Annotated in this window: 44 protein-coding genes (1 of these 44 running past the window's edge); 17 read left to right on the top strand and 27 right to left on the bottom strand. The window is 38.4% G+C overall.

Features of this window, described 5'->3' with window-relative positions; genetic code table 11:
• On the top strand, positions 1–1008 hold the 3' portion of the coding sequence (gene fabF, locus AAGF08_RS14940; protein ID WP_343512075.1) for a beta-ketoacyl-ACP synthase II. Its footprint begins 246 nt before the window's first position; only the last 1008 of its 1254 coding nucleotides appear in the window; its start codon lies beyond the left edge, outside the window; it ends in the stop codon at positions 1006–1008.
• 62 nt (positions 1009–1070) lie between these two features.
• Here fabF and trpS read toward each other — a convergent pair whose 3' ends face one another.
• A complete protein-coding gene (gene trpS / locus AAGF08_RS14935) occupies positions 1071–2045 on the bottom strand; it encodes a tryptophan--tRNA ligase (RefSeq protein WP_343512074.1) in 975 nt (324 codons plus the stop codon).
• A 69-nt stretch (positions 2046–2114) separates the two neighbouring features.
• Here trpS and AAGF08_RS14930 point away from each other — a divergent pair, with 69 nt between their 5' ends.
• From AAGF08_RS14930 to AAGF08_RS14920, 3 genes are all read left to right on the top strand, one after another.
• Positions 2115–3206, top strand: coding sequence for a DUF1573 domain-containing protein (locus tag AAGF08_RS14930; RefSeq protein ID WP_343512073.1), 1092 nt, complete (start codon positions 2115–2117; stop codon positions 3204–3206).
• A 95-nt stretch (positions 3207–3301) separates the two neighbouring features.
• Positions 3302–7552, top strand: coding sequence for a T9SS type A sorting domain-containing protein (locus AAGF08_RS14925; RefSeq protein ID WP_343512072.1), 4251 nt, complete (start codon positions 3302–3304; stop codon positions 7550–7552).
• A gap of 82 nt (positions 7553–7634) precedes the next feature.
• Positions 7635–8069: a hypothetical protein gene (locus AAGF08_RS14920; RefSeq protein ID WP_343512070.1), complete on the top strand. Its 435-nt coding sequence runs from the start codon at positions 7635–7637 to the stop codon at positions 8067–8069.
• A 40-nt stretch (positions 8070–8109) separates the two neighbouring features.
• Here the strand turns inward: AAGF08_RS14920 and AAGF08_RS14915 are convergent, their stop codons facing one another.
• Positions 8110–9315, bottom strand: coding sequence for an acyl-CoA dehydrogenase family protein (locus AAGF08_RS14915; RefSeq protein ID WP_343512068.1), 1206 nt, complete (start codon positions 9313–9315; stop codon positions 8110–8112).
• Positions 9316–9430: 115 nt separating this feature from the next.
• Here AAGF08_RS14915 and AAGF08_RS14910 point away from each other — a divergent pair, with 115 nt between their 5' ends.
• Positions 9431–10405 carry a tryptophan 2,3-dioxygenase family protein gene (locus AAGF08_RS14910; protein WP_343512066.1) on the top strand — a complete coding sequence of 325 codons (975 nt, stop codon included), beginning with the start codon at positions 9431–9433 and terminating at the stop codon, positions 10403–10405.
• A 73-nt stretch (positions 10406–10478) separates the two neighbouring features.
• On the opposite strand, the gene AAGF08_RS14905 is transcribed toward AAGF08_RS14910, so the two are convergent.
• On the bottom strand, positions 10479–12134 hold the full coding sequence (locus AAGF08_RS14905) for a hypothetical protein (RefSeq protein ID WP_343512065.1): 1656 nt from the start codon (positions 12132–12134) through the stop codon (positions 10479–10481).
• A gap of 2 nt (positions 12135–12136) precedes the next feature.
• Entirely contained in the window at positions 12137–13177 is a 1041-nt protein-coding gene (locus AAGF08_RS14900; protein WP_343512064.1) for an alpha/beta hydrolase, read from the bottom strand.
• 256 nt (positions 13178–13433) lie between these two features.
• Here AAGF08_RS14900 and AAGF08_RS14895 point away from each other — a divergent pair, with 256 nt between their 5' ends.
• A complete protein-coding gene (locus AAGF08_RS14895) occupies positions 13434–14150 on the top strand; it encodes a 6-phosphogluconolactonase (RefSeq protein ID WP_343512063.1) in 717 nt (238 codons plus the stop codon).
• A gap of 89 nt (positions 14151–14239) precedes the next feature.
• Here AAGF08_RS14895 and AAGF08_RS14890 read toward each other — a convergent pair whose 3' ends face one another.
• The 5 genes from AAGF08_RS14890 to AAGF08_RS14870 form a co-directional block, all read right to left on the bottom strand.
• The gene (locus AAGF08_RS14890) at positions 14240–16510 is read right to left on the bottom strand and encodes a molybdopterin cofactor-binding domain-containing protein (protein ID WP_343512062.1); all 2271 of its coding nucleotides are present in this window, start codon (positions 16508–16510) and stop codon (positions 14240–14242) included.
• 11 nt (positions 16511–16521) lie between these two features.
• On the bottom strand, positions 16522–16980 hold the full coding sequence (locus AAGF08_RS14885) for a (2Fe-2S)-binding protein (RefSeq protein ID WP_343512061.1): 459 nt from the start codon (positions 16978–16980) through the stop codon (positions 16522–16524).
• Positions 16981–17099: 119 nt separating this feature from the next.
• The gene (locus AAGF08_RS14880; RefSeq protein ID WP_343512060.1) at positions 17100–19340 is read right to left on the bottom strand and encodes a molybdopterin cofactor-binding domain-containing protein; all 2241 of its coding nucleotides are present in this window, start codon (positions 19338–19340) and stop codon (positions 17100–17102) included.
• Positions 19341–19407: 67 nt separating this feature from the next.
• Entirely contained in the window at positions 19408–19854 is a 447-nt protein-coding gene (locus tag AAGF08_RS14875; protein ID WP_343512059.1) for a nuclear transport factor 2 family protein, read from the bottom strand.
• Positions 19855–19872: 18 nt separating this feature from the next.
• Positions 19873–20322 carry a nuclear transport factor 2 family protein gene (locus AAGF08_RS14870; protein WP_343512058.1) on the bottom strand — a complete coding sequence of 150 codons (450 nt, stop codon included), beginning with the start codon at positions 20320–20322 and terminating at the stop codon, positions 19873–19875.
• A gap of 159 nt (positions 20323–20481) precedes the next feature.
• Here AAGF08_RS14870 and AAGF08_RS14865 point away from each other — a divergent pair, with 159 nt between their 5' ends.
• Positions 20482–21390: a helix-turn-helix transcriptional regulator gene (locus tag AAGF08_RS14865; RefSeq protein ID WP_343512057.1), complete on the top strand. Its 909-nt coding sequence runs from the start codon at positions 20482–20484 to the stop codon at positions 21388–21390.
• A gap of 206 nt (positions 21391–21596) precedes the next feature.
• Positions 21597–22370 carry a hypothetical protein gene (locus tag AAGF08_RS14860; RefSeq protein WP_343512056.1) on the top strand — a complete coding sequence of 258 codons (774 nt, stop codon included), beginning with the start codon at positions 21597–21599 and terminating at the stop codon, positions 22368–22370.
• Positions 22371–22418: 48 nt separating this feature from the next.
• Here AAGF08_RS14860 and AAGF08_RS14855 read toward each other — a convergent pair whose 3' ends face one another.
• From AAGF08_RS14855 to AAGF08_RS14825, 7 genes are all read right to left on the bottom strand, one after another.
• Positions 22419–23177, bottom strand: a complete 759-nt coding sequence (locus AAGF08_RS14855) for a sulfite exporter TauE/SafE family protein (protein WP_343512055.1) — start codon at positions 23175–23177, stop codon at positions 22419–22421.
• 203 nt (positions 23178–23380) lie between these two features.
• Entirely contained in the window at positions 23381–23833 is a 453-nt protein-coding gene (locus tag AAGF08_RS14850) for a hypothetical protein (RefSeq protein ID WP_343512054.1), read from the bottom strand.
• A 140-nt stretch (positions 23834–23973) separates the two neighbouring features.
• Positions 23974–24786, bottom strand: coding sequence for a DUF6544 family protein (locus AAGF08_RS14845; protein WP_343512053.1), 813 nt, complete (start codon positions 24784–24786; stop codon positions 23974–23976).
• A 100-nt stretch (positions 24787–24886) separates the two neighbouring features.
• Positions 24887–25393, bottom strand: coding sequence for a hypothetical protein (locus AAGF08_RS14840; protein ID WP_343512051.1), 507 nt, complete (start codon positions 25391–25393; stop codon positions 24887–24889).
• Positions 25394–25838: 445 nt separating this feature from the next.
• Positions 25839–26621, bottom strand: coding sequence for a transglutaminase family protein (locus tag AAGF08_RS14835; RefSeq protein ID WP_343512050.1), 783 nt, complete (start codon positions 26619–26621; stop codon positions 25839–25841).
• 153 nt (positions 26622–26774) lie between these two features.
• Entirely contained in the window at positions 26775–27947 is a 1173-nt protein-coding gene (locus AAGF08_RS14830) for a PQQ-dependent sugar dehydrogenase (RefSeq protein WP_343512049.1), read from the bottom strand.
• 179 nt (positions 27948–28126) lie between these two features.
• Positions 28127–29137 carry a glycoside hydrolase family 43 protein gene (locus tag AAGF08_RS14825; RefSeq protein WP_343512048.1) on the bottom strand — a complete coding sequence of 337 codons (1011 nt, stop codon included), beginning with the start codon at positions 29135–29137 and terminating at the stop codon, positions 28127–28129.
• A 174-nt stretch (positions 29138–29311) separates the two neighbouring features.
• Between AAGF08_RS14825 and AAGF08_RS14820 the strand changes: the two genes are divergently transcribed.
• The 4 genes from AAGF08_RS14820 (at position 29312) to AAGF08_RS14805 (ending at position 35312) form a co-directional block, all read left to right on the top strand.
• Positions 29312–32608 (top strand): amidohydrolase family protein, encoded by a 3297-nt coding sequence (locus tag AAGF08_RS14820; RefSeq protein ID WP_343512047.1) that lies wholly within the window; start codon positions 29312–29314, stop codon positions 32606–32608.
• A gap of 171 nt (positions 32609–32779) precedes the next feature.
• Complete coding sequence (locus tag AAGF08_RS14815; RefSeq protein WP_343512046.1) at positions 32780–33307, top strand: ATP-binding protein; 528 nt, start codon at positions 32780–32782, stop codon at positions 33305–33307.
• A 142-nt stretch (positions 33308–33449) separates the two neighbouring features.
• Entirely contained in the window at positions 33450–34322 is an 873-nt protein-coding gene (locus AAGF08_RS14810; protein ID WP_343512045.1) for a hypothetical protein, read from the top strand.
• Positions 34323–34547: 225 nt separating this feature from the next.
• Positions 34548–35312 carry an SDR family oxidoreductase gene (locus AAGF08_RS14805; protein ID WP_343512044.1) on the top strand — a complete coding sequence of 255 codons (765 nt, stop codon included), beginning with the start codon at positions 34548–34550 and terminating at the stop codon, positions 35310–35312.
• 126 nt (positions 35313–35438) lie between these two features.
• On the opposite strand, the gene AAGF08_RS14800 is transcribed toward AAGF08_RS14805, so the two are convergent.
• The 7 genes from AAGF08_RS14800 to AAGF08_RS14770 form a co-directional block, all read right to left on the bottom strand.
• The gene (locus AAGF08_RS14800; RefSeq protein ID WP_343512042.1) at positions 35439–36503 is read right to left on the bottom strand and encodes a maleylacetate reductase; all 1065 of its coding nucleotides are present in this window, start codon (positions 36501–36503) and stop codon (positions 35439–35441) included.
• Positions 36500–37267: an IclR family transcriptional regulator C-terminal domain-containing protein gene (locus AAGF08_RS14795; protein WP_343512041.1), complete on the bottom strand. Its 768-nt coding sequence runs from the start codon at positions 37265–37267 to the stop codon at positions 36500–36502. Before AAGF08_RS14795 ends, AAGF08_RS14800 begins: the two co-directional genes overlap by 4 nt.
• A 12-nt stretch (positions 37268–37279) precedes the next feature.
• Positions 37280–38485, bottom strand: coding sequence for a 3-oxoadipyl-CoA thiolase (gene pcaF, locus AAGF08_RS14790; RefSeq protein ID WP_343512040.1), 1206 nt, complete (start codon positions 38483–38485; stop codon positions 37280–37282).
• On the bottom strand, positions 38485–39840 hold the full coding sequence (locus AAGF08_RS14785) for a 3-oxoacid CoA-transferase (protein WP_343512039.1): 1356 nt from the start codon (positions 39838–39840) through the stop codon (positions 38485–38487). The genes pcaF and AAGF08_RS14785 overlap by 1 nt, the downstream gene beginning before the upstream one ends.
• Before the next feature lie 144 nt (positions 39841–39984).
• Complete coding sequence (locus AAGF08_RS14780; protein WP_343512038.1) at positions 39985–40962, bottom strand: ring-cleaving dioxygenase; 978 nt, start codon at positions 40960–40962, stop codon at positions 39985–39987.
• Between the two features lie 309 nt (positions 40963–41271).
• Entirely contained in the window at positions 41272–41793 is a 522-nt protein-coding gene (locus AAGF08_RS14775) for a hypothetical protein (protein WP_343512037.1), read from the bottom strand.
• A gap of 4 nt (positions 41794–41797) precedes the next feature.
• Positions 41798–43063 (bottom strand): sulfite oxidase, encoded by a 1266-nt coding sequence (locus AAGF08_RS14770; protein ID WP_343512036.1) that lies wholly within the window; start codon positions 43061–43063, stop codon positions 41798–41800.
• Positions 43064–43558: 495 nt separating this feature from the next.
• Here AAGF08_RS14770 and AAGF08_RS14765 point away from each other — a divergent pair, with 495 nt between their 5' ends.
• Both AAGF08_RS14765 and AAGF08_RS14760 read left to right on the top strand, forming a co-directional pair.
• Positions 43559–44245 (top strand): DUF1080 domain-containing protein, encoded by a 687-nt coding sequence (locus AAGF08_RS14765; protein ID WP_343512035.1) that lies wholly within the window; start codon positions 43559–43561, stop codon positions 44243–44245.
• 24 nt (positions 44246–44269) lie between these two features.
• Complete coding sequence (locus AAGF08_RS14760; RefSeq protein WP_343512034.1) at positions 44270–47452, top strand: hypothetical protein; 3183 nt, start codon at positions 44270–44272, stop codon at positions 47450–47452.
• A gap of 335 nt (positions 47453–47787) precedes the next feature.
• Here the strand turns inward: AAGF08_RS14760 and AAGF08_RS14755 are convergent, their stop codons facing one another.
• From AAGF08_RS14755 to AAGF08_RS14740, 4 genes are all read right to left on the bottom strand, one after another.
• The gene (locus AAGF08_RS14755; RefSeq protein WP_343512033.1) at positions 47788–48132 is read right to left on the bottom strand and encodes a hypothetical protein; all 345 of its coding nucleotides are present in this window, start codon (positions 48130–48132) and stop codon (positions 47788–47790) included.
• 1 nt (position 48133) lies between these two features.
• Complete coding sequence (locus AAGF08_RS14750) at positions 48134–48586, bottom strand: hypothetical protein (protein WP_343512032.1); 453 nt, start codon at positions 48584–48586, stop codon at positions 48134–48136.
• A 231-nt stretch (positions 48587–48817) separates the two neighbouring features.
• Positions 48818–49807: a nucleoside hydrolase gene (locus AAGF08_RS14745; protein ID WP_343512031.1), complete on the bottom strand. Its 990-nt coding sequence runs from the start codon at positions 49805–49807 to the stop codon at positions 48818–48820.
• A 393-nt stretch (positions 49808–50200) separates the two neighbouring features.
• Entirely contained in the window at positions 50201–52036 is a 1836-nt protein-coding gene (locus AAGF08_RS14740) for an alpha/beta hydrolase-fold protein (RefSeq protein WP_343512029.1), read from the bottom strand.
• Positions 52037–52470: 434 nt separating this feature from the next.
• Between AAGF08_RS14740 and AAGF08_RS14735 the strand changes: the two genes are divergently transcribed.
• The 3 genes from AAGF08_RS14735 (at position 52471) to AAGF08_RS14725 (ending at position 57638) form a co-directional block, all read left to right on the top strand.
• Positions 52471–54237 carry a sulfatase gene (locus AAGF08_RS14735; RefSeq protein WP_343512027.1) on the top strand — a complete coding sequence of 589 codons (1767 nt, stop codon included), beginning with the start codon at positions 52471–52473 and terminating at the stop codon, positions 54235–54237.
• A gap of 41 nt (positions 54238–54278) precedes the next feature.
• Positions 54279–56189, top strand: a complete 1911-nt coding sequence (locus tag AAGF08_RS14730) for a hypothetical protein (protein WP_343512026.1) — start codon at positions 54279–54281, stop codon at positions 56187–56189.
• Between the two features lie 153 nt (positions 56190–56342).
• A complete protein-coding gene (locus AAGF08_RS14725; protein ID WP_343512025.1) occupies positions 56343–57638 on the top strand; it encodes a serine hydrolase in 1296 nt (431 codons plus the stop codon).
• Positions 57639–57671 lie beyond the last annotated feature (33 nt).

Here is a 57671-nt window from a genome sequence, read left to right as displayed (position 1 = left end):
GCAGAAGCAATGGAAGATTCTGGATTAGAAATTTCCAGATTAGATTCACCATTTGATGCTGGCGTTATTTGGGGAACTAGCCAAGGAGGACTCAGTACCTTTGAAAAGGAAATGAGAGAGTTTGTGGAAAATGATTCAAACCCTAGATTCAATCCATTTTTTATTCCAAAATTCCTTGCAAATATGGCTTCTGGAATGATTTCCATGAAATACGGATTGATGGGTATTAATTATACTCCAGTTTCTGCCTGTGCCTCCTCAAATAGTGCCATAATGGATGCATATAACTATATAAAATGGGGAAAAGCTAAAGTGATTTTGACCGGAGGCTCAGATGCGCCTATTAGTGAAGCTTCTATCGGAGGATTCAGTGCTTTGAAAGCCCTATCAACCAGAAATGGAGAGTATCAAAAAGCTTCAAGACCGTTTGATATCGAAAGAGATGGTTTTGTGATGGGAGAGGGGGCTGCAGCTTTGATCCTAGAGGAGTATGAACATGCGAAGAGTCGAGGAGCCAAAATATATGGGGAGATAGTTGGAGCAGCTATGACAGCAGATGCTTATCATATGACAGCTACACATCCTGATGGTTTAGGAGCCTATCAATGTATGAAATTTGCATTGGAAGAAGCTGGGTTGACCATAAAAGAAGTTGATTATGTAAATGCACATGCGACTTCTACCCCATTGGGTGATGTAAGTGAAACTAAGGCCATTTCGAAGTTATGTAATGGAGAAAAAACAAAGCTGCATGTTTCTGCAACTAAATCCATGACCGGACATCTTTTAGGAGCTGCAGGTGCTTTGGAAGCTGTATTTAGTATTAAAGCGATCAATGAAGGGATAATACCTCCAACAATCAATACCGAGAATCTAGATCCAAATATTCCTACTGATATTACAATAGTTTGCTTAAAGGCATTAGAGAAAAAAGTGAAAGTGGCACTAAGTAATACCTTTGGGTTTGGTGGCCATAATGCGACGGTGGTATTCAAAGAATTAGAGTAATTGAAATTTTTATTTTCAATAGGTATAAAAAAAGCTGCTTCATTTAAAGCAGCTTCTCTTTTTTATCTAAAACCCAGTTTAGTCCTGACTTTCTCTAATATAAGTTCTCCAACCGCTTTAGCTTTTTCTTCACCAGCGCTAAGCTTCTTTTCAACTTCATCAGGATTTTCCATGTAGTAATTGAAAAGTTCTCTCTCTTTTCCATACTTATCCAGAATAAGTTCAAGGAATTCTTTTTTAGCATGCCCATAACCATAATTTCCGCCTTGATATTTTCCACGCATTGCCAAGGTTTGTTCCTCGGTGGCTATCAAACTATAAAGTTTAAAAACATTGCAGGTATCCGGATCCTTCGGCTCTTCAAGAGGAGTGCTATCTGTTATAATGCTATTAATATTCTTCTTTAAGGCTTTTTCGGGGAGAAAGATATCGATGTAATTGTTATAGGACTTACTCATTTTTTGTCCGTCAGTACCGGGTATGGTTTTTACCCCTTCATCAATTCTTGCTTCAGGAATGGTTAGAATTTCTTCTTCAACAATTCTGTTAAAAGTAGCTGCAATATCCCGAGTCATTTCCAAATGCTGCATTTGATCTTTTCCAACTGGAATTAAATCTGCAGAATAAAGCAAAATATCAGATGCCATTAGTACAGGGTAGGTAAACAGACCTGCATTTACGTCCGAAAGTCTTTCAGATTTATCTTTGAAACTATGTGCATTTGCAAGCATTGGAAAAGGCGTGAAGCAACTTAGATACCAGGTTAATTCTGCTACCTCAGGTCTTCTTGATTGTCTGTAAAAGACAGTCTTTTCTATATCAAGTCCAAATGCAAGCCAAGCTGCAGCTACAGCTAATGTGTTTTGCTTTCTAACCTCTCCATCTTTTGAACTAGTCAAGGAATGAAAATCAGCGATAAAGATGAAAGACTCTTCTTTGTTTTGCTTAATCAGTTCTATAGCTGGAACAATCGCACCAAGGATATTTCCCAAATGAGGTCTTCCGCTACTCTGAATGCCTGTAAGTACTCTTGCCATTTGTTTAATTTTGGCGCAAATTAAGTAAAACAGGATATAATCCATTTGAAATTATGCGTTAATTGCAACATGAGCAAAATTCCCATTTCATTTCTTTCTTTCGTTGTTTTCACCTTCCTTTTACAACCTGTTCAGGCTCAGGAAACTGTGATTCCGAAGTTGATCTGGAAGGTCAATAAGCTTGATCTAGGGACAGTTTTTGAAGAGCAGGGTAAACAAATCGCTGAATTTGAATTTACACACACACAAGATTCACTTTTTTATATCGAAGATGTCTGGACAGACTGTGGCTGTACTACAGTTGATTTTACAAAGGATACCCTCGAAGTAGGAGAAACAGGAACACTTCAAGTTTCTTTTGATCCCTCTTCAGGCGCTGGTTATTTTAACCGAATGGTTATTGTCAAGGGAAACCTACAGAATTTACAAGATACCTTGTACTTAGAAGGAACTGCGATCCCATATCCAGATAATCCTGAAAAAATTTATTCGACAAAAATAGCTAATGTTGGTTTTCGACTTCCCAAATTGAATATGGGGGAGGTTTTTACCAACGTTCCAAAAATTAAGATGTTAGAGTTTTACAATTTTGGAGAAGAAACTCTTTATGCAGATAGCTTGAAATATAATGTGCCTGAGTTTATTCAAATCTCTCAAGTTACAGATTTTGTTAGACCACAAGAAAGAGGTTTAATCCAAGTTTTATATGATGGATTGACAAAAAATGAGTTAGGTTTTGTGGAAGATCAATTTGCAATTTCCTGGGATTCTTTATCAGTGATCCCAATCCCAGTTTTGGCAGAGGTGTTTGAATATTTTCCTCCATTCTCAAAAGATGAACTGAATGTAGTTCCTCAAATGGTCTTAAGTGCAAATGAAATTGATTTGAAAAAGATTTCAGCCAACACAATCAAAAATGAAAGAGTTGAAATTACCAATAAAGGTCAGAGAGTTTTAGAGATCAGAAAAATCCAAGGGAACTGTAAATGTCTGAAACTGGAAATCTCGAAAACTGAAATAAACCCTGGTGAATCGATAGAGCTCCGAATTACATTTGACCCTAGTGGACGCAAGGGAATTGATCAGAGAAATATCTATTTATTCAGTAATGATCCCGTAAATCCAGTACAATTACTAATTCTGAAGAGTAGGGTTGATTAATACTATTTGTCATGAAATAAAATTCTTAAATTGACCTATACCAAGTAAAAACAAGCAGATAGTTTATTTTGAACAATTAAAATTTTTGATTCTTTATGCTAAAAAGAATTCCCATCCTGTTCTTATTTTTTTTGGCATGCATATCCGCCCAGGGTTCTGTAAAATATGCTTCTCCATCCGGGGATTCTTCAAATTCAGGAATAGATGAGAATAATCCTTGGAGTTTAGACTTTGCTTTGGGAGTAGGTTCACCCCTCGTCCCTGGTGACTCTTTGATTCTATTGGACGGAACTTATGAGGGAAATTTTCAAAGTTACTTAAACGGTACTAGTGCTAATCCCATTTTTATTGTTTCCCAAAACGATGGTATGGCTATCATTGATGCTGGTAAAAATAAAAGCAACGGTACAGGCCTTTTAATTTATGGTTCTCATACTTGGTTTGTTGGATTGAAAGTCACCTCATCTTCCACGGTAAGGAGTTCGGATGCGAGCAATGGCTTTGCTGAAATAAAAGATGAATTGGGTATCACTGTCTTTGGGGACAATATCAAAATCATCAATTGTTGGGTTTATGATATTGTGGGCGGGGGAATAGAATTATGGAGAAATGGTTTCAATAATGAAGTCTATGGATCCATCATTTTCAATAATGGTTCACAAGGTGACACAAGAGGAAATGGACATGGTTTTTATGTGCAGCATCAAGATGAAAATCAGCCGAAAATCCTTGAAAACAATATAGTTTTTCAAAATGCTTCCCAGGGAATAAACCTATATACCACGGATCCTGAAAATAAGGGAATGAAGGTTATCCGAAATGTATCTTTCAATACAGGTGTCATTGCAACAGTAAATTTTTCAGTTCATCGACCTCCTCATAATTTTACGGTGGGTTCTAGGAATAACCTGAGTTCGGAAGTGGTTATAACAGACAATGTTTTTTACCGAGATTTGCAAGGTTCAAGATTAACAGCAGATCAAGTTAGAAATGTTACATTAGGTAGGACCTATATGCCTAATGAAAACATAAGCTTTAGCGAAAATCTCATTTATGGGGGAGGGAATCTCATGGAAATTTTACCGCTAAATAATCTAGAAATCCGATCCAATCAGTTTTACAATGCCCATGGTAACTTCTATGCGGTATCAGGTGATAAAACATCATTTCCCAATGCCAACTGGAATTCGAATTTTTTTTTCAACTTAAATAATCAGGACAAACCTTTCAATGGACTAACTTTTGATACTTGGAAAGCCAATTTTGGATTTGATTTAGCCTCACAATTCTCTCCAGATCCCATCACAGATCAGGAAGTTTTGATTACCCGAAACAAATACGATCCTACCAAATTTTATGTCACGATTCTGAAACTAAATTCTAATCCAGAAGCAGCTGTTGATTTTTCTGAATTCCAAAACTTGAAAGGAAAAAGCTATGAAATAATTGATTTTCAAAACCCTTTTGACCCAACTCAAAATGTAGAAGGTGTCTATCAGGGAAATGCTATTTCATTTCCTATGAATTGGGAAAAATCCATGCAGCCGAATGGAAATATGCCATTTCAGGTGGTTCACACAGATCGGACTTTTGGAACTTTTATGGTAAAATTCGAATCTTTGGAAGATTTTGAATTGCCAAAAGTAAAAGAGTCAATTGAAATTTTTCTTGATGAAGTAGGGAGAGCCCAAGTTCAACTTTCGGATTTACTAGAAAGTTTTGGGTCTTTTTTACCGGAAGAATTCACGTTGTCAAAGACTGAAATAGATTGTTCGGATACTCCGGAAACTACAATTAAAGTAACTGGTGTAAATGTTTCTTCAAGCCAGGAATGGGTGGAGGAAATTACTATGGCAGTATTGGATACGATTACCCCTGTTTTTGAGGAGAAATTCACTCCTGTTGATCTCAATTTTGATAAGTCAATTGGAGAATTGGTTTTAAATCCTTTGGACTTTTTCACCAAATTACCTGTAGATAATTGTGGGTTGGACGGAATTAAAATTGAATTGAGTCAATCTAAGATAACATGTGCGGATATTGATTCGGAAAGATTGACCTACCCAGTTTTTTTCGACATTACTGTATCTGATCGCTCAGGAAATTCGAGAGTTTTTCCTGCTGCGGCAAATTTGAAAATTGGAGAATCTAAAAAAGTATCAATTGAGGCAACTGGAACATTGTATCAAGGAGGTTCGGTAGAATTAAGGCTTGGCAATGAATTGGAATACGAAGTTCTGGAATGGAGGAAAAATTCAAGCCTAGTTCCTGATCAAATAGGAAAAACTTTGGTGGTTACTACCCCTGGCCTCTATACAGCCTGGTTAATGTTAGCCAATGGGTGTATGGTTGATTCTGAAATTTTCGAAGTATTAGATTCTGAAGTGCCTTTTCCACCTGTCAAGGATGTTATTGAATTGGCTTTAAATGAAAATGGTACAGCTGAACTATCTAAGGATCAAATTTTTATTGATTGGCCGATTTCTGATGATATAGAAGTTAGTTTAAGTCAAAGTAAATTTTCATGTCAAGACCTTGGAGAAAATTTTATTCTTGTCACCTTATCAAAATCAGATGGTTCGAAACAAGAGTCGGAAATTCTAGTCAAAGTGGTAGATGAAATACCTCCTGTACTGGATTGGAAATCAGCTGAATATAGCTTTGATCTTAGCAAAGGGGAGCTTGTCTTTGATGTGCAGGATTTCATCGTTTCACCACCCACTGACAATTGTGGTTCTGAAGGCCTTCAAGTAAGTTTGAGCAAAACATCTGTGACCTGTGCGGATGTCGATTCAGAACTTGTAAACTATCCTATTGACGTGGATATAATTGTGACAGATGCTTCTGGAAATACATCAGTTTATCCCACTTATGCGCTACTTGTATTTACAGAGTCCCAAAAAGTTTCTTTGACTGCTCAGGGCACTCTTTATGAGGGTAGGACGGTAGAACTGCGCTTGGGAGAGGAATTGAATTATGATGTTTGGGAATGGCGTAAAGATTTATCTCAGATTTCTGGCGAGAAAGGAAATTCTATTATCATAGATAGTCCTGGAAGGTATACCGCTGTTTTAGCTTTGGAAAATGGCTGTTTGGTTAGCTCAGAGACATTGCTAATAGAAGTAGAGGAAGTTCCTTTCCCTCCAGTGAAAGAAGCGGTCAATTTAGAGCTTAATGAGCAGGGTATTGCGAAACTCGAAATTGAATCGGTATTTGAATCATGGCCTTTTGAAAGCTCAGGGTTTAGTTTTGACCTTTCACAATCGGAATTTGATTGTGCAGATATAGGCGATAATATTATTCAGCTTCAAATCTCTGCGGAAGATGGTGCCGAATGGACTTTTGATATTTCAGTTTTTGTAGAAGATAAGCTTGGACCGATTTTAGAAACTAAAAATCTGGAACTTGAATTAGATTTAACTATAGGTTCGCTTGAGTTAAAAGCCGAAGACTTTATTGAATTACTTGAAGATAATTGCGAAATAAAAGAATTGACAATCAATAGAAATTCTATCGATTGTGAATCCGTGGGTAAGGAAATTCAAGTGGAGCTCAGAGCTGTAGATGGTGTTGGGAATGTCACCGAAAAATCAGCAGTTGTCACGGTGAAATCTCTTGTAACTAAACCTGTAATAATATCTGGACCCGAAAGTATTTGTGTCGGAGAAAGCGGAGAAATTAAATTAACCAGCGAAGCTCTTTTCGAAGTTGTTCGTTGGAGAAGAAATGGAGATGAAATAGAAGGACAAACAGGAAAGGTATTACCGATTGAAGAAGGCGGAATTTACCATGCTGTTATCAGATATGAGGGCGGCTGCCTATTTGAAACAGAAAAAATAGAAATCGAATCCTTTGAAAAGCCAAGCGGTGAAATAGAAGAAGATGGAAATATTTTAAGAGCCCCTGAAGGTTACGAATATCAATGGTTTAGAAATGGTGAAATTTTACCTGAAGAGACAGAAAGGACCATTGTTCTGAGTCAGATGGGCCTTTACACGGTAGAACTAACTAATGAAGCCGGTTGCAAAGCGATGCTTCCTGCTATTGAAGTGACTATTTCTGGGATCTTGGGAGGTAAAATAGAATCTCAAGAATTGAAAATTTATCCTAACCCAGTTTCCTCAGAAGTAACTGTGGAGGCGACGGGTGATCTAGAATTTGCTGAAAGTAGTTGGAAGATTTATGATATGAATGGGAGGAATTTAAATGTAACTATTCAAGTCTTGAATCAAACTTCAACTAGGTTAACCTTTGATGTTTCAGATTTGGCAAATGGAACGTATCTCATTACTGTAGAAAGTACCCAAAGCAAAATATTCTTAGGGAGAATAATAAAAATGAAATAGCATATTTTAAAATTTCTTCAATTTCTTGTTGCGAATTTGGATTGTTTTCGTTTCAGGTTTATCAAAAACCAATTCAGGAAAAATGAAAAAAATCTTATTTGCAATTCTGATCTCTACCGCTTTTATTTTTAGTTGCAGTGAAGATGAAGATCCTACAATCAAAGTAACGTATGAGGTGATTACAAGCGGAGGTGCAAGCTGGTACGGGGAATTTGATGACGAAAACGGAGAAAGAATCAATACCTTTGAAATGGCTGGCAGTTTACTTCCTAGTGGATGGAAATATAGTTTTGAGCCAAAGGTGTCTCCAATAATAGTTACTATCCATGGTACCGCAGATTGCTCTGAATGTGTGGGTGACGTTCAGAGAGAACCTTCTGAAGATATAACAGTAAATATTTATATAAATGACAAATTAGTTCAGACCCAAACCAATACATGTAGGGAATGTACTATAGGACCTATTAAAGGCATGGCTACTGTCTGGTTAAAAATTCCTGAAGAGTTGGAGAATTAAAAAAAAGCCCTGAAATCAAGTAGTTTCAGGGCTATTTCTATTATTTAAAGGCGGGGATTCCGGTAATTTCGTGTCCAAGAATAAGTAGATGGATGTCATGGGTCCCTTCATAGGTAATGACCGACTCTAAATTCATCATATGACGCATAATTGGATATTCTCCTGTGATCCCCATTCCACCATGGATCTGTCTGGCTTCTCTGGCTATGTTTAGAGCCATTTCTACATTATTTCTTTTAGCCATGGAAATATGAACGGTTTTGGCTTTTCCTTCATTCATCATTTTCCCTACTTTCCAGGCCAAAAGTTGTGCTTTTGTTATTTCAGTTAGCATTTCTGCCAATTTTTTTTGTACGAGTTGAAAACTTGCTATTGGCTTATCAAACTGAATTCTTTCCATTGCATATTTTCTGGCGGATTCATAGCAGTCCATTGCAGCACCGATAGCTCCCCAAGCAATACCAAATCTAGCAGAATCCAAACACATCAAAGGGGCTCCCAATCCAGACTTGTTAGGCAATAAGTTTTCTTTTGGCACCTTCACATTGTCAAAAACTAATTCACCCGTACAGGAGGCTCTCAAGGACCATTTATTATGAGTAGTAGGAGTGGAGAATCCTTCCATACCCCTTTCCACTATCAAACCGTGAATTCTTCCTTCTTCATTTTTTGCCCAAACTACAGCAATATCTGCCTCAGGTGAATTTGAAATCCACATTTTAGCTCCATTTAACAGGTAATGATCCCCCATATCTTTAAAATTGGTAATCATACCGCTGGGATTGGATCCGTGATCTGGCTCTGTTAGACCAAAACATCCCAGCATTTCTCCAGAAGCTAGTTTGGGTAAGTATTTTTTTCTTTGCTCCTCAGATCCAAACTTATAGATGGGATGCATGACCAAAGAACCCTGAACAGAGGCTGTTGACCGCATACCGGAATCACCTCTTTCAATCTCTTGCATAATCAACCCATAGGAAATGTAATCCAATCCTCCACCGCCATATTCCGTGGGGATTTGAGGGCCGAAAGCACCTACCTCACCGAATTTTTTTACTATTTCACTGGGAAAATGAGCTCTTTGAGCCCAATTTTCTATGTAAGGTGAAATTTCTTTTTTAACGAAATCTCTTATCGAACTTCTGATTAAAAGATGCTCCTCTGTCAGTAAATCGTCGATTTGAAGGAAATCAACTCCTTCAAATAAGTCTTGCTTTTGGGTTTTCTGGATTGATTTTGACTCCATTGTCTTTTGGTTAATTAGGATGAATCAGTGATTTTTGTCAAGTCTAATAACTACTGATTGCACCGAAGTAAATACTTTGCTTCCTAAAAGTCTATCTTTTTTAATTAAATTCAATATGAAACAAGATCAATTTGACCCAAAAATCCTTGATAAAATTGAACAACTTCAAAGTAAGTTTAAAGCATCGGGTCAAGATATGCTTTCTTATTTGGAAGGCTTACTTTATGCAGACTATCTAACGTATTGGGAATACATAAATTTGGATGTCTTGTTATCTCTACAGCAACCAAAAACTTCTTTTCCTGATGAGAAAATTTTTATCATTTATCATCAGATAACTGAATTGTATTTCAAATTGATAATTTCTGAAATAGAGCAAATATCTATTCAGGAACCAATAACTAATTCATTTTTTACGAATAGGTTGGAACGAATCAATATGTATTTTGATCATCTGATTAGTTCTTTTGCGATGATGTGGAAAGGAATGGAAAAGGAGCAGTTTCTTAAATTTAGGATGTCACTATTGCCTTCCAGTGGCTTTCAATCAGCCCAGTATAGAGAAATTGAGCTGATGGCAGCAGATGCTTTTAATTTAGTTTCATTGAAAAATAGGGATGAGCATGATTACCATTCACCTGCAGACGATTTATTTGAACATCTATATTGGCAACAAGGTGCCATAGAATTGGCTACAGGACAGAAAACTCTGACCTTGAAAAACTTTGAAATCAAGTATGGAAAGAGACTTAAAGAAACAATTGAACAATATAGACGTAAAAACTTATGGCAGAAGTATATAGATTGTTCAGATAAGTCGAATGAATTGACGGAGGCAATGAAACAACTCGATCTCAAAGCGAATGTATTCTGGCCTTTGGCACATTATAAATCTGCAGTGAGATATCTTCAAAGAGATCCTGTTGATATAGCGGCTACCGGAGGTACCAACTGGCAAAAGTATTTACCACCTCGTTTTCAAAAAGTTATTTTCTTTCCTGAACTCTGGACTGAACAGGAAAAAGAAGAATGGGGAAAAGGATGGGTTGTTAAAGAAATTTTTGGGGAAGATACCCCAAGTAAGTTTTAATTTGAACTCGAAAAATCATAATCAAATCTAAGCCGATGCTTAAAATAAAATGTTGGCTTAGATTTGATTGGTATCATAATTTTCGATCTGGATAATGCTTCTTCACGAAATTTGCAGCATTGTTAAAGCAAAAATCTTCTACAGCAGACCTTACCTCCTCTATATTATTTAAATGAGATAAATGTTTGGGGTTTTCATTTTTTCGCGTTTGTTCGATTTCAAAAATTAGGTTTCCAGCAAAAACCTCAAATTCCAAAACCGAAGGATATGGATTAGGCGGATCAATTAATCCTTCGAAATCCGTTCCAATAGTAAGGCATTTCCAGACCTTATGAGCTTCCTTTTCCGGAAGGTTATTATAAGCACTTTCTATAATGGCATTTATATTTTCCCAAATCAGTTGAATCCCATTTCTGGAAGTTTTCTTATCGGTGGATTTAATACCAAGAATACGTTGGTCAAATGATAATCCAAACAAGCCTTCTGTCTTCACAATCATTTGGATATCCTCATCACACAGGTTAATATTCCAGGAATTGAATTTACCTTTTGGCTGGTTTTTGATCAGTTCTTTTCTCGCCTTTTTACTTAAATGACTTTCATCTCCACATAATTCGCAGTAATCGTCTCTTTCGCTATCCTGAAGTTTTATATGTTCATCCAAGCTTTTTCGTCCCGAATACCCACAATGTGAACCGATTACGGGGATCACATCTCCTTTTTCAAAACACTTATTTACTATTTTCTCATAATATTCTTGTCGGGATTTCGCACTCATATGTTTTACATCGATGAGTATGCGGTATCCAAGATCTGGGTCTCTTTCTAACTTTTTATCCAAACTGAGTAATTCTCTTATAATCCTTTCTCCGTTTGGATTAAAGCCCTCATTCATTTTATTGCTTTGATCTAATAATAACTTGCCGACATCGGGAATTGAGTGCGCATGTCCACAAAGCTTGTTGTCAAAATGGTGGGCGAAAGTGATGAAGAAAATAGGGACAGGCCATTCTTTTTTGATGTGTTTTACTCTTCTAGATATCTCCGCTGTGCTAGCCCGATCCGTACCCAGCGCATGAGCCCCTTCAATAGTGATCACCATTGTGATTTCATCATCTTTCGTCAAGGATTCATTTAATTGCGTTGGATTTTGAGGAACGAGATACATTGCTTGTTTGACATTCAATTCAGCACCTACATATTTTCCTCTTCTTTTCTCAGATTCTAAAATCCGTCTAAAAAGTCCAGGCGTAAAGATTTTATTTTTTTCAATTCTATTACCATTATCTGAAAGAACAAACTTTAACTCTCTATTAAGTGAGTCCCAATAATCGTATCCTGAAGACTGAAAATAATCGACGGCCTCATCAGGAATTCTCATATAGGCTGTTTGAATAAAATCTCGTAAAGGAAGTTTATGGGAGGTGGCGAAAGCAATCAAAAATCTATACCATTTGTCTTTTCCTGGAGTAGGTTTAAACCCTTTGACAAATTGCCTTTCTAGGGGATAAAGTGAATTAAATGTAAGCCGTACATTTCCATTCCAGACTTTCACCAAATCCGCCTGACTGTACGAGGCTCCCATTTTCCCTTTGAGATACCCTTTTCTATTGGATGAAATAACTGTCCAGGGAGTAAATGATCCCTTCCTTTCGAAACGACCAGGATTCTCCTGCATCCAAAAATGAGCACGCATATGGTTATGCGTATGTAAGTCAGAGAATTTCATATTTAAAAATTAAATATTGAGCTCTCTCCCCAAAACACTTTTTTAATATCTTCAACGACTGAATCTGAGTTGGTATAATACCAATGATGAACTGTTTCATGTAAAATACCATCATCATCTTGGATATCAGTTACATCGCATTCATACACATCATCTGGTAATTTGTCATTCTTTTTAGAACCCCATCTCCCCAATCTGTTAAAGGCATTTTTGGTGGTTTCTGAGACTCCAAGAGCCAAATCCTTATTATGGAAATAAATATGAATCCTTTTTCCCAAATCTATCAATTGATACATTGGTTTTGGGCTTTCTATGGCGTCATAATCAATATCCGCTCCTGCCAAGATTATTTCTTCAAATAGGCTTGTCATTGTTACATTTACTTGGGATAGGTCACTTACCATGTTCTCTAAAACACGATTTCCCATACTATGGCAGAGCAAATGTATTTTTTGTTCACAAAGCGGTTGTTTCTCTTTGACTAATTTTTGTTTAAAAAACTCCTTTAAGCTTGCCATGGATCTAGCCAATGCAAAACCTGATTGCTTAGCATCATAGGCATCTTCCCTGTATTTCAATAGCTTCTTTTTAGCAGGCCAGGTGAAAAGGACAATATGGGTTATCGGTGAGTCCTCTGGTTCTACATATCTTCTATGAAGATCTGCAAGAGTTTGCATAGATGTTTCCAAATCGGATTTGAAACCGTGGATGAAAACTAAAATATCTTGTCTTTTTTTTGAGTCAATTCCACTTTTGTAGAGCTCCTCAAATATCTGTGAGGAAGGGAAAATACTTTTGTCTACCGACTGATTGTCAGCATATTTTTTTAAGGTACTTTCATTGACTTCTGGAATAATATTGATTTTAAAGTCCTTTAATTTTTTTGCTTTTTTAGGATCGAAACTGACAGTGCCATACCGTAAATTATGACGGGCTTCTTCATCTCCGTCCATCCGCATGAATTCATTTTCATTAACTGAAATGTAGCTTTTGCTTTTCCGGGAAGTAACTTCCCTGTTTGTTATGAGGTAATGGGTAGCCATTTGATTTAAGGTTTAGAAAAATTAGAAATCAGTAAACTTTAATCCGCTATAAAAAGAAGATAATTTTTATTCTTAATTGAGAATACAATTCCTTAATTTCTTTAATAATTAGCTGAATATCAAGTTATGGTAAGCCCAATCTTATGATTTCTAGTTTTTATTAAATTTGAAATCACAGATTAACCTTTCAACAAATTCTTACTTTCAAAAAAAGAATGTTGAAAAATCTAATTTCCCTCTTAAAAAAAAACCTTTTATGTATACTCACTTTTGTTCTGATTTTGCTCAAATGAGTAAAAAAGGTGCTGATTTAGTTCACCTTGAAGTTGAAAAAAAACCGGACCTTTTATTTTGTGCAGCGAGTGGGGGTTCTCCGTCTGGTCTATATGAATTGATGCATAAGAAACATCAAATCAACCCTAAATTCTTTAAAAAAATGCGTGTCCTTAAATTGGATGAATGGGTAGGGTTACCTCCTGATTCAACCTTCACCTCTGAATTTGATATCAAAGAAAAATTATTGAACAAATTAGAGATCTCAACAGATCGCTATATCTCTTTTAATAGCCAAACCAAAAATCCTGATGAAGAATGCAAAAGGATTGAAAATGAAATTCTAAAATCAGGCCCCATCGATATCTGTATTTTGGGAATTGGTCAGAATGGACATATCGCCTTAAATGAACCAGGAGAAAAATTGACTCTTGATTGCCACGTTGCTGAACTCTCCAGAACTACCTTATCCAGTGGGATGATTCAATCAGTGGGGATTCCCTTAAAATATGGTATGACCTTGGGAGTTGGAACTATCATGAGTGCAAAGATGGTCCTTTTATTTATTGCTGGGAAAGGAAAAGAAAAAGCTTTACAAACCCTTCTAAAAAAGGAAATCACAACAAAATTACCGGCTTCAATGCTTTGGATGCATCCGAATGCTCATTTGATCATCGATCAGTCTTCAATTGAAGATTAAAAGGAAAATATATAAATGAAGTGCCCCTAAAAATCAGAAATTTCTTAGGGGCACATTTTACTATTCTATTAAGTAAAGGAGTCTACTAATTACATTCTCAAATTCTCCATCTCCAATAGCTGAGGTTGGAATGGTTGTTCATATAATCTCTTTCCAGTTGCTTTATAGAGGGAATTTCCCAAGGCTGCAAAAACAGGAGGGAAGAGTGGTTCTCCCAATCCGGTTGGAGCCTCATTATTCTGTACAAAATGAACTTCGATTTTCTTTGGAGCTTCTTTATGACGGATCATTCGGTAGGTATCAAAATTTCTTTTGGTAGGAGCTCCATTTTCGAAAGCTAATTCTCCAAAGAATGCATTTCCTATTCCATCTACAATCGCACCTTCACCCATATTAGCTGCGGCATCAGGATTAACCACAATTCCACAGTCTACTGCTGCAAACACATTTTCTACAACAGGCTGTTTGTCTTTGATACGGATATCCACCACCTCAGCTACATAAGAGTTATGACAGAAATAAGCCGATACACCCCTTGAAATACCAGCAGGACTATTAGACCAGTTCGATTTTTCCCTTACCAATTCCAGTACTCCGGCGTAGCGTTTTGGATCATAATCATTGTTTTCACCTACCGGGTTGGTTTCAGCTCTTTTCAGAAGCTCTAATCTGAATTCTATGGGATCTTTACCCATTTCTTCAGCCAATTCATCCAAAAAGCTTTGCTCTGCTCCTGCGATAAAATTAGATCTTGGAGCCCGAAAAGCACCGATTGTGATATTCGATTCAATTTGCCAGCCTTCAGCTAAATAATTATCAATAGCTCCAGCAGGGAATCTATTCGCATGGATTGGAGATTCAGGAATTCCTCCTGCTTTAACATGTAAAGCCAGTAAGTTATTGTTTTCGTCTAATGCTGCTCTATAAGTAGCAGAATAGGTAGGTCTATAAACTCCAGCTGACATGTCATCTTCACGGGTATAGACCATTTTCACAGGTGCCTGAATTTTTTGGGAAATCAAAGCAGCTTCAGTCATATGATGACTATATGCTCTTCTTCCAAAACCACCCCCCATTCTTGCAAGATTTATCTGAATATTTTCCTGAGGCATTCCTAAACTTGCTGCAATGGTTTGTCTTATCAATTCCGGCGCTTGGGTCGGACCATAAATCACTGCTTTATCTCCTTTCACGTCAGCGAAGCAATTCATAGGCTCCATTGTATTATGCGCCAGGAAAGGAGCAGAATAGGTTCTCTCCAATACTTTTGCAGCTTTTTTGAAAGCTCCTTCCGGATCCCCATCTTTTCTCAACACATTACCTGGTTTCTTGATATACTCAGCCATTTTGGATTTATGATCACTGCTATTCTCTAATCCTGATGGTACTTTTATATCTATATTATTTCCTCCTCTACCTGCCATCGGGAAGGTGGTTTCAGGAGCTTTTTCCCATTCCGCCTTCAGGTTTTTCTTAGCTTGTAATACCTCCCATGTCGAATTTCCAACAATCGCTATGATTTCAGGGAAGGTGGTGGTATCGAAAAAGTTTCTTCCATAGTCATCTTTAAAGATTTTCACTTCAAATGCATCCTGAATTCCAGGCATTGATGTGACCGAACTTTTATCAAATGATTTCAATCTCATACCAAAAGCCGGAGGTTGAACGATGGCAGCATATTTCATCCCTTCCACTTTATGGTCTATTCCAAACATGGGTTTTCCGGTAACTATCTTGGTACCATCCACATTCTTTTTGGAGCTTCCTATAATCTTGAAATCTGAAATATCTTTAAGTTTAACAGTTTCAGGATCAGGAGCTTCTAAAGTTCCTGCTAAAGAAGCCATTTCACCATAACCTGTCCTTTTTCCTGAAGCTTTATGTTCAATAAATCCGCCACTTGTAGTGATTTCACTTGCTGGAACATTCCATGTTTGAGCTGCTGCATTTACTAGTAATTGTCTTGCTGTTGCCCCTGCAGTACGTAATGGTACCCACGCCTGTCTTACACCTTGGCTACCTCCTGTAAACTGACGATCAAATCGTTCAGGATAAAAATCAGCTTGCTCTACAAACACATTTTTCCAGTCCACGTCAAGCTCTTCTGCTAAAATCATCGGAAGGGATGTTTTAACATTTGATCCAAATTCTGGATTTGGATTAAAGAGTGTTATAGCACCATTTTCTCCAATCTTGATATAACTATTTAATTCAAACCATTCCTTGGGCATGGTGAGAACTTCTTCCGGGGTAGGCTTACATCCCGCTAGCCAACTAAAACTTAGCATCATTCCACCACCCGCAAGAGTGGAGACTTTTAGGAAGGATCTTCTATCTATTTTTTTCTTTAATAATGTCATGTTCTGCTGATTTAAACGTTTTGAGAAGCTGTTTTAATGGCTGCTTTTATTCGAGTATAAGTTCCGCAGCGGCAAATATTACCATTCATTGCATTATCAATATCTTCATCGCTTGGGCTTGGGTTATCCTTTAACAAGGCTACAGCGGACATGATTTGTCCTGCTTGACAATAGCCGCATTGAGGAACATCATGTTCTAGCCATGCTTTTTGTACTGGATGATCACCTTTTTCTGAAATACCTTCAATGGTCGTAATCTCTGTACCTTCTGCTGCAGAAACCGGCAGCTGGCAAGATCGGGTCGCCGTGCCATCCAAATGAATGGTGCAAGCGCCGCATTGGGCAATTCCACAACCGAATTTTGTACCTACTAAATCCAAATGATCTCGAAGAACCCATAGCATGGGAGTGTTCGGATCTACGTCCACTTGTTGGTTTTTTCCGTTAATCGAGAGGTTAAATATTGCCATATTGATATTATTTTAAGTTTAAAGTTAGTCTGTTTTTAACTATTATCGTTACGAAAATCCATCGAAAACTTCTAATTACCAATTAAATAAGTGTATCAGATCGAATTTGTTTAGGGGAATCAAGATGAAATTCTAGGTCCATAAGGCTGATCATAAAATCTTTTTCCTGTTGCTGGGTATAAGGCATTTGCCAAGGCTGCGAAAACAGGAGGGTAGGCAGGTTCACCCAAACCGGTTGGATCAATTCCATTTTCTACAAAATATGTTTCGATAATAGCCGGGGCTTCTTTCATTCGAATCATTCGATATGTATCAAAGTTTTTGTTTTTTGGCTCTCCCTGATTAAATGTTTGCTCTCCAAAAAGGGCTGTCCCGATCCCATCTACCACTGCTCCTTCACAGAGATTTCTTGCAGCATCCGGATTGACCACAATTCCACAATCCACGGCGTTGACAACTTTATGGACTTTTAATTCACCATTCACCTGTTTTAAGTCTAGTACTTGAGCAGTATAACTGTTGTGACAAAAATAGGCTGAAACACCTCTGTATATTCCATTTTCTTGGGCACCCCAATTTGACTTTGATTTAACTAATTCCAAAACTCCTATATATCGATCTGGATCGTAGTCATTTGTTTCTCCAACTGGGTTTTCTTTAGCCCTTCTCAATAATTCCAATCGGAATTCAATAGGGTCTTTTCCTGCCACTTCAGCCACTTCATCTAAAAAAAATTGCTCAGCTGATGCATTAAAATTTGATCTGGGTGCACGGAAAGAACCGGTTGTGATATTGGAAGGAACTTCCCAACCTTCAACCAAGTAGTTAGCGACAGCTCCAGCTGGAAATCTGTTTGGATGTAATGGATTTTCAGGTAGTCCACCTCCATTGATATGGATTCCAATTAATTCATTATTCTCATCCAATGCAGCTTTGTAAGTAATCTGATATCTGGAGCGGTATATTCCCCCAGTCATATCATCTTCTCTAGAGTAAATAAGCTTTATAGGAGCACTTGCTTTTTGAGAAATGACGGCCGCTTCAATCAACCAGTGTGCATAAGATCTTCTGCCATATCCACCTCCTAGTCGGGTCATTTCTATCTCAATGTTCTCTATTGGAATGCCTAATCTTGTGGAAAGAGCCTGTTCGGTCAGCTCTGGCTTTTGAAGGGGTCCAGCACAGTAAACTTTATCTCCATCTACATCTGCAAAGAAGTTCATCGGCTCCATGCAATTGTGAACTAAAAAAGGAGCGGTGTAAGTTCGCTCAATAATTTTAGATGCCCGACTAAAAGCTGCTGCAGGATCACCATCCTTTCTTTGAATAGTTGCATTTTTTGAGGCTTCTAGCATCTTCAGAACTTGTGAATCACTGCTTTCCAAACCTCCCGGAACAGTCCTGGTTCCTTCTCTTCCAAACATATCCCTTTTTTCTTCATAAGGTTCCAAGGGCGCGTAATCAGCTTCCACGGCTTTTTTGGCATTCATCACCTCCCAAGTACTGTTTCCCACTACAGCGATCAAATCAGTAAATTGGACCGTATCAAAAAATGTCCTTTTGTAATCATCCTGAAGAGATTTAATTTGAAAAATATCTATTATTCCAGGCATTCCCTTGGCTTTGGAAGCATCAAAGGACTTAAGCTTTAGTCCAAATGCAGGCGGATGAATAATCATGGCGATCTTCATTCCTTCTTTCTTATAATCTATTCCAAAAAGTGGTTTCCCTGTGATAATTTTTGGGACATCCACATTTTTTTTGGAAGTACCTATCAGTTTGAATTCAGTTGGGTCTTTTAATGCAACTTCCTCGGGTATGGGAAGGCTAGCAGCGAGTGAAGCTAATTCGCCATAATGAGCTTTTTTCTTACTTGCTTCATGGATTAAATACCCATTTTCGGTTTTGATTTGGGTAATGGGGACATCCCAACTTTGTGCAGCAGCTTGAACCAAAAGAATTCTTGCTGTGGCTCCAGCAGTTCTCAATGGAGTCCAACCCACTCTAATTGCCTGACTTCCGCCTATAAATTGCCTCGTGAAATTATCGGTATCCAATGGAGCTTGCTCTACCACAACTTTTTTCCAATCTGCATCCAGTTCTTCCGCAACAATCATAGGCATAGAGGTCTTGATGTTTTGTCCACCTTCCGGATTGGGTGACATAATGGTGATTAATCCATTGTCTCCAATTCGGATATAACCATTCATTCTAAACCACTCTTTTGGTGTCCCCAAAACTTCCTCAGTTTTAGGTTTGCATCCTGCCAGCCAACTGAAACTTAACATCATTCCACCTCCTGCCAATGTGGAGACTTTTAAAAATGACCTTCTAGTTAGTTTTGAGGATGGGTTTTGCATGAATTAACAGATTGAAAATTTATCTATTACAAGTTAATAAAGTTTTGGTTTAACGGTCTCTTAATCTTTATTTGTCAACTGGTCCCATTAATTTGGTGAAGGAAAGGGAGCCAAGTTTCCACCCTTCTGCTTTTTTTATATAGACTTCAGTTACTTCAAATGGATTAGATACTTCATTACCACCGACTTCGGCGATCAATGTAATGCGGTTCAATAAAATGGCTGTGTTGTCGATAATCTCAACAGATACTTCGTGGATGTCAGCTTTTTTATACCAGATCCCGCCACTTCGGATAATATTAACTTCTTGTTCTTTGCCCCAGGCACCTCCCATGTGAACGAAAACGGATTTGTCATCAAATAATTCGGAAAGTTTATCAGCTTCTTTATCTGACATCCACTGCCATTTGGTTTTGGACAGCTCAATGATTTCTTGTTTGGTCGCCCCATCTTGTCCGAAGGAGAATTGTACTGCGGAAAACAATAAGAAGAATACTAGAATTGTCTTTTTCATGGTTGTATGGTTTTGGGATTAATGCTCAATCTCGTGTGTGTCTCTTACACTACTGAAAGTCAATGCCAACATTTTCCAGTCTTCACCCTGCTTTTGATATACTTCAGTCACTGTAAATTCTGTGACCACATCATTTCCTCTGACAAAAGCTGTCAAAGTAATCCGGTTCCATACTAATGCAGTATTTCCAGAAATTTCGACCGCTGTATCATGCACGTCTGCATTTTTGTACCAAATACTGCCCGATTCGATGATTTCCAGTTCTCGGTCTGTTTTCCAGCTTCCACTCATATGGACAAATTTCGCTTTGTCATCAAAGAGTTTTTCTAGCTTGGAAACATCCTTATCAGCCATCCATTGCCACTTGTCCATAGAGAGCTTTTTGATTTCCTGCTCAGTGCCTGTTTGTGCAAAGCTGAAGCTTGCAGAAAGGATAAAAAGTATGATTACCGACAAGTAGGTTTTCATGTTTTCTATTTTAAGCTTTTCCATATTCAAATGTATAAATCCTTGTTTACAAACTACTTACCTATATTTCTGAAATAGTTACCAAAATTTCCGTTTTAGGGCTTGGTTCAAAAAAAATATCAACAAAGTATCTATTTTTGACTTACTAAAGATTTCCAAATGAATACTATTTACGATCTATTTTCTGTCAATGATTACAATTCCGGTTTAGGTCTTATCAGCTTCCATCCTTTGGTGAGTGTAGTTGATTTGTCAAAAGCTGTGATGCCAAAGAGAACTGATGAATATGCGGTTCGATATCATTTTTATGGGATTTTTTTAAAGCAGGGAGTTAATTGTATCATAAGTTATGGACGTCAGAAATATGATTATCAAGAAGGAACGTTGGTTTTCGTTGGACCTGGACAAGTCGTGAACATTAAGCCACTGGATAACCCGGAACCGATGGCTGGATATGCGTTGATTTTTCATCCGGATTTGCTTCGTGGAACCCATTTAGGAAAAACCATCGATGATTATTCCTTCTTTTCTTATGCGCTTCATGAGGCATTGCATATTTCACAGATAGAGCGGGGGATTGTTTTGGATTGCTTTGAAAAGATTGAAAATGAATTGACTGAACGATTGGATCAACATAGTAAAACAGTCATTGTGTCAACAATTGAGTTGTTTTTGAATTATTGCAAGCGATTTTATGATCGACAGTTTATCACCCGGGATATGATGAATGAGGGAGTGGTTGAGTGCTTCGATTCTGCTTTAAAATCTTATATCAAGTCTGGTCAGGCCAAAAAAGAGGGTATTCCATCTGTGAGTTATTTCGCAGAAGCCCAAAATTTGTCTTCAAAATACTTTGGGGATTTGGTGAAAAAAGAAACCGGGAAAACTGCTCAAGAATTCATCCAGCTCAAACTGATCGAAGCAGCGAAAAATCAATTCCACGATCCTGAAATTTCCATCAGCGAAATTGCATATGGATTAGGATTCAAGTACCCTCAGCACTTTACTCGATTATTCAAAAAGCAAGTAGGTGTCTCTCCTAAGGAATTTAGGGAGTTTATAAATTGATTTATTGAAAGTCATCATTTCAAAACATTCATTTATTTTTTTATTGAAAATCTTCTAGCTATGGCTTATAGAAGAACTAGATTTGGTCGAATAAATAGCTTATTGATCTGAAAATTGCGATTTAATTGGTTTTAAAGCCTTGAATTTTGTAAAGTGAACTTATAATTATTCAAATAAGAAAAATCAGTTGTCTTTTTCTAAAATCAATGAAACAAATCTTCTTTCGATTCCTGTTCATTTACCTTTCCTTGATTTTTGTTATTAAAGTACAATCTCAAACTATTCAAGAATCGCAACCGACAATAAAGCATTTCGACGGGACAATCACGGCAACTTCAAACGGCATTTCTATCATTCCTTTTTTTTCTTTAGGAAGACCAGCTTTCTTATTTGATTTGAGTTTGGGAGGTGATCGTCTGTCCTTTGATCCTATGCTACGATTTGGAATGAATGGTAAACCTTGGTCTTTTGTATTTTGGTGGCGGTATAAATTGATTAACAAACCGAAATTTTCTCTTAGAGTGGGGGCTCATCCTGCATTTATTTTCCAAGAACGAGAATTGATGGTCGATGGAAAACCAAAAAATGTATTAGTAGCTAATCGATTTTTGACGTATGAAATAGCACCGACTTTTAAATTATCGCCTCGCTCAAGTTTAGGAATCTATTTTTTAAACGGAAATGGTATCAATCCATACCCTCCAGATCACACTTATTTTCTGGGTTTAACATGGACCTTAAGTGATTTTCCTTTAGGCGAAACAGTTCGATTTAAAATGACACCTCAAGTCTATTATTTGAAGGTGGATGAGAATGATGGGATTTATGGAACTTCAACTTTTACCTTGACCAAAACAGACTTTCCCATTGGCCTTCAATCTACTTTTAATCAGAAAATTAATTCATCTATTGACGGAGAAGATTTTGTTTGGAACTTAAGTTTGATTTACAATTTTGCAAATGATTACCGAAAAAAGTAACGAAATAGCGCCCTCTCATGAGTGGATTCAACTCATTTGAAAAGTCAATCAAATATTAATACCAAACCCATGCATTAGTACAAGTCTTAATCCTACATAAATAACCAAAACAGCAGTTAAACCACCCAAAAATCTAAGATTAAACTTTTCATTGGATAAATATGATCCAATACTACCTCCTAAGATTACGGCAAGTACCAACTTCCAAATCAAGTTAATATCCAATTCGAATGTACCAGCTACTGTCAATCCAACTAACCCAGATATGGAATTAACTAAGATAAAAACAGAAGCTAAAGAAGCTACGGTTCTTGGGTTTGCCCAATTCAGAAGATTTAAAGTTGGGCTTAGAAAAATTCCTCCTCCGATTCCGGAAACGCCGGCCACAAACCCTAAACTGCCACCTAATCCAAGCTTTTTCACCAAACTGAATTCTTTTGATTTAAGCTTTGCATTGATGTATCTAACCATCATGGCTAAACCTGAAAGAATTAGAGACGAACCCAAAATCAGAAAAAACACCTTTTGGGAAAGACGGAGTTGAGCTCCGAAATAGGCCAATGGTATGCTTGAAACCAGAAAAGGCCAAAACATTTTTAAATCGAAAACTTTATTCCGGATAAAAATCAGGGTTCCAATTGTCACTACACAGATATTTAAAATCAAGGCTGTGGATCTGATTTCATAAAAATTGGTCAGGAATAAACTCATTATTGCGAGGTAACTCGAACCTCCTCCAAAACCTACCGAACTGTAAAACAAGGCGATAGTGAAAAATATATAGGGAAGGTATTCTATGGTGATCATGAACTAGATAGGCGGCTATTTAATTGAATTGAATTCAAAAAAACTCTGAAATCAAATTTTTGAAGATTTAATAGCTTGAATTTGATTATTTTTTATTGATCTACAAACGCAGGTGAAAATATCTCAGACAGCAACTATTTCTAAGCAATGGGCAGATTACCTCTCAATAAACATGTTTTAATAGATTTGACTGACAATTTCTACTAGTTCCTTTTCTCGGGCATCCAAGTGATAGTTACCTCTTGATTTCCCCATTCTTCAGCTTTTTCAACATCTGTACCCATATAAAGATCTATTTTTTTTGTCCATCTTCTATTCATTAAATCTAGGACCATATATTTCCCTTCTAGCCCTTCAATCGTGACTTCCAATTTATGATATAACCCCGAATCAAGTAGATCTCTAGAAATGGCAATAGCCTTCATTCCGGGTTTTAAAGTATCTCCCCAAGCAGTTATATTTGGTTGGTTCGAAGTTTGTGATTTTAATGAGTTATATGCCGAGGCAGTTACTTGCATAGATCGGATTTCTGGACCTTTACAACTAATAAGGAGCAAAAATATTGCAACTGTCAAAAAAGATATAGTCCGAGTCTGATTTGTCCTACTTCCCTCAAAAAAGGATTTTTTAAACCTATCAATGATTTTTTTTGACATGATCCTTACAGCTAATTTTCAAATACTTATTCAATCTAGACCAGTAAAAAGATAGCCTTTAAATAAGAAAAAGCCTTGTAAGACCCTATTTTATTTTATGTATGTTAAACTTTATCCAGAGAAAACTTCCCTTCAATGAATTAAAATTTCTTTGGATTATTAAACTCTGCTTCTGTAATTATAAATTTAGCATAGCTATAATCTCCCTTTTCCAACCTCCAAATCACATCAAAGCCTGTAGGAATCAATACGTTCTCAAAGAGTTTGTAATCCGTGGTTTTTATTAGCCAGGTTTCCAAATTCTTCTCATCCATGTATCGCTTTGTTTCCATCTCGGTTATTTCTCCGATTTCGTTAAAGGTAATTTTAAAGAATAAAGAATGTTGCTTATATCCAAAGTTCAGCTTTGCTGAATTCGAGTCAATAGGAGTCCATTTTAGTCTTTCGCTTGGTAAGAGATTAGTGGGATACATCACACTTTCTCCAAGCCAGCGAAGTAATTCTCCTTGATCATAGTGTTCCCCTGAAGCATTTACGATATTAAAAAGGGAGAGAATAGATACAAGCAATCTACCTTTGTCAGAGATATACATGTCTTTAGCCACAAACAAGGATGTAGTACCTTTCCAGATAAAGCCAGGCCTTTGGGTTGATGCATATTGTTCCCCTTTTACATTAATCCAATCCTTATCAATTCCTGGTTTGAATTGTCCAACATGCTTTATTCTTGCATAATTTATATAAGGCTGGCCTTCCTTCAGCACGTAATTGAAATATCGCTGAACTGGTTCCGGTAGCTTATCTAATTGATCTTTATAAAATTTTTTCTTCCAATTACTTTTCGATTCAGAAAAAAGGGTTTGAACCTCCTTTTTGAATTTGAAGGAAGCTTGCATTCTTCTAAGCAAAAAAAATATCAAAATCAGGCCAAAAACAGATAAAGCAATACTCATATTTCTCCTCCAAAAAGCTAGTTTTCATTTAATTAAAGGGATGTTTTACCTGTTTAAAAGAAATAAAAATATCGTTTCCGGGCCACGAATTTAAGGTTCCCTAAGTTTTATCTTCTTCTAGATCATTATGGTTGTCTCCTCCCAAACTGTAATAGTTATTTTCTTCATCTTCACTTCCTATTCTTTCCTGTTGATCATCTAATTCTGATCCTGGAACATCCAAATCATCCCCAGACATATCATCTTTAAAATCCTTTTCATTTAATCCTCTTCCTTTTTTCTTAGGTTTTTTCTTTTTAGTAGGATTCTCTGGATCGACATTGATTTCTTTCTTGGCTTTGTTATAGATATCTTCTGAAGGAGGATAAAGGGGATATCCTTCGAATTCAGAATCATTTTTATTCTTATGGGCTTTTGCATATTCATTTACAATCTCCACTAGTGAGTTGTAATATTCCTTAAACTTCCAAGAGCTTAATTGACCGGCACCGGTATCATAATCAGGCTCAGGAATCTCAGATATGTATTTTGATAATTCTGGAAATTCGGTGTGAATTTTCATGGTGATATTTATAATATCTCGTTCTAATTGTTCTTTCGTTTTCATATTTTATACTCTAGTTTTCACTTGAAATATCTAATGGATGGTGGATTTTAAAAACTCTGATTAAATAGAAATTCAAATTTTTTTATATTGAAACTGATCAACCAAATTCTTTCAACTCTCTTATCAGCTATTCCATTTACTGATTTGAGTTATTATTCCGGTTTAGTTTAAAAGATAACTTTTTTAAGCTTTCCCAACCTTGAAGGCTTTTTGTTTCCTTCCACCATTATTTCAATTTAAAAATATCTAGGCACTTGTTCAACCTTTCTTTTCAGTTGTCAATCTGATTTTGGTCATGTAAAACCATGGATTTAATTACGATGGATTAAGATAGAGCCTTCCCTTTCTTATTAATTTTTGCAATTCACTTTTATGAATTTGCCATGAAAAATTGCTTTCCATCGAAAAAGGAGTGTTTAGATTCAAAGAAAGACTAGTAAAGGGCTTATAGTTGCTCGACTTTGATCAGTTGTTCTATTGGATAGACCGCTGGACCAAATTGATTGAAAATAGCAACATCGGAAGCATCTCGGCCGAAACCTAGTACTACATATCCTCCAGGAGATCCCTTCTGTGTAGCATCAAATGTATACCATCGATTTCCAATATATGCTTCAAACCAAGCATGCATATCCATCGGCTCCAGATTATGTAAATAACCTACTACTATTCGAGCTGGAATGCTTAAACTTCTACACAAAGCTATTCCCAAATGGGCTAGGTCTGTACAGACTCCAAAGCCTCTTTCATTAACCTGGATGGCAGATGTTGGTTGATAATTGCTGCCAGGAATATAGCTGATGTTTTCCTGAAGCCAGTTTGTAATGGCTGAAACCTGATTGTATCCCAACAAGTGATCTTGGGTGATTCTTACACTCATTTCATTAAAAAAATCAGACTCGCAATATCGACTTGGTAATAAATAACTTAATACAGAATCCGGTAAATTCTGTATTTCTATAAATGGAGCGTCAAATCCTTGGTCAATGTAATCGGCGGTAATAACCTCTGATGAGGTATCTATTGAGAAAATTCCAGGCTGTGCAATCAGTCGCTGACAAAGGTTGCCATAACTATCCGTGAATTCAAAAACAGGAGTAGTGGGAGTAATAATAAATTCCTCCTTTTCCACCCATTGCTGTGTTCCACTTCTAGGTCTCAACATAAGAATAAAAGGTGTTGGAGCAGGGATTTCAAACTTCAATTTGCAACTGGTTCTTAGACGCATAAGCAGATTTATACTAAAAATTAATACTTACTGAATTGTTAATGAAAATGGAAATTAATTAGGGCTAAAAAGAAATCGGAACAGTAGCAATTTTAAGAATATTAGCCATAATCAAAGCAAGCAAGCTAAAAACTAATATTTGTCTCTTTCCGATTATTCCTGCTTTAACTTATAAATCTTATCATCAAATCCACAGATAAATAATTCCTGATTTTGATCCACTCCAAAAGCAGAAATTGGGAAATCGGTATCTATTAATTCAGTGTTTACAGTGTTTCCCGAATCATTATTGTCTAAGGACCAAATTCTTCCAGATACATAATCTGCATAGATGTATAGCCCTTCCAATTGGCTTAAGCTTGGTCCATGGTATACAAAACCGCCGGTGATGGAGATATCACCCTGGGATCTATCATATTCCCAAAGGGGTAATTCCATTCCTTCCTGATCACAAGAAGAAGAATTGAAGCAATGAAAACCTTCCATGGTGTTCCAGCCATAGTTTCCTCCCTTTTTGATGATATCTATTTCCTCATACTTGTTTTGGCCTACATCACCGACCCATAATTGGCCATTTTCTGAGTCAAAGCTAAATCTCCAAGGATTTCGTAAGCCATAAGCATATATTTCTTCTTTAAATCCTTCGTTATTATTTGCAAAAGGATTGTCATCGGGAATTGCATAATTTTTGGAACCTTCCTTTCTATCGATATCTATTCTCAGAATACTTCCTAATAAAGATCTTCGATTTTGACCATTCCCTCTTGGGTCTCCACCGCTTCCACCATCACCAACAGCTATATAAAGGTATCCATCAGGACCAAAAGAAATTTGTCCTCCATTATGATTTGAAAAGGGCTGATCAAATTCTAAAAGAATCAATTCGCTAGAGGGGTCTGCCTGATTCGGGTCTGAAGGTGAAACACTAAAACGTGAAATGACAGTACGGTTTGGACTTGTAGCTGTATAGTTTACGTAGAAAAAGCCATTATTTATATAATCAGGGTGAAAAGCTAATCCCAATAACCCCTCCTCATTTCCAGAATCATCTACTAGATTCTCGATTTTCAGAAATTCTTTTTTCTCAATAGCGTCTGCGTTATTTTGAAAAACTGAGATGACGCCTCGCTGCTCTACCACAAAGACCCGATTCGAATTATCTCCTGCATGTTGAAAATCCACAGGTCTTGTAAATCTTAAATTTGGAAATGCTTCTTCAACAGAGATTTCACCTATTGGCGCAGGTACGTTTTCTTGCCCGTTTTGAGAACAAGCGGTATTACTGGAAAAAATCAGAAGTAGGAATAAGATGACATTATTTTTCATGATGTAAACGAGTGATTTTTAAATCAAGTAAGTAATTATAAAGAAACTAAATTATACAGAGATGCAAATAATTGTTTAATGCTCTTTCTAAAATGAATAGGTTATCTATCCATTTTGTTTGAACATTCGAAATATTTAGCAACGATTATTGCATTTAGGTGAACCTCCTTCCAAAACGCTTATTTTTTCTCAGGAGTAAACATGCTTAAGTCCCATTCATTATACCAATGAATTTCCATTTCTCCCTCTTCAGTAATAGTGATTGGAAGAAAAACATATTCCGATTCTGGCTTTCCTCTCCCGTTCCAGCGATCGCCCATATACAGGTATGCATCTTTATAGCCAGGAATTTTAAAAATAAAGCATGGCTGTGAGTTAAAAGAATTGTTACCGGCATCTCCTACAAATGGGTTTCCATGTTTGGTATAAGGCCCCATGATGTTCTCTGAAGTATAATAAGTAGCTGGGTTTGGAGTCCAACCAGAACATCCGCTGGTGAGTAAATAGAATTTACCGTTTTTCTTTAAAATTCCTGGGCCTTCGCAATGCGCTTCAATATCCACATCGTTGGTAGTCGTAGACAGGTAATCTTCAGACAATTCAACCATCCTGATTGTCTTATTAATATGATTAGCTGCATATCCTATGTATGCTTTTTTAGTATCTGGTTCGAAATACATTCCAATATCCCGGGATTCATGTCCATTTGGACGATAATGATCCTGAACTACAAAAGGACCTGTTGGATTATCGCTGGTGGCCACTCCTAATTCTGCTGTCAGGTATTTAGAATTGTCATAGTGAAACCACATGACGTATTTCTTATTCACTTCATCATAGATGACTTTCGGTCTTTCAAAAACTTCAATCTCATCTTTTTCTAAAACCACACCTTCATTTTTCCAATTGTATAGGTCTTTGGATGAATAGCATGATGCACCACGAGGCAAGCCCCTATGTTCTCCATACCAATAATAAGTTTGAGAAGATGCGACATAAATGATATTTCCTCCATGACTGTCAATATGTTCTCCATCGTCCGCAAGCCATTTTCCTCCCGGTTTAAATGAAGTATAATTGGTTGCTTGCTGGGCAAAAACTGCTGTAATATTGAAAGTCAAAAGAAAGGCGAAGCATGCAGTACCTAAAAAGGTTAATAAGAAGCTTTTGAAAATTTTATTCTGGTGCATAGTGTAATGATAGCTATAAATCAATTAGTTGTAAAATAGGGGAACCAAGTTTCTAATGGTTGTTTTGCTTCTCGGGATAAGAATCCATATGAACCTCTTATCCTAAATCTTTTTGCTATCCAGTTTAATAGGTTTAGTTTAGAAAGACTTTTTTTGAAATAACAGAACCTAATTATGAAAAAACTATTCCTGGCTGTATTGGCCTTGACAATATCTTTAGCGGTAAAAGCACAAGATGAAACTGCTAAATCTGATAAAAAAGAAAACAAAAACTTACCACTTGAGTCCGGAAGAACCTTTGATTTTGATTTGTCAGAGGGGTCTTGGATCGCTCTTGATGTCAGCCCTGACGGAAGTACAATCGTATTTGATTTTTTAGGGGATATTTATAGTATCCCTGTAAATGGGGGAGATGCAACTCATCTTATGGAAGGAATGCAGTTCGATGCCCAGCCCCGTTTTAGTCCTGATGGAAAAGAAATTGTTTTTATCTCTGATGAATCAGGGGGAGAAAATGTTTGGACTCTTAATTTGGAAAGTAAAGAGAAAAAGCAAATTACAAAAGGCAATAATAATAGATATCAAGGCCCAGAATGGAGCCCAGATGGAAAATATGTGATCGCCTCCAAACAAGGAGGAAGTGGTTCACACAAAATATGGCTTTATCATGTAGATGGAGGTTTAGGGGAAGCTCTGGTTAAAGAGCCAAATTCTTTGCGAATGCTGGAAGGAGCTTTTAGCAATGATGATCAATTTGTCTGGTTTTCTGAAAGAAGTGGATCTTGGACTTATAATGCACCAATGCCGCAGTATCAGATTTCAAAATATGATCGCGAAACAGGTGAAATGCTTTCTCAAACGTCTCGATATGGTTCTGCCTTTCGTCCCACACCAAGTGGAGATGGTAAATGGTTGGTTTATGCTACCCGACATGAAACCCATACGGGATTAATTCTTAGAGATCTTGCTACGGGTGACGAGAGTTGGTTGGCGTATCCAATTCAACATGATGATCAAGAATCAAGAGCCTCAAGAGATGTGCTTCCTGGATTTTCCTGGACACCGGACGATAAAAGTATTATTATTTCTTATGGAGGTAAAATTCATAAAATTGATGTATCAAGTAAAGAGACCGAAGAAATTCCTTTTAGAGTAAATAGCAGTATTTCCCTCGGACCAGAACTTGATTTTGACTATCCTATATCTGACGATGCTCAATTCACTGTTACACAAATAAGAGATATTGCACCCTCTCCTGATGGAAAGCAACTGGCTTTTACAGCTTTAAACGAGTTATACGTTGTTGACTTACCCGATGGAAAACCAAGGAAGCTTGTAGACCTAGATGAAACTCAAGCAGAACCTGCCTGGTCTACTGATGGTCAATGGTTGGCATTTGTGACTTGGCAAGCTGAAGGCGGTAAGGTGTATAAAATAAGACCGAATGGAAATGACTTAATCCAGCTTAATAAAGAGGATGGCGTATTTCAGAGTCCGGTTTGGAATAACGACGGATCAAGAATTGTAGTTATCAAAGGGCAATCTGAAGATTATAGAAATGCACTACAGAGAACAGCATTTAGGGGAACGAGCGATCTTATTTGGATTTCAGCTAATGGTTCTGAAAACAATTTTATTAGCTATACGGAAGGTAGATCCAATCCACATTTTGTAAAGAGCTCAGATCGTATCTATTTATCCGGTAGAAATGGTTTAGTTTCGATCCGATGGGATGGCACGGATGAAAAAGAACATGTAAAAGTCACTGGAAAAGCTGCGCCTGGATCTTCCAATGCACCTAGAGCTTCTTGGATTAAAATGGCCAGAGAAGGTGATCAGGCTTTAGCAGCTGTTGGCTCAGATTTGTTTGTAGTAACAGTTCCTCAAGTAAGTGATGAAGCACCGACTATTTCTGTAGCTAACCCTGGAAATTCCTCTTTTCCTTCTAGGAAACTAACAGATATTGGTGGACAGTTTCCTGCCTGGGGATGGGATAGTAATCTTGTGCATTGGGCTGTAGGAAATGCACATGTATCATACAATCTCAATGACGCTAAAGCTTTTGAAGCTCAGAAAGAAGCTGAATCAAAGGAGAAGAAGGATGCAGAAGAAGGAGAAGAAGACGATAATGATAAGGCCGATAAGAAAAGTGAGTCTCCTAAAGAATACGAACCAACAGAAAACAGAATTGAAGTATTAGCGGATCGGGATATCCCAAAAGGTTCTGTTTTACTTAAAAATGCACGTTTGTTGACGATGAAGGATAATGAAGTATTAGAAGGTACGGATATCCTAATTGAAGATAATCGGATTAAAGAAATTGGAAAGGATATTCAAGTAAGTGGGAAAGTTAAAGTGATAGATGCCACAGGCAAAACGATAATGCCAGGTTTTGTAGATACGCATTCCCACTTCCGCCATCCGGTAAATTTGCACCGAGGGCAGTTTTGGCCTTATCTGACCAATCTGGCTTTTGGAGTAACTACCACACGTGATCCTCAGACAGCAACAACTGATGTACTGACTTATGGGGATTTAGTAGTAGCGGGTAAACTTATTGGCCCTAGAATATATTCCACGGGACCTGGTATTTTCAGTAGTGAAAATGTAGGTAGTTTAGAACATGCACGTAAAGTTATGACCCGGTATAGTTCTTATTACAATACCAAAACTGTAAAAATGTACGGTGCCGGTAATCGCCAGCAAAGACAATGGATCATTCAAGCTGCCAGAGAACAAAATATTATGCCTACTACAGAAGGAGGTCTAGACTTCAAGAATAACCTAACCCAAGTGATTGACGGCTATCCAGGTCATGAGCATTCCTTCCCGATATTCCCCCTTTACAAAGATGTGATTGATTTGGTAGCTTTTTCAAGAACTGTCTATACTCCCACACTTTTGGTTGCTTATGGTGGACCTTGGACAGAAAATTACTTCTATGCAACTGAAAACCCACATGCTGATCCAAAATTAAATTATTTCATGCCACATTGGAATTTAGACTCTAGAACCCGTAGGAGAAATGCAGGATGGTTTATGGAAGATGAATATGTGCATGAGGAGCAATCGGCTTTCGCAAAAGATCTGATTGAAGCGGGTGGACGTGCAGGTATTGGTAGCCATGGTCAGTTACAAGGCTTGGGTTATCACTGGGAACTTTGGGCCGTGCAGTCAGGTGGTATGGAAGCATATGATGCTTTAAGAGTTGCTACTATTATCGGTGCTGAAGCAATAGGTTTAGACCAGGATTTAGGGACATTAGAAGTCGGCAAACTTGGAGATTTAGTCATTCTGAATAGTAATCCCCTGGATAATATTAAGAATTCAAAAGACATCAGTCATGTGATGTTTAATGGTCGACTATACGATGGGAATACTTTAGACGAGATTTACCCTCAGGAGAAAAAATTGGAGAAGTTATGGTGGCAAGATTATGCTCCTAAAGATGTTCCGGGAATTAAGTTTTAAATTTAATCTACTTTCTAAGGAGTCTTGAATATCTGAAAAGCATTAACTGATGTATCTCCTTTGAACCATGATTAGCACCGAAGCTTCATGTTATTGACTTTGGTTTCTATATAAAGTAGCCAGCTTTTTGTAATCGGGGGGTAACCTCCTTTAGATTTTGATGGTGTATTTATGAAAAGGTACTCTAAAGTTAAATCTGTAATAATCATAGTTATGGGCCTTCCAGGTTCTGGTAAGAGCTATTTTGCAAAAGCACTGGCCAAAGAAATTGGGGCAGACTATCTTGGGAGTGATAGAACCCGAAAGGAAATTGGTTTGATGGGTAAGTACCAGCTTAATAACAAAATGTCTGTATACGAAGAGATGTTGAGTAGGGCCAAGGAAATTCATAAATCAGGTAATAGTCTGGTTTTGGATGGAACTTTTTACAAGCAAAAAATCCGTGATTCTTTTATTTCTTTTGCCCAATCCCTATCATGGAAGCTATACATTATCCATGTGATTGCAGATGAAGAATTGATTTTAAAAAGGCTCTCTAAGCCTAGACAGGAAAGTGAAGCGGATATAATAGTTTATCAAAAAATCAAATCCGAGTTTGAACCTATTCAAGAAGCCCACCTCCAGATTCAATCCACAGATGGTTCACTTAAAGAACGTTTGGAGAAAGCGGTAAAATATATCTATTCCAATCATGAATAGGCTAGAAATAAATCAGTTGGTTTCCAATGGAAATTATGATGGGAAGCCTATCAATGGGGCCTTGGAGGAGACAAATATTTCTTGGGTAATTCTTAGTAAGAAACACGCTTTTAAGATAAAGAAGAATATCAAGCTTTCATTTTTGGATTATTCATCTCTTGATTTGAGGAAAAAATATTGTGAAAAAGAATTGCAGCTAAACAGAAGGTTTTCCTCTATATATCTTTCCGTTGAACCCATAACTTACTTTAATGGACAATATTTTATTGGAGAAGGGCAAGGAGAGATTTTGGACTATGCAGTATGCATGAAACGGATGCAGGAAGACAAAAGAATGGATGTGCTGCTTTCTCAAAAAAAAGTTGATCCTAAAAGGATTTCACTCTTAGCTGATCAAGTAGCTAAATTCCATCAAAACGCTGAAAGTATTGATCATTCTTTCAATCTAAATCAAGCGAGGGAATTATTTAACGACTTGAACTCAGTTCAAGAGGTGGTACAAAAAGAATTTGAAATAGATTTAAAGGATGTAATTCCAACATTGATTACATTCAGTGATGAATTTTTAAAGAAACATATCAAAAGATTTGAAGAAAGAAGCCAAAAGGGTTTCGTAAGAGATGTCCACGGCGATCTTCACAGCGGCAATATTTTTTTGTATAAAAATCCAGTTATTTTTGATTGCGTTGAATTTAAGGATGAGTTCAGGCAGATAGATATTTTATATGAAATTGCCTTTATATGTATGGATCTAGAATACTTTAAAAGGAATGATTTATCTACTTTATTTTTAAGATCTTATGACAAATTTTTGAATTGTTTTCCAAAGGAGGAAGATCAATTTATTTTCCTTTATTTTAAGTGCTTAAGAGCAAATATCAGAGCCAAAGTTTATTTACTGAACAGCATGTCAGAACCAGATCCCGGTAAGATGACTGATGAATTAGTCAAGGGTAAAAAATATCTTGAGCTTGCCTTAAAGTACATGCAAGAACTTACTCTTCAAATAGACTAATAGTAAGTTTATTTTTGGGTATAGATAGGCATTTCATATGCTTCTTTTGACAAAGCTATTTCCAAGGATTTGAATTAGCTTATTATAGATTTGCTTGAAATTTCAAATGAGATGATTATAAATCGCACCTAAAAAGGAGTAACATAAGCCGCAAACATGATTCATATCAGGTCTTTTTTTTCACTACATGATTAAATTGGGTTTATTAAACCAAAACAATGTATCATGGAACTGAAAGATAAAATCGCAATCATTACTGGTGGAGCAGGTGGAATCGGACTTTCTACAGCTAAACTTTTTTTAAAAGAGGGAGCGAAGGGAATAGCTTTGATAGATTTCAGCCAGAAAAATCTCGATGAAGCCAAAAAAGAACTCGAAGGGGAAAATGTGCTTTACATTCAGGCTGATGTATCCAAAGATGAAGATGTGAAGAGGTATACCGATGAATCTCTCAAAACTTTCGGGAAAATCGATGTGATCTTCCTTAATGCAGGAGTAGAGGGGGTAGTTAAACCGATGTCAGAATATCCCGAGGAGGTCTATGACCAGGTGATGGGAGTTAATGTCAAAGGAGTTTGGTTGGGAATGAAACATGGTTTTGCAGCACTTAAAAAAGGAGGGGGAGGATCTGTGATTATCACTTCTTCGGTTGCCGGGTTAAGAGGTACTGCGCAAGTATCAGCCTATGTCGCAAGTAAGCATGCAACAATAGGATTGATGAGAACTGGAGCTTTGGAAGGAGCCCCAGATAATATTCGGGTAAATTCAATTCATCCTTCCCCGGTAGATAATAGGATGATGCGTTCATTGGAAGAAGGCTTTGCTCCGGGCGCTGCTGAAGCGGCCAAAGAAAGCTTTACCAAAATGATTCCTCTTGGTCGTTATGCAGATAATATTGACATCGCTGAAATGGCACTCTTCCTTGCTTCAGACCGAAGTAAATTTGTGACCGGATCTACTCATGTGGTAGATGGAGGATTTACAGCTTAGATTTACTGAACAAAAAGCATTAAGTCTTATAGTTTGGAGAAAATAACCAGTTTGGGTTAATCTAGTTGATTTTAATAGGGATTGAGGCCTTGGAAATGTTTTTAAATTGGTTTTAAATATTCTTTCTTAGGAATGTAGAATTCCTGAATAAGCCTGATTGAGCATTTGGATTAATCCCTCTTTTTCCAATGGCTTTGGATTGGCATAAGGCTTTGAAAGCATAATTTCAGCAGCCTCCTCCATGTTATTTTCCTCAAATCCAATTTCTTTTAAGGAAAAAGGAGCCCCGAGTTCTCGGATTAAACTTTGAACTTTTAAGGGAGGAAACTCTTGATTATAAGCTTTTTGAAAATCCCTTTGGAGAGAGTGCTCTAAAGAATCCCATTGGTAAGCAAATACATAGGGCTGGATTACTGTGTGAACAGATGCATGATCCATCCCAAAGGAACCTCCTAAGGTATGTGCAGTTTTGTGATGCAATGACATGGAAACTTCTCCAAGTCCCTTACCTCCCAGAAATGCTCCGAAAAGTAGTAAATCATTTGCCTCTGCCGTAATCTCATCGGATGTTTTCAGCAAGTCTAGAGCTTCAATGATTTTGTTGATTCCGAGCAAGGAGTTGTTATATGTGATCGGATTGGTATCTGGGGCATAGGCCGCTTCCATAAGGTGGGCAAGTGCATTGAAAGCACTTTTCACCGCCAATTCTTTCGGCATATTTTTAGTGAGATCCGGATCATAAATAACTGCTTTTGGCAAAACTGATGCATCTCGACCAGTGGTTTTTACCCCATCCTTAGAAATTCCCCAAATATTTGTCATTTCTGAACCTGAATAAGTGGAGGGAATGGCAATAATCGGCTGCTTAAGTTGAAGCGCCATTGCTTTTGCCAGACCTATAGCAGATCCTCCACCGATTGCTACCAATACATCGGTTTTTTGAATTTGTTGCTCATTCAAAGCTTTGTCTACTAAATAGGAGGGGACATGCTGGATTACTTCGTCAAAATGGAAAACACGTTCTGATCCCAAAGAAGAACTAAGTTCATTTATCCGATTTTGAAGACGAGAGGAGGCAATAATGAAAGCTTTGTTAGACTGGTTTAAAAGTTCTGGCAATTTACTGAATGTCCCCTGCCCAAAATGGACTCGTATTGGTAAAGAACTGTATGTGAAATTTTGAATTTTCATAATAGGGTTAAGGTTTTTTCTATTTCCGAAACTGTGTGCTGAAGAGCAGGTAAATAGGATTTTTTCATATTCTTTACAGAGACCCTACTGGCATGACCGCTGATATTCAGCGCAGCGATGACTTTATTGTTTTTATCATGCACAGGAACAGCGAGAGATCTAACTCCAACTTCTAATTCCTCATCAGAAATGGCCCAACCTTGGGAGCGGATTTCTTGTAATTGGTTTATAAAATCTATGCGAGAGAGGGATTTAGGCGTATAAGATTCAAATTCTACTTGGGCCAATTTTTTCTCTACTTCTTCGGGGTTCAGGCCGGCGATCAATACTTTTCCCATAGAAGTGGAAATAGCAGGAAGGCGAGTGCCGACTGCTAATGAGATGGTCATAATCCGCTTTGTTTGGACACGGGCAACATAAACAATGTCCATTTCATCCAAAACCGACATGGAGCAAGATTCATTGAGTTCCTTCGTCAATTCCTGCATATAGGGGAGTGCCAGTTTACGAAAAGGCAAAGATGACAAATAGGAATATCCTAAAGACAGAACTTTTGGTGCTAAAGAGAACATTTTACCTGACCGACAATTTACAAAACCTAAATGTTGAAGGGTTAGCAAAATTCTCCTTGCATTGGCCCTAGTGATATCAACTTTTTTAGCAACTTCCGTCAAGGTCATTTCTACATCTTCTGAATCAAAAGCCTGCAACACGTTCAGCCCTTTTTCCAGTGATTGAACGAAGTCTGTTTTTTGAATTTCCATGATTTAGATAGCTTAGACTCGCTCCAGAATTGTGGCATAACCCTGTCCTACACCCACACAAAGCGTACATAAGGCATATCTTCCGGGTTTTTCATGTAGTTCTAATGCAGCTGTATGAATCAATCGATTGCCTGACATTCCCAGAGGATGACCTAATGCAATGGCTCCTCCATTCGGGTTTATTCGAGGATCATCATCTTTAAGTCCCCAAGACCGGATACATGCCAGACTCTGGGCGGCAAAGGCCTCATTAAGTTCAATAATATCCATGTCTGCCAAGGTAAGTTTAGCTTTCTCCAACGCATTGAGTGAAGCCTGAACCGGACCTATTCCCATGATTCTTGGTTCGACTCCCACTACACTGGAAGCCACTATTCTTGCCAAAGGTTTTAGATTATATTTCTTTACGGCATCTTCTGAAGCGATTAACATGGCTGAAGCTCCATCATTCAAACCGGAAGAGTTGCCAGCTGTGATCGTCCCGCCTTTTCTAAACGCAGGCTTAAGATTTGAAAGCGCTTCAATACTAGTGTCTTCCCGGATAAATTCATCCTCTTTTATCCATGTAGATTTTCCTTTCTTCTGGTGTATTTCGATCGGGATGATTTCTTTCGAAAAACGACCTTCTGCACGGGCTTGAGCTGCTTTTTGTTGACTTCGCAAAGCAAAAAAATCCTGATCCTCTCTGGAAATATTGTGCATATCTACCAGATTTTCAGCAGTTTCACCCATGGCTTCCGTTCCATAAAGTTCATTCATTTTCGGGTTTACAAAACGCCACCCAAAGCTACTGTCATACAGTTTCGCATCGTTTCCAAAAGGGGAGCTGGATTTAGACATCACCCATGGTCCACGGGTCATGTGTTCTACTCCTCCTGCTATAAATAAATCTCCATCTCCGGATTTTATGGCACGATTGGCATGGATTACAGCTGACATTCCAGATGAACAGAGCCGATTGACAGTTTCACCAGGTACGCTTACCGGTAAACCCGCAAGCAAAGAAGCCATTCGGGCTATGTTCCGATTGTCTTCACCAGCTTGATTAGCACATCCCAAAATCACATCATCTACCTTGGAAAAGTCTACTGAATTGTTCCTGTTTATGAGCTCTTTAATTACCAGTGCAGCTAAATCATCTGCTCTGATTGCCGATAACCCCCCTCTAAATTTTCCTATTGGGGTTCTGATCGCGTCAATGATATAGGCTTCTTTCATTATGATTCTGAGATTTTTTCCAAAAATGGAGTGTCTGTTGATTTTCTGACAGATTCTAGTGATATGCCGGGCATCAATTCAATTAGAGTCAGCTCTCCCTCAATAAATTTAAATACTGCCAAATCTGTGATGATCATATCCACAGCTTTTTTTGCAGTGATGGGTAAGGTGCATTTCTCCACTATTTTAGAAGTTCCATCTTTATTGACATGCTGCATGGTTATGATCAGTTTTTTTGCACCTGAAGCTAAATCCATTGCACCTCCAACTCCCAGAAGTGGCTTCCCCGGTACTGCCCAATTTGCTAAGTTTCCTTCCTTATCCACTTGAAGACCTCCCATTACTGCAACGTCTACATGCTTTCCTCGAATCATACCAAATGAAGTGGTCGAATCGAAATAACTGGCACCTGGAAGAGCTGTCACAGGTATTTTACCCGCATTTACCGGATGATACAAAGCCCCTTTACCATCTTCGGGCTCAGGTCCTACACCAAGCATTCCATTCTCGGTATGTAAGATGATTCCATCTTCAGGTGTAATAAGGTCAGCGACCAGCGTGGGAATACCTATTCCCAAATTAACTATTTCGCCAGCTTGCAATTCCTGAAGAACTCGCTGAACCATTTTCATTCTTCCCTCATCTACTCGTTTGAGGCTTCCTTTCACTGATGCTGAGGTACCAAGATCTTCTTCTTTCAATTTAGCCTGTACCAAAAAATCAACAAAACAACCTTGGGTGTGGATTGTACTTGGATCTAATTTTCCTTCAGGTACAATTTCTTCTACCTCGGCAATCACTAAATCTGCCGCTGTAGCCATTGCGATATTGAAATTTTGTTCAGTCAGTCGGTAGACAAGATTACCTGCTGTATCAGCTTTCCAAGCTCGGATAAAAGCAACATCCCCTTTAATTGCGGGGATAAAGATTTGCTCTTCTCCATTAATGATTTTTTTATCTTTCCCTTCTGCTAGTAGGGTGCCGACACCGGTAGGCGTGAAAAAGCCACCAATACCCATTCCTCCAGCTCTGATAGCTTCTCCTAGACTGCCCTGAGGAATCAATTCGTATTCAATTTTGCCATCCTGTGCAGCTTTCACAGCTAAGGGATTACTAGTGAAGAATGAACCAATCATTTTTTTTAATTGGCCGTTTTCCAATAGCCTTCCCCCTCCAAGACCGGGTTCGCCAGCATTGTTTCCTATATAAGTCAGGTTTTTAACAGATGTTTCTGCCAAGGCATGGAGAAGATGAACCGGATTACCTGTCATCCCAAACCCACCGCAGAGCAAGCGGTCACCATCTTTGACTTTTTTAACGGCCTCCTGAAGTGTTATAATCGGTACTTTTTTCATCTGTTTAAAATTTATTGCTCCAGAAGCCTCAAAAGGCTGTCAATAGAATTGTCGCAAAATCTTTTTTAATCCCCATTATTAAACTTGAATAGCAGTCAATTTTATTTAGAGATTGATTGCCCATTCTCTAATTAATATCGATCATTATTTATTTTGTAGATAAGAAGGAGGTGTAATTGGCTCCAAAGGTTTTACAATTTCCGCTCTTCTATCCTCAAAGAAGGGAGGAAGTAATAATTGATGACCTAATTGATCTTCCGGTTCATCGATAGCAAATCCTATGTCCGAAGTGGCAAATTCAAATAAAACTCCGGAAGGAGTTCGGGTATATATTGAATGGAAGTAATTTCTATCCTTTATTTCTGTCACATCTGTGTAACCAAATCCTTCGATGTAAGCTTTTAATTCTGCATTTTCCTGATCATTGGCAGTTGCAAATGCCATGTGGTGCGGTAAACCAACTCCAAAAGTCCAGGAACCTTGTGGTAAATCCGGAACATGAAGCAATTCAATTACTCGAGAAGGTCCACCATTTTTAATGTGATAGCGATGATAAGCTCCTTCTTGACCCACCTTTGAAAAGCCTAAAACATCTCTCAAATAGCTGTCCATCATTTCTATTTCTCTACATCTAAGTACTGCACCATAGATCCCTCTGATTCCGTTATCTTTAGAAATTTGATCCGTTTGCCATGCATTTCTAGTGTCAGTATCATCTCCAAATACCCCTAAACCAATTCCGGAAGGGTCTTCGAAATGAATCATTTTTTGACCAAAGCGCTCTACAATTCCTGTGTTTTTTACCTGATGCTTGTCTAGGTGTTTTTTCCAGAATTCCAAGGAGTCAGTATGAACAGACCATCCTGAAACTTCAATCTGTCCAGATCCTTTTTTCCCGTGAACACCTGCTTTTTTGAATGGGAAGGTGGTATAAACTGAACCTACTTCAGCATCTGCATTGGCGTAGTATAAGTGATAAATACTTGCCGCACCATCAAATAGGACTGTTTGTTTGATCATTCGCATACCCATAACCTGGGTAACAAAATCAATGTCTTCTTGGGCTCCTCCAACACTAACTGTTAAATGGTGAAGACCTTGGATGTATTCATTTGGATTCATAGTTAAGATGTTTAAAATTTAATCAAAAAACTCGAATAATGAACATTTGTTTGAAATGTGAACAAATATTTTGAACACCTTAACCTGAAGTTTGAAAAGAGAAAAATTCTAAATATGAATAGCTTTCAGAATCAGAACTATCTTGATTCTTCTGGAATAAAATTTAAGAAAAGAGAAGGGGATTAAGATTGATTTTAGGGGATGCTTGTGGGGTTTGGATTTGCTGCATAGCAAAAGTCATTTGTTACTTCTGCATTACATCTAGCATTTCAAAAAATTATGCAAAAATCAGTTTCTATAGGCTATTAGCTAATCTTCTAAGGAATACCATTCAATGTTTTCCAATGGCTTCCTTCTGCCCCGGAATTCTTCGGGAGCATAATTTTCAGCTAAATAATCGAGGATAATAGGTTCGCTTACTCCTAAGTCCCAAAGTCCTTGAGTTTCTTGCATCCACTCAATTTTTGACTTCCATGTTTCCCTGTTAAAACGGTTTTGAAGTATTAATGCACTAGAATGGCAAGCAGTACAATTTGCTTTAACCAGCGTTAACCCTTCGCCCGCCAATAAACCCGTTTCCACATCTTTGCCATCTTTTATTTCCAGATTCTCAATGGATAGGGGACCTTCAGGTATCTCTGAATTTGGATCTGAATTATTGGAATTGACATCTGAATTTATATCTGTTAGGAAACTTATTAGTAGTACCAGAGCAATAAGCAAAATTGAGGCTGCAAATATTCCTAAAAAAGGCTTGCCTAATCTTTGGATAGACTGCAAAGACTTTTTTGATTCTCTCTTTTCTGATTTCTCTTCGGATGATTTCTTCATATTCTCAGCTTACTTTTACTGCAATTCGATGACAGGCATTGTTTAAGTAACCCTTTGGATTCCAGCCTGGAATCACCATTGGTTGGGAAATTCCCTGATCATCGGTAGCTTTTGCCCACACTTCATAGTAGCCTGTCTCAGGGAAACTCAACTCAACAGACCACTGTTGCCAGGCTAGTCGGTTGTTGGGCTTTTTTAGGATACATTTTTTCCAAGTAGCTCCAAAATCTATTGAAACTTCCATTTCACGGACTTCATTTTCTCCGGCCCAGGCATGCCCCTGAACCTTAAGAGTTTTATTTCTACCGAACATCGCCCCACTTTTTGGATAAGCAATGAGGGATTTGACAGGCATGGATTCGATAATTTTCATATCCTCATCGGGAACCTTTTCTCCTGGTGCCACAGGATATTTGGGTACTCTGTATGAGTCACCCATCATTTTTTCACCGTCATGAACTTTATTTCGGATGACGAGTTTGTTCAGCCATTTTCCTGATGCTGAGGCCGGATAACCTCCACAAACCAATCGAAGCGGGTAGCCATGTTGTAAGGGGATATCCTCACCATTTAAAGCCCATGCCAACAAGGTTTCGTCTTGTAATGCTTTTGAAATCGGAACTCCTCTCGAGATAACAACCTTGCTTTCATCCCCACTTAGATGTTTGTCTTTTCCATAATACCCAACATAAACTGCATCGGAATTAATCCCAACATCTGCTAATAAATCTTTCAATCGAATTCCTGTCCATTCAGAACAATAGACAGCTCCTTCTTCCCATTGATTGCCAGAAGCTGGAGGATAAAACCCTGCACGTCCATTTCCTCCGCATTCCAGAACCAATTGATAGGAATAATGCTTGAAATTCTTCTTTAAAGCCTCTAGGGTATAGGTCTTTTCTGCTTTGACCGATTCGCCACTAATCGTGAGAGTCCAAATACTACTATCGATATCTTCAGGGATGATCCCATTATTTCGGATAAAAATATTTGGAAATGGCGTAACTGGATCATTCAGAAGGTGAGGAACGGCCTCCACATTCCAAGGCTTCTCATTCCTTACAATCATGTCTTTACTTTTGCCATCCATGGGATTAAAATCAGCTTGCAAAGCAAAAGGAACATACCCCTCAGGCATTGTAGCCGCATGGATGATATCTGCACCAAGAAAAGATGACAACACGGCAATGCTACTTTTTTGGAGGAAGTCCCTTCGCTTCAGTTGAGATTTTTCAATTCCTTTTTTTGGATTCTTATTAGTCTTAGACATCTGACTTTTGATTTTATAGCTTTCCAGTTTCAATAGCGATTCGAACTCTCAGGAAACTAAAAATAGTCATTAATTTTTTTTCTCTTAAGAATAAATAAGAATCGGTTCATTGAATTTTAGAAAACATTTAAAGATACTTTTTTTAAAATTTAATGGAATATATGAAGTTCTGGCTAGGATTGAGTTTTCAAATTTTTAGGGTTTTGATTCCATGTTACTTTTTACAAATACATGAAGTGAAAAAGTTATTGTATTGAGGCTAGAAATAATATGTGACATTTAGCAAGAGTATTTTCACCTCTTTATTTTTTTAGAATCTGTATTTCTCATTTGATTTTGAGATTTAGATTATTGATCTTAAATGAATTGTATTCCTAAAAATACCTAGTAATCGGGTTTCACATCTAATCTCAAATTGCAGCTTTGAGATTTCCGAAAGTGTGGGATTGAAAATAAAACCTGATTAAAAAATGAGCAATAATCAAAAATAGATCAATGAAAAATTTCCCGAAAACATCTTATTGCAAGGATCAACTGAGCCGGATTATTAGTCTCACATTGATTTTGGTTTTAATCGGTAGTTTAAATTGTTATTCCCAAAATAAGGATGCGACAATTTCACTTTTTAATGGTACTTCTTTAGAGGGTTGGGAAGTGGTAAATCCGGCAAACGGGAAATATTGGTCCGTTGTAGATAGTGTGATAGTAGGGGGTGATGGAATAATCAATATCCCAACCAACACGTACCTCCGTACTACTGAAAGTTATGAGGATTTTGAATTTCGGGCTTTGTTTCGTTTGACTGGTGATCCTAGTACTGGTCTGATTAACAGTGGTATTCAATATCGATCCATCATAGAAGGGGATCTGATCATAGGGTATCAGGCGGATATTGGTAATGGGTATTGGGGAGATATATATGATGAACACCGCAGAGGAAAGCTTGTTGGGGGAGATCTCAGTACCCTCAAACACCTCCTGAATGAAGATGGCTGGAACAGTTACATTATTAGATGTAAAGGAAATAAGCATGAATTATATATCAATGGGGTGAAAACAACGGAATATTTTGAAACAGATCCTAATATTCCCTCATCAGGTGTAATCGGTCTTCAAGTGCATAGTGGCGGAAATGCTAAAGTTGAATTCAAGCATATTACCATTTCTAAACTTTTGAATTAAGGGCGGAATAGTAACCTAAGGCAAATGAAAAAAGCATTCTATTTATTCTTTTCGATTGTGGTACTAGTCTTTCTCAGTTTTGGCTGCAAGGAAAATTCATCTTCTTCGCAATCCGACACCGCTGTTACCGAATACATTGATTACAACCGTAAAACCCAGTCTTCCAGGATAGAGTTGTTTACCCCTGAAAAAGAACTGGCTGGATTTAAAGTTCCTGAAGGTTTTGTTGTAGAGTTGGTAGCAAGTGAAAGAGATGGTGTGGTTAATCCTATCCATATGGCTTTTGACGATGCCGGGAACTTATGGACCCAAACTGCCGAAATGTATCCTTTAGATCCTATTGCAGATATCGCCTGGCAAGATTTATTAAACTTAATGGATGATCCTGAAGCCCAGGAAAAAGACCCAAACTTTAAAAGGATTTTTGATCTGTATCGTGGAAAAACCAAAGGGAAGGATAAAATAATAGTGCTTTCAGATCTTTATGGTAAAGGTGGAGTAAAGTCCACTGTCTGGGCAGATGGTCTTGCTATTCCCCAAAGTATTTTGCCCTATAAAAACGGAAGTTTTGTTGCCCAAGGTTCTGAGCTCTTTTTCCTTGAGGATACCAATAATGATGGAAAGGCAGATAAACGAACTCCTCTGTTTACCGGATTTGGAATAACCGATACCCATACCATGGCTCATGTCTTGGTACGTGGACCTGGAGATTGGATCCATTTTAGCCATGGGGCCTTGAACAAAGGGAAGGTCAGTTCACTTGTAAGCGATGCCGAACTACGGATAGATTATAGTAAAATTGCCCGTTTCTCTTTGGATGGCAAAAAGATAGAATTGGTTAACTCCGGTTTGAATAATATTTGGGGTTATAAGCTAAGAGGAAATGGACAATGGTATGGAATTGAAGCCAATGATATGGGGTATTCCATCGTTCCCATGGAAATAGGGACAGGTTTTCCTGGAATAGGAAGTGAACGACTTCGTCCATATCAACCCTGGATGCCGGAATTGCATGAATTTCGTGTTGGAGGAACCGGAATCTCTGGGCTTGCTTTTGCAGATGACCTCGAAGGAAGTTTTCCCGATGAATGGAAAGATGTTGGCTTTATTGCAAATCCTATAACCAGTTCCATAAATGCCATTCGAATCGTCCGCAACCCTGACGGTTCGGTGACAGCAGAACATTTACCTGACTTTTTAACCTCCGAAGATGATTGGTTTCGGCCTGTAAATATGGAATTTGGGCCAGATGGTAGTTTATACATTGCCGATTGGTATAATAAAATTGTATCGCATAACGAAGTAGGAACTACCCATCCTGATCGGGATAAGTCTCATGGGCGTATTTGGAGAATTAGACATCAATCTCAAAAGCCTCGAGCGATACCAAATTTTTATGAAGTAAAAACAAGTGACCTTGTAGGATACCTTAAGTCTCCCTCAATTTGGGAAAAGAGAGCTGCTTGGCACCAGATCAGTGATCGACCGATTGAAGAGACCAGTCAACTTGCCAAAGACTTGATTGCACTTGCTTCTGATACCCAAGCGGATGAAATCACCAGAATACTGGCGCTTTGGTCTTTGGAAGGAATCAAGCATTACGATCAAAATTTGATGGAAATGTTGTTGAAAAGCCCATTAGATAACCTGAGAAGAGAAGCTATCCGCTCCTTGCAATCCTTTTCTTTAAATGCAACAGAGCTCGCTGCTTTACTCAAAAATCCATCGATGGACAGCAATCCCATGATACGTTCTCAGGTACTCCGAACATTGGATGCTGTTAATACTGCGAATGCGGCAACGATTGAACTGTTGGTGGAGGCATGTAAACCACCTCTTGAAGGAAATGCAATGGGAGGACCTTATGAGCGAAATTTTGAACGGTTTCTTGCCAGAAAAGCCCTTGAAAATTATCCGAATGAACTGTTAAGCTTTATTCGATCTTCTGCTGCGTCAACTTACGAAACATCGAATCTGATCTGGGCAAGTCAGGTATTACCAAAAAATGAAAGGGAACAGGTCTTTGTAGATCTTTGGAAGAAAAATAACATCAAGGAGCTGGACGAAGTGACATTTCTTTTAGTTGCGGAAATGTTGGAGAATCGGGAAGTGAGGAATTTAGTATTGCCGATATTAGAAAATAAGGAAATGGCGGTAAAACATGTTTCCCTGACTTTGACTCATTTGGCTAAGGTACAATCAGAGGAATTGGCCAAAGCATTAAAGGAACCTGTAAGATATTTGTTGACAAGCAAGGATGTTTCAAACCAAATGCTGGGGTTGGAAGCAGTAGGAAAATTGAATATTCAAGGATTAAGAAGTGAAGTAATCCCACTGTTCGATCCTAATTCTACTCCTGAAATGATCCGATTATATATGTCCGCACTTAGCAATCAACCGACCGAAAACAAAGAAACCTTCATCAAGCTTTCAAAAATGGAAACTTTGGGAGCAGATCTAAGGGCTTCTGCCGTGCAGACAGTAGCGATTTCAGATTTGGATGAAGCAAATTCTATTTTAGCAGGTTGGTTACCAACATTGGATTTGGAGCAAAAGAAAAAGGTGATCAATCTAATGGCTAATTCCAAAGAAGGGACAGAACTTCTAAAAAGCCTGCTTGAGGATGAACTGATTTATGCTAATGAGTTCGACCTTTCAAGTGCAGAAAAAGTATATCAATCTAATTCAAGCGATGAAAGGGGAATAGAACTTTTTGAGTTGGTGAAAAACAGAACCAAAGAGGAGAAAAGTGAATTGGAAACTGAATTGCAGCGATTAATGGTACTTGCAGAGAAAGGGGAAGGAAACCCAAAAAATGGGAAGACCCTTTTTCAAACCTGCCTTATGTGTCATGCAGTGGGCAATCAGGGCTTTGATTTTGCACCCGCTTTGGATGGATCCTCCTCACGGGAAAATGAAGCGCTTTTGACTGCAATCCTCAATCCTGATGCCGCAGTAGAAAGTAATTATTCGCTCTATCGGGTTACGAAGAATGACGGAAGCAATATAGAAGGGTATCTGGTCAAAAAAGATGAAAGAGGAACCACACTAGGATTTATGGGAGGTTCTAAACAGTTTATCCAAGCTTCGGAAATTAGATTTGAAGGCCATTTGATTGGTCGTTCCTTTATGCCAAAAGGCCTGATCGATAATTTTTCGGACGAGCAGATTTCTGATCTGTTGGCTTACATCAAGACACTGAATTAATGCGCTTTTGTACAGGTTTTGATTATTATTTTAGGAAGTAGGGGGATTCCTCACTTTTTTCTTCCGGAGGACACACATATACAGGGATATGATTGATATGGTTAAGACGGTCGCGTTCGTAGTTTTCGTATAGATTTCACTGATAGCTATCCCTCAGAAATGTGAAAAAACAGCTGATTTCGTCTGCTGTAGCGGACGTTTCCCCTAGCAGATTTTTTTAATGTATCAGCTGGTTTAAAAAATCAGCGTAAATCAGTTCTTATCTTATTCAAAAACTTTTTGTCCGCTAAACAGATTCCTAAGAAAAGATGGTTTATTGATTAGCACCAATATATCTACTCCTGCTCAGGTTTGCTTATTTTATTTAGTATGGTACCAATGACAAGATTTATAGAACCCGTTTTAAATTGATCTAATCTAATCTTACTGAGTCCTGCTTGACTTAAAGCTTTCATGACCAAAAGATCTTTCTGACTCTGTACCAACCATTCAAAATCTTTTTTAGTAAGGTCACCACTAGCTAATAGGAGAGTCCATCTCTCTAAAGAAGCTTTTGAGTCTGAAAGGAAATCCTTAAGATCCGCTTCCGCTTCATCTTTATATTCATTAAGAGTCGAACTTGAGAGCTCACTGGCCCCTTTTTTTAATTCATCAAAGATTTCGTTAAAGTCAGGCTTCATATCAGTTGTTGTTTAAAAATGAATTAGCTTCTTCAGGCTTTACTTTTTTATTTTCTAGCCCTAAAATAATATCAAAAGCTTTCTCAATCTGAGGCTTTGCTTCGTCCACAAAGACTTTGCTTAAAGTGGATTCCGACTCCCAACGCTTCATAAATCCACCAAACAGGTTCTTTTCAGGGTTCATCAAAAGCTCCCACATTTTTATTGTTTCTGTATTATTTGGGCGATTTTTTTCATACTCGTATACTTTAGCCATTTCTAAGGTTACAGCATCTATTGCCTCCTTTTGACTTTGGTAGTTTTCAGTAGCTTTGTCCATAAGAGCAAGTGCTTCAATTTTAGCTGAAATGGTCTCTTTATAAGACATTTGATCAAAAATTGATGCCGTAGTTGTACAGCTGATCAAGGAAGAAACTAGAATAATTAGGTAGCTTGATTTGAGAAAATGTTTCATGACATTATAGCTGATGTTTTAAAATTCTTATTTAAAAAAAAGATTCTGTTTAAAAAAAGAGTATATCTGGACCTACCGAATCGTGTAAGTACCTTAATCTAAGGATTATACAAAACACAACAAAATAAATTCTTTTAAATCAAAAATATTTCAGGATTCAACTGATGCATAGAAAGTAGTTTAAAGAATCATTTTTAGAGCAAGGCAAAAACAAACTATTTCCCAAAAAACCTATTTCTTGATTGGCTGATGCATCATAAGGGTATTGATTTCCTCTTCAATCCCCATCATATTGCTCTTACCGGTTAGCTTGTACTGGCCTTTACCTGATCGGTCCCATTTGTTTGATCCATCATCTGCAACAGTCATTTTACCTTCTTTCAAGGTGAAATATTTCTCGAATCCCAGTGAGGCGACATACACAGCCGTTTGATCCCAACTCATTCTGCCATTTTTATCTTGCTCATCCATTGGAATGGATATTGAAAAAGCATCTTTCACTGGACTGTTTACAATAGCTTTATTTCTTATTAAAGGAATTCCGGTATGTATTTCCTTACCAATTTCGAACCCGCTAAAAATGATAGGCTTCGGGAAATGTTCTACCACATATTTGGAAGCTGAAGGATCTTGATTTACGTTAAATTCTGATCCTTCGGGAAAATAGCCGGCCATGCTTACCATTTTTACCACCTTCTTTTTTATTAATTCAGCACCTGATAGGGTAGAGAATTCATCAGGATTGGATTGCAGGAGATTGGCGATATTGGTGAAGAAACCAACCGTAATAAGGGTGACGCTTTCATCAGGTTGTGAAGAGAGGATTTTTCGATACAAAGTCACTGCATCTGGAGCCTCACTATTCTTTTGTATGCTGTGAGGATAATTTGCCAATAAAGTATCCGTCCAATGTTGCCGATCCCGCTGTTCTATTGCCTTACTCTTTGGTACTCCAATTGGCAAATCAGGCCTTTGGAAGTAAGTATTCAATACATCAAGTACACCGGCTACTCCTTCATACTTTGTGCTTGCCATCGTAGCTAGAATTTCAATTTTTTCCTGATCTGCAAAAGCATGAAGTAAGGTGATAGCCCCTACATCATCATAATCAGGCCCCATATCCGTATCAAAAATCACATGAGGGATTTGAACGTTTTGACAATTGGCAACTTGAAGAATAGTAAAAGCTAAGAAGAAGAAAATAAGTGTTTTTGGTTTCATTTTGGGCTGAATTACTTGGGTTTCGAATTCAATTATTCTTCAATTTAAAAAGAAAAGAGCTTTTGGGGTTCCGCATTGCACCCTCGGCATTCTTCGTGAGTTGAATATCAGAAGTTTCATCTATAAATACTGTCATTTCGACCGCAGGGAGAAATCTCATTATTTAAAAACAAACTTCATGGAAATAAATTTCTCAGTCGGTAAAACTATTCAACTAAAAAACTCCTATCCGTTACCTCTTTCGCCTGCCTGCCGAAGGCATGGAAATGACCAATTTTGTTTACTGTAATTGTGTAAGTAGTCATTTCGAACCGCCACAGGGCGAGAGAGAAATCTCATTCTATGTTATAGGATGCCTGCCTTTCGGTAGGCAGGGAAATGGATTTTTATAGCTTAGTCCATATTTTTCTTTTCTACAACCCAGCCCTCTGATTTCGAAAGTCCCGGAGGGTTTGTCGAGAAAAGTTTTCCTGCTTCCTCATCTCCTTTTAGTTGCCATAAATACCAGTTGAGTGCTACCCGGGCAAATTCACCACCATGGGGCTGTCCATACGTACCACCATGTCCTACATCCAAGTTGCCCACAAATACAGGAATATGATTGATACGATTGAAATCGTCCATTCCGTTTCCATAGGCGATGTCAGATTCCCCACCCAGTAAATAGAGGGTAGGAACCTTAATCCTATTTAATTGGTCCTTATTGACCTGAGGCATGCCGGGCATTCCTCCACCAGGGTTTCCTAATACGCCACTGTTAAATACCCCAACTGTGGTAATTCTTGGATCTCCGGCAACTTCAATAGTCTGAAGCCCACCGCAGGACATTCCGCTCACTGCTATATGCTCCGTGTCAATCTTTTGGTAATAAGGGCTCTTGGGATCATTATTCTGCGCAATGGCCCAGTCAATGGCATCTAATAGTTTTTGTGATTTGGAGCGAACATCAGTCTGCTTAGGCATGGTACCGATCGCCACAACCAGAAAACCATGGGAAGCTATTTCATTGAGGAAGTTGACATGCTCCCAAGGGGAGTCGAAACAAGCACCATTTCCCCAGGCAATCACAGGAAGCTTTTTTGCTCCTCCAAAAGAATCAATGTTTTGAGGTCTAAAGATAGTATGTGCTGGCAAGCTGATTTCCGAGGTCATTACTGATGGATATTCACCGGTTCCACCGTCTTCAATGATTTCACTGACTGTGCTTTTCTGAAAAACCAAGTGCTCCGAAAAGAAAGGCAAGGCTTTCGTTTCTATGCGTTCGGCGATGCGGTTGAGATGGTCGCCTTCGTAGCTTTCATAAAGATGCTCGATCTCATAAGAGTCCAAGACCTCATGCAGCTTTTTAGTGGCTGCGCTGATGCCTCTATCCTCAGTTCCTGCATCCATTCCAATCGCTTTAAGTCTTTTAAGGTTAGGGATATATTGATCAATAATGGTAAGCGTTCGGTTAGCAGTGATCTTATTGATAATATCTTCTCTGGGTGATCCATCCTTTGCTGGGAGATCCAAGTAAAAAGGAGGGTTATTAGGATTAGGCGCAAAAGCCGCCGAAGTGGCCAATGCCGCTATTTCAAAAAATGAAGTTTCATTAATCTGGTCTGGGGTTAATTTCTCCAATTTAGAGATCAACTCAGGATCGGTACTGGCCCCTCCGTCCATACAGCATGGACTCAAAGCATATATCGCTGAATATACTTCTGGATATTTCATTCCCAATCGAAGTGTTCCGTAACCCCCCATGGAGTGTCCGGCAAGTCCTCTGCTAGCTTTATTGGGTAGCGTTCGGTACTTGGCGTCGATGTAGCTCACCAGCTCTTTGGTGACGAAGGTTTCCCAGTCTCCTACGGTTTCCGAACTGGCATACATGCTTCCTTTAAAGGTATTGTAAGCATTAGGCATCACCACAATCATCTCTTTGGAAGTACCTGATCCAAGCGACTGCTCGATTACATTCTGAAGGTTGATCCAATGATCCTCCCAACCAAACCACTGAGAATCTGTATCGGTAAACCCATGGAGCATGTAGAGAACAGGAAAATGTTTATCAGGATTAGTTTGATAAGAAGGAGGGAGGTAAACCGTTACATCCCTGTCTGCCAGATCTCCAATTAGATTGTCCTCCAGGGCAACGCTGTGTACTTTGATTCGCTCTTTGGTTCCTTTTTGAGCAAATGCCAAGTTTAATCCAAGGCATAGGAGTAGGGTGAGTAGAAAAGTTTTTTGCATAGGTTAATGGGTTTAGGTCTTTTGTAAAAATAGAGCAAATTGAGAAGTTGTCCAATTGCAGGTATTGTATCTGGAATTTTGAAGGCAATAACTTTATAGAATATGCTGCGAATAAAAACTCCCGATAGATTTTAAAGTAAAAAATTTTTAGGGTCGAGACGAATACAACAGGATGGTGCATGAACCTATTTAATTTATTTTAAAGATTCCTATTTAAAAGAGTTTTTCTAAGATCGATTACAAACTTATACTAGTGAGATTCTTTCTGGCGAAAATTTGCTATAGCATTTGGGACTATCAGACTAGGGCCAGGGAAACATACCATTCAGTTGAATTCAATTCCTTCTGATTTATGATTTAATTAACTTATAGAGAGTTCCAGTCTTTTTAAGAAAGAAAATTAGCTTCCAAAAAACTTTAAATTCAAAAGCCCTGTGAAAAATTTACTTATCAAAAGAAAGAAAAACCGCATAGACAAAATTCTTTTGCAAGTGCTTGTTATTCTGTTAGTTGTTTTTGGATGTAATCCTTCAGAATCAGAAAAGGAATCTGCGGAAAGTACCTATCAACTCCCGGATCGTCCCAATATTTTATGGTTGGTGACAGAAGATATGGGAGAATACATTCCTGCTTTTGGTGATTCCAGTGCCATTACTCCCAATTTGAATCGTTTAGCAAGAGAAGGAGTTATTTACCACAATTTGTACTCTACTTCGGGCGTATGTGCACCGAGCAGGGCAGCCATAGCCACGGGAATGTATCCTTCTAGTATTGGTGCAAACCACATGCGCACAACTTCCTACACAGAGGTTACGGGACTTCCTTCCTATGAAGCGGTTCCAGGTCCTGAAGTGAAGATGGTGAGTGAGCTTTTGCGGGAGAATGGCTATTATACCAGCAATAATTTCAAAGAAGATTATCAGTTCCAAGCCCCGGTCACAGCCTGGGATGAGAGTGGTCCCTATGCCCATTGGAGAAATAGAGCAGCAGATCAGCCATTTTTTTCCATTTTCAACTTTACCACCACCCATGAGTCCGGGCTTTTTGAACCCTATGGATTTAGACATATCGAGATGAGGCATTATCATGCAGGTGATACTACCTACAAATGGGAGTCGGGAAATATGACGGAAGAAGAAACACCTGTTCATGTTTCCAAAGACCAAGAATTTCCTGTTCCTCCATATCTTCCAAATACGCCCATCGTGCAGCGTGACATGTGGAAATTATATAATAATATTTCCGAAATGGACAGGCAATTGGGAGCAGTTTTGGAGCAGCTAGAGGAGGACGGACTTTTAGAAAACACAATTATCATTTTTTATGGAGATCATGGAGGTCCGCTTCCCAGAGAAAAGCGCTTGATCTATGACACTGGCTTAAATACGCCAATGATCATCCGATTTCCGGATTCCTGGAGAGCTGGATCTATTGATGATCAGTTAGTCAGTTTTGTAGACTTTGCTCCCACCTTACTTTCCTTGATCGGAGAGGAGCCTCCTCAGTATATGCAAGGGCAGGCTTTTTTAGGAAAATATAAAGCTGAAAATCCACGCCAATACATTCATGCAGCTGCCGATCGATTTGATGAAGTGACAGATGCCATTCGCGCTGTTCGTGATAAGAGATTCAAATACATCCGAAACTACCGCCCCAATCAAGGGTATTACCTACCATTGTCCTACAGAGAGCGAATCCCGAGCATGCAGGAACTCTTGCGCTTAAAAGAAGCAGGGGAATTGAATGAATATCAGGCGCAATGGTTTCGGGATTCCAAGCCCAAGGAAGAGTTGTTCGATTGCGAGTTGGATCCGTATGAGCTCAACAATCTTGCTGATGACCCCGCCTATCAGGATAAACTCAAAGAGCTGAGTCAAGAGATGGATCGCTGGCTAAATGAAATTGGGGACGACCCCAATTTACCGGAACGAGAACTTATTCAAAGACTTTGGGATGGAGCAGACAGCAAACCAACGACGGCTGATCCCAAGATTACCATCACCGGGGATAAAGTTGAAATCGAATCTGCTACAGAGGGAGCTTCCATCGGGTATAAATTAGTCAATAGGGATGGGAAGCAATCAGCTGCCTGGATGATTTACCAAGGACCTATCGACGTGAAAGAAGCTGATTCGATCTGGGTGCAGGCCGATAGAATAGGATACAAGCCAAGTCAGATCATCAAACAAAACTTACACTAGGAGCCTCTTTACCGAGACATTTCCTACTTCATATTTAATCAATGAATAGAAGAAAATTTATCCATGCTACAGCATTGACAGGTATGGGGCTTTCAATGCCTTATGCTGAACTTTTTGCCAATTCGGAGAGTATTCCTTTCCAATCGGAAGAGTATAAAATGTTGGTTTTTAATCTTTTAAAAGATTGGTGTGATGGAATGATTGAGGTTCAAATCATGGATCCTTCAGATCCAAAACTTCATGGATTGTTAGATTGTCCTGCTTGTGATACCATTCACGGTCGGGCCTCCGATGCTGTTTATCCTTTTTTCTACCTAGCGAAAGCTACGGGTGACAAAAAATATCTGAATGCAGGTATCACAGTATTTGAATGGAGTCAAAATGTTTCCCAACCTGATGGAAGTTGGACGAATGATATCAATCCAAACTCATGGAACGGAACCACAGTTTTCGGAGCGATTGCGCTTGCTGAAACCTTGAAATATCACGGTGATTTGTTGGATGAGGTGCGATACCAAAATTGGAAAAATCGTTTAGGGGAAGCAGCAGAATTTATTTATCAGAAGTTTCCAGCCATTGATTCCACAAACGTGAACTATGGGGCGACAAATATCTATGCGATGAACCTGATTGGGAATTTGTTGGATGAACCAAATTATATCGCTCTTAGCAAAAAACTTGCTTCGGAAGTGAAGTCCTATTTCACTGAGGACAATGCACTTTTGTATGGTGAAATCAAACCGTCAGCGCATCAAAGGAGTGAAAAAGGTCTTCCCGGAATTGACTTAGGGTATAATGTAGAAGAATCGCTCAATAGTTTGGTCTTATATGCATTACATGAGAAGGATGAGGAATTACTGAGAATTGTGCAGAAATCCCTAGAAAGTCATATGGAGTTTATGCTTCCCGATGGTGGGTTTGATAATAGTTGGGGTACCAGAATGTTTAAGTGGACCTATTGGGGCAGTAGAACCTGCGATGGATGTCAACCTGCATTTAGTCTTATGGCCGGCTATAACCCTGCTTTTGGTACTGCTGCATTTAAAAACACAGAACTCCTTAAGCGCTGTACTACAAATGGATTACTTCACGGTGGTCCCCATTATGTTTCCCACGGTATCAAACCTTGCATTCATCATACCTTCACCCATACTAAATCACTGGCGGTAATCCTGGATCACTGGGATCAGATGCCTCCCATAACAAAGACGAATCCACTTCCCCGAGCAGCATCTAATGGGCTCCGATATTTTGAAGAACTGGATACCGTTTTATTTGCAAGAGGAGATTGGAGGGGAACTGTTTCCGCATATGATGCGGAGTATTATCCCAAAATGGATCTCAGGCAAGCCACAGGAAATTCATTAGGAATGCTTTATCATTCTCGGGTAGGTTTGCTATGCGCTGCAAGTTTGGCTGTGTACCGATTGATGGAACCTTTAAATCAGCAAGATGCTCCGGGAAAAGATATTGCCTTAACTCCACGGGTGGAGACCTATCAAGATGGAAAGTGGTTCACGAATCTCTATGATTTAACTGCCAACTTTGACTCCGATGATCAAGATGGAGAAATCAGAATTTCTGGCGACGTGAATCTGAAAAATGAAGACAGGGAAACGCTAGAAGGCTCTGCCTCCCAATTTAAAATCACCTATTTTTGCTCAGATACAGAGTTGCGCATACTTGTAGAAACCAAGCAAAGTATAAAAGGAAAAACCTCATTTACTCTACCCATCATTTCAAAAAACAATGAGCCAGTTGAGCAGCCTGAAGAAAATGTAATCCTCATCACCAAACCTGAGGGTAGGGTAAGGATCGCTGCGAATGTGTCTTTGAGTATCATTGAGACTCAAAAAAGCAGAACATTCAATATGGTGCCGGGAGTGGAGGCATTACCTATTAAGGTAGATTTTATTTCCAATAGAGTGGAGTTGATACTTACCGTGATTTAGGTTGCCAATCGAGTTCATCCTTATTCCTGTATCAAATGGCCTAAAAAAGGAGGGAAGAAGTCTCTAAATCAATCAAGCCGGCCGCTAATACCATAGCCAATTATTTCGCAATAGATTTTTGCATATTTGAGGATCAAACTTGACTCCATCAGAATGAAAAAATTAGCCTTTTCGTTTTTCTTACTTACTTCTCTGATCAGATTTGGATTTGCCCAAAAAGAACTGGTTCATGCCAGGCCTGCTTCCTTAGGTTTTGATGAAGCGTACATCAATCAAAAAGTAGATTCCATCATGCAAATGGGAATCGACAGTTTGGCTTTTCCGGGAGCACAGGTATTGGTAGCAAAGAACGATACGGTGATTTTTCACAAAGCCTATGGCTATCACACCTACGATAACATTCAGCCTGTTGCCTTGAATGACTTATACGATTTAGCATCGGTAACCAAAATTACCGGGCCTTTACCCGCTTTAATGAAATTGGTTGATGAAGGGAAGCTGGATCTAGACGAACCTTTCAGCAACTACTGGAAACCTTGGAGAAACCGAAAAGACAAAAAAGATCTGACTCTTCGGGAGATTTTGGCTCATCAGGCTGGTTTGGTTCCATACATTGTGTTTTTGAATAAAGTGGTTCGGAAGAATGGCAAGGTCAAAAGAAGATTTGTGCATGATACTTCCGATAAACGATATCAGGGTCAAGTATATGATGGGTTGTATATCAATGATCGCTTTGAGCGGAAAATGAACCGAATCATCAACCGATCAGATGTATCGGATGAAAAGAAATACCTCTATTCGGGACTTACTTTTTTGATTTTCCCCAGTTTGATCGAGCAACTCACGGGAACTGATTACCAAACATATCTGGAAGAGAATTTCTATCAACCAATAGGGGCGCATACTCTGGGATATCTTCCATCGAGCAAAAAATTTGAAAACGACATGGTTCCCACGGAGGTGGATTCCCTCTTTCGGAAATCATTGGTAAAAGGCTGGGTACATGACGAAAACGCGGCGCTTAAAGGAAGCGTTTCAGGGAATGCAGGTTTGTTTGCTACAGCCGATGACTTAGCCAAATTGATGCTCTTATATCAGCATTATGGAAATGAGGATGGCAAACAGCTGATTTCGGCAGAAACCGTGAAAGAGTTTACCGAAGTGCAATACCCCGAAAATGAAAACCGACGTGGCTTAGGTTTTGACAAACCAATGTTGAATAATTCCGAGCTACCCTTGGGCGAAGCATATCCATCCCCTTTGGCAAGCCCTGCGAGTTTTGGTCATTCGGGATTTACGGGAACCTTCGTCTGGGCCGATCCCGAAAAGAAACTTACCTATATCTTTCTATCCAATCGGGTTTACCCGACAAGAGACCACCGAAAATTATACAGTTTGGGTATTCGGGAAGCGGTGCAGGATGTTTTTTATCGGGCAGAAGAGAAATGACCGGATTATGTGTCTTAAGATCGTCTAATAGGT

This window comes from Algoriphagus sp. SE2 (genome assembly GCF_039563885.1).
Taxonomy (GTDB): domain Bacteria; phylum Bacteroidota; class Bacteroidia; order Cytophagales; family Cyclobacteriaceae; genus Algoriphagus.
The sequence above is the reverse complement of the archived record's forward strand: the minus strand, read 5'-3'. Positions and strand labels throughout refer to the sequence as shown.

Bases quoted from the DNA above. Each gene is read 5' to 3' on its own strand.
- AAGF08_RS14755 (WP_343512033.1), bottom strand. From the start codon at position 48,132: ATGAAGCCTGACTTTAACGAAATCTTTGATGAATTAAAAAAAGGGGCC.
- AAGF08_RS14910 (WP_343512066.1), top strand. From the start codon at position 9,431: ATGAAACAAGATCAATTTGACCCAAAAATCCTTGATAAAATTGAACAA.
- AAGF08_RS14745 (WP_343512031.1), bottom strand. From the start codon at position 49,807: ATGAAACCAAAAACACTTATTTTCTTCTTCTTAGCTTTTACTATTCTT.
- AAGF08_RS14850 (WP_343512054.1), bottom strand. From the start codon at position 23,833: ATGTCAAAAAAAATCATTGATAGGTTTAAAAAATCCTTTTTTGAGGGA.
- AAGF08_RS14750 (WP_343512032.1), bottom strand. From the start codon at position 48,586: ATGAAACATTTTCTCAAATCAAGCTACCTAATTATTCTAGTTTCTTCC.
- AAGF08_RS14885 (WP_343512061.1), bottom strand. From the start codon at position 16,980: ATGGCAATATTTAACCTCTCGATTAACGGAAAAAACCAACAAGTGGAC.
- AAGF08_RS14740 (WP_343512029.1), bottom strand. From the start codon at position 52,036: ATGCAAAAAACTTTTCTACTCACCCTACTCCTATGCCTTGGATTAAAC.
- AAGF08_RS14725 (WP_343512025.1), top strand. From the start codon at position 56,343: ATGAAAAAATTAGCCTTTTCGTTTTTCTTACTTACTTCTCTGATCAGA.
- AAGF08_RS14860 (WP_343512056.1), top strand. From the start codon at position 21,597: ATGAAACAAATCTTCTTTCGATTCCTGTTCATTTACCTTTCCTTGATT.
- AAGF08_RS14905 (WP_343512065.1), bottom strand. From the start codon at position 12,134: ATGAAATTCTCTGACTTACATACGCATAACCATATGCGTGCTCATTTT.
- AAGF08_RS14830 (WP_343512049.1), bottom strand. From the start codon at position 27,947: ATGAAAAATAATGTCATCTTATTCCTACTTCTGATTTTTTCCAGTAAT.
- AAGF08_RS14820 (WP_343512047.1), top strand. From the start codon at position 29,312: ATGAAAAAACTATTCCTGGCTGTATTGGCCTTGACAATATCTTTAGCG.
- AAGF08_RS14915 (WP_343512068.1), bottom strand. From the start codon at position 9,315: ATGGAGTCAAAATCAATCCAGAAAACCCAAAAGCAAGACTTATTTGAA.
- AAGF08_RS14760 (WP_343512034.1), top strand. From the start codon at position 44,270: ATGAAAAAAGCATTCTATTTATTCTTTTCGATTGTGGTACTAGTCTTT.
- AAGF08_RS14840 (WP_343512051.1), bottom strand. From the start codon at position 25,393: ATGAAAACGAAAGAACAATTAGAACGAGATATTATAAATATCACCATG.
- AAGF08_RS14895 (WP_343512063.1), top strand. From the start codon at position 13,434: ATGTATACTCACTTTTGTTCTGATTTTGCTCAAATGAGTAAAAAAGGT.
- AAGF08_RS14835 (WP_343512050.1), bottom strand. From the start codon at position 26,621: ATGCGTCTAAGAACCAGTTGCAAATTGAAGTTTGAAATCCCTGCTCCA.
- AAGF08_RS14805 (WP_343512044.1), top strand. From the start codon at position 34,548: ATGGAACTGAAAGATAAAATCGCAATCATTACTGGTGGAGCAGGTGGA.
- AAGF08_RS14930 (WP_343512073.1), top strand. From the start codon at position 2,115: ATGAGCAAAATTCCCATTTCATTTCTTTCTTTCGTTGTTTTCACCTTC.
- pcaF (WP_343512040.1), bottom strand. From the start codon at position 38,485: ATGAAAGAAGCCTATATCATTGACGCGATCAGAACCCCAATAGGAAAA.
- AAGF08_RS14815 (WP_343512046.1), top strand. From the start codon at position 32,780: ATGAAAAGGTACTCTAAAGTTAAATCTGTAATAATCATAGTTATGGGC.
- AAGF08_RS14890 (WP_343512062.1), bottom strand. From the start codon at position 16,510: ATGACATTATTAAAGAAAAAAATAGATAGAAGATCCTTCCTAAAAGTC.
- AAGF08_RS14770 (WP_343512036.1), bottom strand. From the start codon at position 43,063: ATGTCTAAGACTAATAAGAATCCAAAAAAAGGAATTGAAAAATCTCAA.
- AAGF08_RS14765 (WP_343512035.1), top strand. From the start codon at position 43,559: ATGAAAAATTTCCCGAAAACATCTTATTGCAAGGATCAACTGAGCCGG.
- AAGF08_RS14730 (WP_343512026.1), top strand. From the start codon at position 54,279: ATGAATAGAAGAAAATTTATCCATGCTACAGCATTGACAGGTATGGGG.
- AAGF08_RS14785 (WP_343512039.1), bottom strand. From the start codon at position 39,840: ATGAAAAAAGTACCGATTATAACACTTCAGGAGGCCGTTAAAAAAGTC.
- AAGF08_RS14870 (WP_343512058.1), bottom strand. From the start codon at position 20,322: ATGAAAACCTACTTGTCGGTAATCATACTTTTTATCCTTTCTGCAAGC.
- AAGF08_RS14845 (WP_343512053.1), bottom strand. From the start codon at position 24,786: ATGAGTATTGCTTTATCTGTTTTTGGCCTGATTTTGATATTTTTTTTG.
- AAGF08_RS14800 (WP_343512042.1), bottom strand. From the start codon at position 36,503: ATGAAAATTCAAAATTTCACATACAGTTCTTTACCAATACGAGTCCAT.
- AAGF08_RS14865 (WP_343512057.1), top strand. From the start codon at position 20,482: ATGAATACTATTTACGATCTATTTTCTGTCAATGATTACAATTCCGGT.
- AAGF08_RS14855 (WP_343512055.1), bottom strand. From the start codon at position 23,177: ATGATCACCATAGAATACCTTCCCTATATATTTTTCACTATCGCCTTG.
- AAGF08_RS14825 (WP_343512048.1), bottom strand. From the start codon at position 29,137: ATGCACCAGAATAAAATTTTCAAAAGCTTCTTATTAACCTTTTTAGGT.
- AAGF08_RS14880 (WP_343512060.1), bottom strand. From the start codon at position 19,340: ATGCAAAACCCATCCTCAAAACTAACTAGAAGGTCATTTTTAAAAGTC.
- AAGF08_RS14775 (WP_343512037.1), bottom strand. From the start codon at position 41,793: ATGAAGAAATCATCCGAAGAGAAATCAGAAAAGAGAGAATCAAAAAAG.
- AAGF08_RS14900 (WP_343512064.1), bottom strand. From the start codon at position 13,177: ATGGCTACCCATTACCTCATAACAAACAGGGAAGTTACTTCCCGGAAA.
- AAGF08_RS14780 (WP_343512038.1), bottom strand. From the start codon at position 40,962: ATGAATCCAAATGAATACATCCAAGGTCTTCACCATTTAACAGTTAGT.
- AAGF08_RS14795 (WP_343512041.1), bottom strand. From the start codon at position 37,267: ATGGAAATTCAAAAAACAGACTTCGTTCAATCACTGGAAAAAGGGCTG.
- AAGF08_RS14920 (WP_343512070.1), top strand. From the start codon at position 7,635: ATGAAAAAAATCTTATTTGCAATTCTGATCTCTACCGCTTTTATTTTT.
- AAGF08_RS14875 (WP_343512059.1), bottom strand. From the start codon at position 19,854: ATGAAAAAGACAATTCTAGTATTCTTCTTATTGTTTTCCGCAGTACAA.
- trpS (WP_343512074.1), bottom strand. From the start codon at position 2,045: ATGGCAAGAGTACTTACAGGCATTCAGAGTAGCGGAAGACCTCATTTG.
- AAGF08_RS14925 (WP_343512072.1), top strand. From the start codon at position 3,302: ATGCTAAAAAGAATTCCCATCCTGTTCTTATTTTTTTTGGCATGCATA.